This is a genomic window from Streptomyces sp. NPDC094448 (assembly GCF_044763775.1).
Taxonomy (GTDB): Bacteria; Actinomycetota; Actinomycetes; order Streptomycetales; family Streptomycetaceae; genus Streptomyces.
This window is the reverse complement of the sequence record NZ_JBIWGU010000001.1, coordinates 521,091-577,749: the sequence shown is the minus strand read 5'-3', so window position 1 is coordinate 577,749 and position 56,659 is coordinate 521,091. Positions and strand designations below refer to the sequence as shown.

Sequence of the window (56,659 nt, the reverse complement as noted above, 5' to 3'; positions counted from 1 at the left end):
CCTTCAGGGTGACGTCCCCGATGACGAACTCGGAGGCGAAGAGCTTCTTCGCCGAGTCGAAGCCCTGCATATCGCTGATGGAGTCGGTCGAGACCCGGCCGGTGATCAGCTTGGTGAAGCCGAGGTTCAGTCCGGTCAGCATCAGGAACGTACCGAGCGTGATGATGAAGCTGGGCAGCTTCGTCAGGGTCAGCAGCATGCCGTTGAAGGCACCGACCGCCAGGGTGACCAGCAGCGAGACGAAGACGCCGACCCAGACGTTGGCGGTCATCTGGTAGCTGAACATCGACGACACCAGCGCGGAGGTGGTGACGAGGACGCCCGCGGAGAGGTCGAACTCGCCGCCGATCATCAGCAGCGCGACCGGGACGGCCATGATCCCGATGGTGGAGGCCGCGTACAGCACGGTCGAGAGGCTCGACGTCTGGAGGAAGTCGTCGGCGACGACCGAGAAGAAGACGAAGACGGCGACCGCGCCGACGACCGAGCCCAGCTCGGGCCGGCCCAGCAGCTTGCGCAGCGGGGAGACCGCCAGCAGCCGTTCGTCCCCGGCGGACCCCTTCCCGAGGTCCACCGGTGGCGGTGCGGTCGAGCTCATCGGGTTCCCCGCTTCGTGTAGTCCTCCAGCTGCGCCGCCTGGTCCTGGGTGACGATCTGCGGCCCGGTGAGCACGGGAAGGCCGCCGCCGAGCATGTCGGCGTTGTACCGGTAGAGCCAGAGCAGGTCGACCGCCTCGTACCCCTGGAGGTACGGCTGCTGGTCGACGGCGAAGCCGAGGGCGCCGGACTTCAGCCCGGCCGCGACCTTCGGATTGAGGTCGAAGGTGTCGATCTCGGCCTTGCTGCGGGCCGTCTCCTTGGCGCGGACCGCGGTGTCGGCGAACGGGGCGCCCAGGGTGACGACCGCGTCGATCGCCCGGTCGGTCTGGAGCTTGGCCTCGATGGACGCCTGGACGTCGGGCATGTTGGTGCCGTCGACGTACAGGTTCTGCATCTCGCCTTCGAAGGTCTTCGCCGCCCCGGCGCAGCGCTGCTCGTGGCCGACGTTGCCCTGCTCGTGGAGGACGCAGACGGCCTTCTTCTTCCCGCGCTGGTTCAGCTCGGTGCCGACGGCCTCGCCCGCGACGGTCTCGTCCTGCCCGATATGGGTCAGGGCGCCGTACTCCTTGGACTGGGCGGATCCCGAATTGATGGTGATCACCGGGATACCGGCGGACACGGCCTTCTTCACCACGTCCTTCATGGCGTCGGGCTTGGCGAGGGTGACGATCAGGCCGTCGACCTTCTTGTCGATGGCGGCCTGGACCAGCTGGGCCTGCTGCTGGCCCTCGTCGCTCTTGGAGTAGAGGAAGTTGATGTTGTCCTTGGCGGACGCCTCCTTGGCGCCCTTCTGGACGATGTCCCAGAACGTGTCGCCCTCGCCCGAGTGGGTGACCATGGCGAAGGTCCAGCGGGGCGTGGAGACCGCGGCCTTCCCCACCGCCTCGGCCTGGGCCTTGCGGGCGTCCGCGGCCCGCTTGCCGCCGGTGCTGCTGCATCCCACCAGGGAAGCCCCGAGCACCGCCGCCAGCAGCGCGCCGACCGCGCGTACCCCTGTCCTTGCCCTAGCCACGACGCCGTGCCCTTCTTGCCGTACCGCTCGCCCTCGGGACCACCGCGCCCGGTGGCGCGGCAGTGGGGCGAAATGTCGTGCCCCAGCCGCCCAAGTATGGGTCACGGCAGGTCGGAGGGTGGGCATCGGGTACGCCGGGGAGGTTCCCGGGCCTCCGTGGCGCCCGATTCTCCGGGGCGCCCGTGGCGAGCGGGGCTGGTGCCGTGCGGTGCCTGCGCATGGTGGATCCGCCTTCCCTCCCGGCCTGCCGGTTGCGGCTGGGTGAGTTTCTACGGCTGCGAGAAGGCCCCGTCAAGAGTTTGTCCGAACATTCTTACGCGACCTTCTTATGCGGGGAGCTTCGGATCTGCCGGGGTCGGTGGAGGTGCCCCGGGCGGGCGGTCGGAGCGGGGGCAGAGGCGGGGGCGGGGGTCAGGGGCGGACGAGGAGCTGGAACTCGAAGGAGTAGCGGGAGGCGCGGTAGATATGGGCGCCGTACTCGACCGCCCGTCCGGTGTCGTCGAAGGTGGTGCGCTCCATGGTCAGTACGGGCGCGCCGGGCTGCTCGGTCAGCCGCAGGGCCTCGATACCGGTGGCGGCGCGGGCGCCCACCGTCTGCCGGGCGCTGTGCAGGGTGATCCCGGCGGCCCGCATCAGCCGGTAGAGGCCCGTGCTCTCCAGCGGCGGGGTGTCCAGGGCGAGCAGTCCGGTCGGCAGGTAGTTGGTGAGCAGGGCCATCGGCTCCCCGTGGGCGTAGCGCAGCCGCTCGACGGAGTGGACTTCGGTGCCCTCGGCGACCCCGAGGGCGGCGGCGACCCGGTCGGTCGCCGCCGTTGTGGTGTTCCGCAGGACGGCGGTGGCCGGCCGCTGCCCGGCCGCTTCCAGGTCGTCGTAGAGGCTGCTCAGCTCCAGGGGCCGTCTGACCTGGCTGTGCACGACCTGGGTGCCGACACCCCGGCGGCGGACCAGCAGGCCCTTGTCGACGAGGGACTGGATGGCCTGGCGGACGGTGGGGCGGGAGAGTCCGAGCCGCCCGGCCAGCTCGATTTCGTTGCCGAGCAGGCTGCCGGGGGTGAGCGCCCCCCGCTCGATGGCGGACTCCAGCTGCTGGGCCAGCTGGAAGTACAGCGGGACCGGGCTGGTGCGGTCCACGCTCAGCGGGAGTGACCGGGACGGGTCCGGCTCTGGTCTGGGCTGCTTGGGCACGGGCCGAGCGTAATCGGGTCTTCAGTTGACGGGAAGTCGTGAAGTCCGGTTGTCAGGACAAAGTCTTGACAGCGTCCGTGGGCGAGCTTCATTTTGGGCGCATGCGCATCGGACTCATCGGTACGGGACGTATCGGCACTTTCCATTCGGAGGTCCTCGGCCGCCATCCGGACGTGGACTCCCTGGTCCTGGCGGATGCGGACGCGCCCCGGGCGGCCGCGGTGGCGGAGCGGGTCGGGGCGGAGTCGGTCGCCGAGCCCGGCGGGGTCTTCGCCGCGGGCGTGGACGCGGTGGTGATCGCCTCGGCGACGGCGTCCCACGCGGAGCTGATCGGGCGGGCGGCGATGGCCGGGCTGCCGGTCTTCTGCGAGAAGCCGATCGCCCTGGACCTGGCGGGCACCGGACGGGCCCTGGCCGAGGTCGCCGCGGCGGGCACCGAACTCCAGATCGGCTTCATGCGGCGCTTCGACACCGGCTTCGGGGCGGCCAGGGCCACGGTGGGCTCGGGGGCGCTGGGCATCCTGCACACCGTCCGGGCGGTCACCGCGGACCCCGGGCCGCCGCCCGCGGGCTATCTGCCGCTCTCCGGTGGCCTGTACCGGGACTGTCTGGTCCATGACTTCGACGCGATCCGGTGGGTGACCGGACGGGAGGTCGACGAGGTGTACGCCGTCGGGGAGAGCCGGGATCCGCGGACGCCCCACGAGGCGGGGGTGTTCGCGGAGGCGGGCGACGTGCACACGGCGGGGGTGGTGCTCACGCTCGACGACGGGACGGTCGCGACGGCGACCGCGACCCGGTTCAACGGCGCCGGGTACGACGTCCGGATGGAGCTGGCGGGCCATCTGGACCAGATCACGGTCGGCCTCGACGACCGGACGCCGCTGGTCTCGGTGGAACCGCGGGGGCCACGGCGGCCGGCGCGGACCTGGCCGAGTTTCCTGGAGCGGTTCGGCCCCGCGTACGAACGGGAGCTGGACGCCTTTCTGAAGCTGGTCCGGGGCGAGATCGCCAACCCCTGCGACGGCCGCGAGGCGCTGGAGGCGCTGCGGATCGCGGAGGCGTGCGAGCTGTCCCGGAGTGAACGGCGCCGGGTGGCTCTCGCCGAGATCCCGGGCGGCGCCTGAGCCGTCCGGCGGGTGCGCGGGCCGGGACCGCCCGGCCGGCGGCACGGTCGACCGGGTCGGCGCGGCCCGAACCGCTCCGGCCCGAACCGCTCCGGCCGGACCCGCCCGGAGCGGGTGCCGAGCCCGAACGGCCGGTGTGCGGGCGCGAGCCCGTCCGGCGGCCCCGGCCCGGTGGGCGTGGGCCGGCTTGAGCTGTTCAGCCGTTGTCCGGGCCGGGGCCGTGCGGCCGGGGCGAAGAGTCGGGCGGCGGGCCGGGCGGCACCCGGTCCGGCGGTCCGCCGGTCACCGGTGAACCGCCGGACCGGTGGGACCGGTGGACGGCCGGACCGGTGGGACCGGTGGACCGGATCACCAGCGGACGGGGAGGGTGCGGGTGCCGCGCATCAGCAGTCCGGGCAGCCATTCCAGCGGGCCGCCCCCGGCGTCGGCCTCCAGTCCCGGGAAGCGGTCGAGCAGGGCCGTCAGCGCGATCCTGGCCTCCAGCCTGGCCAACGGGGCGCCGACGCAGAAGTGGACGCCGTGGCCGAAGGCGAGATGGCCCCGGGTATCGCGGCGGATGTCGAAGGTGTCGGCGTCGGGGAAGCGGGCCGGGTCCCGGTCGGCCGCGCCCAGTCCGACGAGGACGATCTCGCCCGCCGGGATCACGGTGCCGCCGACCGGGACGTCCTCCGCGCTGTAGCGGATGGTCGCGGTCTCCACCGGCCCGTCGTACCTGAGCATCTCCTCGACGGCGCCGTCGAGGAGGCCCGGGTCGGCGCGCAGGGCGGCCAGCTGGTCGGGATGGGCGAGCAGGGCCCGTACCCCGTTGCCGATCAGATTGACGGTGGTCTCATGGCCGGCGATCAGCAGCAGAAAGCCGAGGGCGCGCAGTTCGGGCGCGGAGAGCCGGTCGTCGGATTCGTCGCGGGCGCGGATCAGATCGGAGAGCAGGTCTCCGGTGGAGCCCCGGCGGCGTTTGGTCTCGATCAGCTCGTCCAGGTAGGTGCACAGGGCGATCAGCGCGGGCTCCACCTCGGACTGGTCCTCGGGGGCCACGATGCTGTGGGACCAGGCCCGGAAGGAGTCGCGGTCGCCCGGCGGCACCCCCAGCAGTTCGCAGATCACGATGATGGGCAGCGGGAAGGCGAAGGCGCCGATCAGATCGGCGCGGCCGGCGGGGACCATGGCGTCGAGCAGTCCGCCGGTGATCTCCTCGATGCGGGGGGCGAGTTGTTCCACCCGGCGCATGGTGAACTCCCGGGCCACCAGTTTCCGGAGTCTGGTGTGGTGGGGCGGGTCGACCTCCAGCAGGTTGGGGCCGATGATCTGCCCTTCGGTGGAGGTGAATCCCACCTTCTGAGGTGATTTGACGAGCCGTTCGTCGGTGAGGGCGGCGCGGGCCTCCTCATGGCCGACGATCAGCCAGAAGGTCCCTTCCGTGCCGTGGACCCGGTGGACGGGCCCCTGTTCGCGCGCGGCCGCGTAGTACGGGTAAGGGTTCTCGGTGAAACCGTGCCAGTCGCTCAGGTCGATGGTCCCCATGGGCTCAGGCTACGTCGCCCGGCCCGGCCCGTCGTCGTCGAGCAGCCCCGCGTCATGGGCGAGGAGCGCGATCTGGACACGGTTGTTGAAGCCCAGTTTGGCCAGGATCCGCGAGACGTGGGTCTTGACCGTGGGGACGCTCATATAGAGGGTGCTCGCGATCTCGGCGTTGGACCGGCCGCGGCCGATACCGACGGCGACCTCCCGCTCCCGCTCCGCGAGCAGGGCGATTCTGGTGAGCGCGGCGCCCCGGCGCGGATCGCCGCCCGGCGCCGGCGGCTGGGCGGCGACGTGGCTCATCAGCTGGCGGGTGACGGCGGGCGACAGTACGGGCTCGCCGCCCGCGACCCGGCGGACCGCCTCGACGATCTCGGCGGGCGGGGTGTCCTTGAGGACGAATCCGGCGGCGCCGGCCCGCAGTGCCCGCAGCACCTGCTCGTCGGCGTGGAAGGTGGTGAGGACGACGACCTCGGGGGCGCCGGGCCGGCGGCGCAGCTCCTCGGTGGCGCGCAGCCCGTCGACGTGGGGCATCCGGATGTCCATCAGGACGACGTCGGGGCCGAGCCGTTCGACCAGGGCGGGGACTTCGGATCCGTCCGCGGCCTCGCCGACGATCAGCAGGTCGTCGGCGCCGCCGAGCATCAGGGAGAGTCCGGCGCGGACGAGGGGGTCGTCGTCGACGACGAGGAGTCGGATGGTCATGCGGCCCACGGTAGCCAGGCCCGGACGTGGAATCCGCCGTCGCCCGTCGCTCCGTGTTCCAGGCTGCCGCCCGCAAGGGTGGCGCGTTCGGTGAGGCCGATCAGACCCTGGCCGGAACCGGGGACGGTTCCGACGGGCCCGGAGGGTGCCGGATTGTCGACGGCGACGACGACTCCGGTGCCGGGGGCGCCGGTGACGGCGACGGTGACCTCGGCCCCGGGGGCGTGTTTGCGGGCGTTGGTCAGTCCCTCCTGGGCGATGCGGTAGACGGTACGGCCGAGGACTGCGGGCACCTGGTCGGGGTCCTGGACACGGTTGTCGAGGACGACCGCCATCCCGGCCTCGCGGACCTCCTCGACCAGGGCGTCCAGGGTGGCCAGCGTCGGCTGCGGGCGGTCCTCGGGGCCGCCGTCGCCGGGGGCGCGCAGGACGCCGATGATCTGGCGCAGGTCCTGGAGGGCGTCGTGGGCGCTGTCGCGGATCACCCCGGCGGCCCTGGCCACCTCGGCGGGGGGTGCGTCGGGGCGGAACTCCAGGGCGCCGGCGTGCACGCTGAGCAGGGTGAGCCGGTGGGCGAGTACATCGTGCATCTCGCGGGCGATGGCCTCGCGGGCCAGCCGCTGTGCCTGTTCGGCCCGGAGCGCGGCCTCGGTCTCGGCCCGGTGGGCGCGTTCGCGCAGGGCGACGTACAGCTGCCGCTGGGAGCGGACCAGCATGCCCCAGCCGAGCGCCAGCAGCAGGATGACCAGTCCGGCGACGACGGAGGCGACGACGGACGTGGCCGGATCGGGGCGGACGAAGGGCTGGACCGTCCCGAAGGCGATCATGATCGGGCCGGCGATCGCGACGGGTTTGAAGGGCCGGTGGACGGCGAAGCTGAAGACAGCGACGATCAGGGCTCCGGCGACGGCCGGGGAGAAGACGCCGACCAGGGCGAGACCGAGGGCGAGCTGGACGGGCCAGCGGCGGCGCAGCCAGACGGCGCAGCAGCTCAGCAGGCCGACGATCTCGTCGAAGCGGACGACTGCCTGGTTCTCGTTGAACTGATGGCTCTGGTCGATGACGATCATCGCCATCAGGGCGGCGAAGAGGAAGAAGAGCAGATCGACGACCCAGTCGCGCACGGTGCGCCGGACCCGGCCGCGGGCGTTGGTGCGGACACGCCGTTCGCCCGCGGGTTCGGGGTCGTACAGATCCGGGTCCGCCGCCATGGCCGAAGGCAGGAGCCAGGAGTATTCCGTACGGGTCATGGGACCACGTTACGCAGCCGGCCCGGGTCCCGTCGCCGGGTGGCGGCGGGCCGCTACCAAAGTCGGGAAGACCGAGACCTTCGGCTGACGGACAGGTGCCGACGGCGGACGCGCCGAGGGGCGCGGGCCGCCAGCATCGTTCGTATGAAGAAGATTCTGGGGTCCGTGGGCGGGGTGGTGCTGCTCCTCGGGCTGGCCGGGGTGATCCGGGAGCTGACGGGCTGGTTCCCCTTCCTGGGGGTGACGGGGCTGCTGACGGAGAACGTGGGCCTGCTGCGGGAGCACGCGCTCCTCACGAACGTGGTGATCGGCGTGGTCGGCTTCGTCACGGTGATGATCGGGGAGTCCCGCGCCCGTTGACGGGACGGCGGGTTGACGGGAGAGCGGGACTCCCGGGCGGTTCCGGGTGGTCAGCCGTCGAGTTCGCGGTGGCGCGCGGCGAGGCGGGCGGCGGCCTCGGGGGTGAGTGAGCCGAAGAGGCGGAGGCGGGAGATGCCGCCGTCGGGGTAGATGTCGATCCGGACCTCCCGGGCCGTGACGGGGGCGTCGAGGAGGAAGCGGTGGTTGGTGTCCGGCTGGAGGCGGGTGCGGGACAGTATCCCGGTCCATTCGCCGGTGTCCGTCGCCGTGTCCCGGACCGAGACGGCGGCCCAGCCCGCACTGTTGCCCTTGAGACAGGCGGTGTCTATCTCCATCGCGCGGATCTCGGCCCGCTCGACGAGGCGGTAGCGGATCCAGTCGTTGCCGTGGTCGCGGCGGCGGCGGGTCTCCCAGCCGTCGTCCATCTGCCGGGAGCGGCCGGGCCTGATGGTGTTGGTGGCGGGTGAGTAGAAACGGTCGGACGCGTCCTCGACCCGGCCGCCGTTCTCCAGGGCGGCCAGGTCGAAGGTCCCGAGGGCGGCCAGCCAGGCGGGGTCGGGGACGACGTCTCCGTGGACCCGCAGCCGGGCGATCCCGCCGTCGGGGTGCTGGTTCAGCCGGAGGTGGGTGAAGCGCTGTCCGGCGGAGACGGTGAAGCCGTTGGCTGCGTGCCCGCCGACGGGGGTACGGGGGACGAGGGTGGTCCACTCGACATCGTCAGCGAGGAGGTCCTCGGGCGGGGGGCTGCCGGGTACGGAGGTGGCCTGGACCGACACCGAGCGGGGGTAGTTGCCGCGGAAGTGGGCGGTGTCGACGACGATGCCGCGGACGATGCCGGGGGCGCCGAGGCGGATCAGGGCCCAGTCGTGGTCGTCGGCGGCGGGGTGGGGGGTGCAGGCGGACGTGCCGCGGCGGCGGCGGGTCTCCCAGCCGTCCATGACCTTGCCTTTGTGGCCGAAGTGTTCGGGGTCGAACACGGCGGGGGTGGGGATGAGCAGGTTCTCGCGGTCGGCGAAGAACTCGTCGTTGGCGGCGATCACGGCCGCGCCGAGCCGCCGGTCGGCGAGATCGACGCAGTGGCTGAAGGGGAAGTCGGCGGCCCGGTAGTCGGCGTAGGGGTCGCCGCCGCCGTAGGGGCGGGCGTCACCGGTGAACGCGGGTGGGGTGGTGGGAACAGAAACAGCTGGGGTGGTGGGAACAGAAACAGCCGGGGCGGTGGGAACAGGCACAGCAGGGGTGGTGGAAGCGGGGGCAGCCGGGGTGGTGGAGGCGGGCTCGGCCGGGGAGACGGCGGTGGGTTCGGTCGGGGGCATGTTCAGTTGTTCCTTTCCAGGAGGCGGCCGGTGGGTCCGGCCGGGGTTCCGTCCGTCGCGATGCGCACTCCCCGCAGCCAGGTCGAGCGGACGGTTCCGGCGAGGGTGCGGCCCGCGTAGGCGGTCACCCGGTTGCGGTGGTGGAGCCGGGCCGGGTCGACGGTGAAGGTCTCGTCGTCCGCGAGGATCGCGAAGTCGGCGTCGCGGCCCGGTTCGAGAGCGCCTTTGCGGCCGAGTCCGGCGAGCCGGGCGGGGCCGGCGGACATCCAGCGGACGATGTCGTCGAGGCGGTGGCCGCGGCGCCGGGCTTCGGTCCAGACGGCGGGCAGCCCGAGCTGGAGCGAGGAGATCCCGCCCCAGGCGGAGCCGAAGTCGGGGGTTTTGAGGTTCTCGGTGCACGGGGAGTGGTCGGAGACGATGCAGTCGATGGTGCCGTCGGCGAGCCCGGCCCAGAGGGCGTCCTGGTTGGCCGATTCCCGGATGGGCGGGCAGCACTTGAATTCGGTGGCCCCGTCGGGGACCTCTTCGGCGGTGAGGGTGAGGAAGTGCGGGCAGGTCTCGGCGGTGATCCGGATGCCCTCGGCCTTGGCCCGCGCTATCAGCGGCAGCGCGCCGGCGGACGACAGATGCAGTACGTGGACGCGGGCGTCCAGTTCCCGGGCGAGGGAGACGAGGGTTTCGACGGCCGCGTTCTCGGCGTCCCGGGGGCGGGAGGCGAGGAAGTCGGCGTACCGGCCGCCGGACGGTTCCGCGGCCAGATGCCGGGGGTCCTCCGCGTGCACGATGAGCAGTCCGCCGAAGTCCGTGATCCGTTCCATGGCGCGGGCGAGGTGCTCCCGGTCGAGGTGGGGGAACTCTTCGACGCCGGAGGGCGAGAGGAAGCATTTGAAGCCGAACACCCCGGCGTTGTGCAGGGGGCGCAGTTCGTCGGTGTTGCCGGGTATCGCGCCGCCCCAGAAGCCGGTGTCGACATGGGCCGCGGGCCCGGCGACCGCTTGTTTGACGCGGAGGTGTTCGACGGTGGTGGTCGGGGGCAGGGAGTTCAGCGGCATATCGAGGAGGGTGGTGATACCGCCCGCGGCCGCGGCGCGGGTCGCGGACCGGAAGCCCTCCCATTCGGTGCGCCCCGGGTCGTTCACATGGACATGGGTGTCGACGAGGCCGGGCAGTACGGCGTCGTCGCCGGCGTCCTCCAGCGGACAGCCGGGCGGGGGGACGGTGTCGTACGGGAGGATCGCGTCGATCCGGCCGCCGCGGACGGTGATCAGGGCGGGCCGGGTGCCGTCCGGGGTCACCACCCGGGTCGACCGCACCGCCAGCCGGGCTTCAGGTTCCGTCGCCGTATCCGCCATCGGTCACCCCATCCGGAGAGTTCAACGTTTTGTTGAATTCCTGCTGAGGGCATCTTCATCACGGCGACCGAAGCAGTCAAGGGTTGGACGTTTCCGTAAAATGGAAGCAGAATCTCATAATGCAGAAGAGAGGGTGGGCTCGATCGTCCGGCCGCCGGCCGTCCCGCGGGCTGGGCGCATCGGCGCCAACACCCCCTGACCGGCGCGGATTCCGGTACGGCAGCGGTGTGCCGACGGCGGCCGACCGGTAGGCTGCACTCTTGCCCGCCCGCTCGAAAGGACCGCCGCCCGTGCCGACGTCCAGCGCCAGCGCCCGCTCCACCGACGCCGCCAAGCCGTCGAACAGCGGGGGTGTGCAGTCCCTGGAGCGCGCCTTCGATCTGCTCGAACGCATGGCCGACGCCGGTGGCGAGGTCGGGCTGAGTGAACTCTCGGGCAGCAGCGGGCTGCCGCTGCCCACCATTCACCGGCTGATGCGCACACTTGTGGCCTGCGGATACGTCCGCCAGCAGCCCAACCGCCGCTATGCGCTCGGCCCCCGGCTGATCCGCCTCGGCGAATCGTCCGCGCGGTTGCTCGGCACCTGGGCCCGTCCCTATCTGGCGCGGCTGGTGGAGGAGACGGGCGAGACCGCGAATATGGCGCTGCTCGACGGGGACGAGATCGTATACGTGGCCCAGGTGCCGTCGAAGCATTCGATGCGGATGTTCACCGAGGTCGGGCGGCGGGTGCTGCCGCACTCCACGGGGGTCGGCAAGGCCCTGCTCGCGGACTGCCCGCCGGAGGAGGTGCGGGCGCTGCTGGCGCGGACCGGGATGCCGGCCGCGACGGAGAAGACGATCACCACTCCGGAGGGTTTCCTCGCCGCGCTGGAGCAGGTGCGCCGGTCCGGTTATGCGATCGACGACAACGAGCAGGAGATCGGCGTCCGCTGCCTCGCGGTGCCGGTGCCCGACTCCCCCACGGCGGCGGCCATCTCCATCTCGGGTCCCGCGGGGCGGGTGACGGAGGCGGCGACGGAGAAGATCGTGCCGGTCCTCCAGGAGGTGGCCCGCGATCTGTCGGCCGCACTGGCGAACACCGGGGGCCACTGACCCCGCAGGCCCGGAGCGTACGGCAGTGCCGAGGGGCGGACCCGTGGTGAACGGGTCCACCCCTCGGCACTGCCGTACCGCCGGACCGGATCAGGCGCTCGCGGCCTCGTCGATCAGATCCACGACCGCCTTCGGCTGCGAGGCCAGCGATGCATGGCTGGCGTCGAGTTCGATGACCTTGCGCGGGTTCATCCGGGCGGCCATCCGGCGTTCGTTGTCCGGGTTGATCATGCGGTCCTCGGTCGACACCTGGTACCAGACGGGCTTGTTCCGCCACGCCGGTGCGGTGATGTTGTCGCCGAAGGTGGAGGCCAGGGGTGCCTTCTGGGTGACGGCCATGGTGTACGCCTCGTCCTCGGCCAGATCCTGGCCGAAGCTCCAGTGGTACTTGTCCTGCTTGACCCAGAGATAGCCGTCGGAGTCCGGGACGATGTTCTCGAACGCGGCCGGCGGGTGCTCCTGGCTGATCTGGCCGGGGCTCTCGCCCGCGTCGGGCGCGAAGGCCGCGATATAGACCAGTCCGGTGACATTGGGCAGATCGCCCGCTTCGGTGATGACCGCGCCGCCGTACGAGTGGCCCACCAGGACCACGGGCCCGTCGACCTGCTTGACCATCTTGCGGGTGCGCTCGGCGTCCTCGGCGAGGGACGTCAGCGGGTTCTCCACCGCGTGCAGCTTGTCGTAGCCCCGGCTCTTGAGTTCGAGGATCGCCTTGTTCCAGTGGGCGGCACCGCCCCAGAATCCGTGCACCAGAACGATCGTCGGCTTGTCGGCCATGTCCGCACCTTCATATCGCTTGTGTGGGGGACCCCCTGCCGATCCACGCTAGAACCGGGCGGGGCACGCCGCCACCGCAGCCGGGTGCGGGCCGGTGCGGGATCGGGGACCCGGTCTCAGCGCTGCCGGGGCACCTCCCCGAACATGTCGACGGCGTTGCGGACCGCGAGCACCCCGGGTGCCAGTGCGCTGACCGAGCCGATGGCCCCGGCGATCAGCAGCAGGGCGCGGCGCATGCGGGCGATGTCCGGATCGCCCCGGGCCGCCATCGCCGCCAGCACCGCCAGTTCGTCCTCGGCGACCTCCCGGTCGGAGAACCGGCCGGGGTGCGCCGCCAGTTCCCGGCGCAGCCGGGAGACCGCGGCACGGAGCCCGGTCACTCTCGGGTCCTCATCGCTGTCCGTCACACGCGTCTGCCCCACGCTCCGCAACAGACCACACCCCCCTCGCCGCCCACCGGGCGCATCGACGACTCTCAGTCGACACTCAACCACCCAGAGTTGCGGGTCAGTTAACGGCATCCGAGGTGGTGTGCGCCACTCCGCGGACGGAAATCAGCCCGGATGCAGGCATGATTCAGGCCGTTTTCAGGATGCGGACTGGACGGGCCCCATCGCGTACCGGCAGGTGATGGCAGAGATCGTCTTTGGCCCACGGCGGTCGAATCAGGCTATTTCCCCTGGTAGGTGACCACATCGACATGGCCGGAGTTGACCGGCGGACAGCGGGAGGGCGCGCTCGGGGAGTACGCGGGGGCCGGATTTCCGGACGTAGCGGGGTTCACTCCACCAGGTGGCGCGATCCGGCCCACAGGTGACGGACGGAGTGCAAAGGGGATGCGGGTGTACGGGACGGACAGGACAGACGGGGCAGGTGCGGCAGCCGGGGTGCCCGTGGTCGCGGGGCTGGTGCTGGCCGCGGGCGGGGGGCGGCGGCTGGGCGGCCGGCCGAAGGCGCTGCTGCGCCACCGGGGGCGCCCACTGGTGGAACACGCGCTGTCGGCGCTGCGCTCGGGCGGCTGCGGGCCGGTGCACGTGGTACTGGGCGCGGCGGCCGAACAGGTGTGCGCCGAGGCGGATCTGACGGAGGGTGTACCGGTGGAGAACCCGGACTGGGCCGGAGGGATGGGGTCGTCGCTCCGGTCGGGCCTGGACTCCTTCGCGGACTGCGGGGCCGCCGCGGTGGTGGTCGTCCTGGTGGATCAGCCGGGCATCGGAGCGGCCGCGGTCCGCCGGGTCCTGGCAGCCGGAGGCGGTAGGCGGGACGCGCTGGTGTCGGCGGCGTACGGGGGCGAGCGGGGCCACCCGGTGCTGTTCGGGGCGGACCGCTGGCCGGAGATCACGAGGACCGCGATCGGGGACCGGGGCGCGCGGGCGTATCTGCGGGCGCATGCGCCGGAGCTGACGCTGGTCGAGTGCGGTGATGTGGCGGAGCCGTACGACATCGACACCGTGGCGGACCTCGACCGGCTGGAGCGACCGGGGATGGAGTCACCGCGAGGAGAGCGACGGCAAGGGGAATGACCGCGGCTGGAGTCACCGCGGGTCGAGCGACCGTGAGCGGAGTGCCGCGAGCCGAGCGCCCGCGGGGCCGAGGTTTCTCGATATCAACACACCTTGTAGTTCCACGATGAGGAAACTACTATCCGTTTTGATCACTGCTCGTCTTCCGGACGACTCCTGCCACGCACCGCCCGCTGAAGGAAGTGACCACCATGTCCGCACCAGCGCCGTCCTCGCCGGCCGTCGTCGAAGCCGCCCCCCTGCCGCGCCAGGAGGAGGTGCTGACGGAGGCCGCCCTCGCCTTCGTGGCGGAGCTGCACCGGCGCTTCACCCCGCGCCGGGACGAACTGCTCGCCCGCCGCGCCGAGCGCCGGGCCGAGATCGCCCGTACCGCCACCCTCGACTTCCTCCCCGGGACCGCGGCGATCCGGGCGGACGATTCCTGGCGGGTGGCCCCCGCGCCCCGGGCGCTGGAGGACCGGCGGGTGGAGATCACCGGCCCCACCGACCGCCGGATGACGGTCAACGCACTGAATTCGGGGGCCCGGATCTGGCTGGCGGACTTCGAGGACGCCTCGGCACCCACCTGGGAGAACGTGGTCCTCGGCCAGCTGAATCTGATCGACGCCTACCGGCGCCGGATCGACTTCACGGACGAGCGGACCGGGAAGGCGTACGCCCTGAAGCCGGACGAGGAGCTGGCGACGGTCGTGATGCGGCCCCGCGGCTGGCATCTGCCGGAGCGCCATCTGCGGGCGGCCGACGGCACCGCGATCCCCGGCGCCCTCGTCGACTTCGGCCTCTACTTCTTCCACAACGCCCGGCGCCTGCTGGAGCTGGGCAAGGGCCCGTACTTCTACCTCCCGAAGACCGAATCGCATCTGGAGGCCCGCCTCTGGAACGACGTCTTCGTCTTCGCCCAGGAGTACACGGGCATCCCGCACGGCACGATCCGGGCCACCGTCCTCATCGAGACGATCACCGCCGCCTACGAGATGGACGAGATCCTCTACGAGCTGCGCGACCATGCGTCCGGGCTCAACGCGGGCCGCTGGGACTACCTCTTCTCCATCGTGAAGAACTTCCGCGACGGCGGCGCGGAGTTCGTCCTCCCCGACCGGAACGCGGTGACCATGACCGCGCCCTTCATGCGCGCCTACACCGAACTCCTCGTCCGCACCTGCCACCGTCGCGGTGCGCACGCGATCGGCGGTATGGCGGCCTTCATCCCGTCGCGGCGCGACCCCGCGGTGAACCGGGTCGCGTTCGAGAAGGTGCGGGCGGACAAGGACCGGGAGGCGGCGGACGGCTTCGACGGCTCCTGGGTCGCCCACCCCGATCTGGTGCCCATCGCCATGGCCTCCTTCGACGCCGTCCTCGGCGACCGGCCGAACCAGAAGGACAGGCTGCGCGAGGACGTGTCGGTGGCCGCCGGGGACCTGATCGCGATCGACTCGCTGGACGCCCGCCCGACCTACGACGGGCTGCGCAACGCCGTCCAGGTCGGCATCCGCTATATCGAGGCCTGGCTCCGCGGTCTGGGCGCCGTCGCCATCTTCAACCTCATGGAGGACGCGGCCACCGCGGAGATCTCCCGCTCCCAGATCTGGCAGTGGATCAACGCGGGCGTGGTCTTCGAGAACGGCGAGCGGGCCACCCCGGAGCTGGCCCGCCGGGTGGCCGCGGAGGAACTGGCCGCGATCCGGGCCGAGCTGGGTGCGCAGACATTCACCGCGGGCCACTGGCAGCAGGCCCACGACCTGCTGCTGAAGGTGGCGCTGGACGAGCGGTACGAGGACTTCCTCACGGTTCCGGCGTACGAACAGCTCACGGGCTGACCCGGTGGTCCCGGCGCGGCGGGCGCGCCGGGACCGTCCGCGCCGGGGCGGCGGACTGCCGTCATCAGCCCATGCCGGGAACACGCGTCGCCGTTGTCGGCGGCAGCATCGCGGGCTGGGCGGCCGCGCTCGCCCTCCATCGCACGGGCCACCACGACATCACCGTCCACAAAAGCGCCCCGGGCCCACTCTCCGCCCGGGGCGTCGGCGTCGGGGTCCACGAAGGCCGCTACCGGGAGCCGGCGGCGGCCGGGTACTCGATCCGGCCGCCGAGCATCCGAGGCTCCACGACCGCCACTGGTACGTACGCGGTCCCGGCGACGGTCCGGCCGGTCCTCTGGGGCGGGCGTGGTGAACGCGCTCCAGGACGCGACCCTGCTGGAGTCGGCGCTCCGGGCCGGGGGCGCCCTGCCGGACGCGCGGTGACCCCGCCGGGCCGAGGCGTACCGCCACACGCTTCCGGGCGGGGCCGTCACCCGGACGGTCGGGGCCGTCACTCTCCCGGCACGCCGGAGCGTGCGCTGGTGTCCCCGGGCGAAAACGCTGAGGACGACAGCCCCCTTCGAAGGAATCGAGAACAGATCATGGCTGTGTCCCCCTCCCCCGCGTCCCCCGCCCGCCGCCGGATATCCCGGGCCCTGGCGCTCACCCTCGCCCTGTCCGCGGCGGCGCTCTCCGCCGCGCCCGCGGCGGCGGCCGCGCTGCCCGCCGCCGAAGAGACCGACCCGAAGGGCGTCAAGCCGACGGTGGTGCTGGTCCACGGCGCGTTCGCGGACGCCTCCGGCTGGAACGCGGTCGCCGAGGAGCTGACGGACCACGGGTACCAGGTCGTGGCACCGGCCAACCCGCTGCGCGGACTCGTCTCCGACTCCGCGTACATCGCCAGTGTGCTGAAGAGCATCGACGGGCCGCTCGTCCTCGCGGGGCACTCCTACGGCGGTGCGGTGATCGGCAGCGCGGCGGCCGGCAACCCGAACGTGAGGGCGCTGGTGTACGTGTCGGCGTTCATGCCCGACAAGGGGGAGAACCTGGGGGCCCTGGCGGCCAAGTTCCAGGGCAGCGAACTCCAGCCGGCGCTCAACCCGGTCCCGTACTCGGACGGCGTCCGCAAGGGCACCGATCTGTACATCAAGACGGACAAGTTCCACAGCGTCTTCGCCGCCGACCTGCCGGTATCGCAGACGAAGCTCATGGCCGTCGAGCAGCGGCCGATCGCCCAGGCCTGCTTCGAGGAGGCGGCGCCCGGGGCGGCCTGGCGGACCGTCCCGTCGTGGTTCGTCGTCTCCAGGCACGACAAGGCCATCGCGCCCGATCTGGAGCGGTGGGAGGCCAAGCGGGCCGGATCGAAGACCGTCGAGATCGACTCGTCGCACGTGTCGATGATGTCGCACCCCGATGTGGTGACCCGGCAGATCCGTGAGGCGGCGAGCGGTACCGCGACGGGCGCGGCGAAGAGCGCCGCACTGGCCGACACCGGTTCGCGCACGATGGCGCTGGTCGGGGTCGGCGGGCTGGCGGGCACGGCGGTTCTGGCGGGGACGGCCCTGCTGGTGACGGCACGCCGGCAGAACGCGGCCCGCGGCGACTGAGGCAAGCGGTACCGGTCCCGGTCGGCCGCCGGGCCGACCGGGACCGGACGCACGACCGGCCTACTGGACGACCACCGTCCGCTGGGCCGAGAAGTCGCCCCATTTCCCGTCGGGGAGTTTGGCCCGGAGCTTGACGCTGTAGCGGGTGCCCGGCGGGTCGGTGACGGTCATGGTGTACGCCGCCTTTCCGGCGGGCGGCTCGCCGCCCCAGACGATCGTGGTGGCCAGCTTGCCGTTGAGATACAGCTCGTGGCTCGCGATCTCGCCGTCCGCCTCGGGAGGCAGCCAGCTCAGATCCACGCTTCCCTTGCGGGCGGTGACGGTCAGTCCGGTGGGTGCGGTGGCGGGTCCCTTCCCGGCCGCGGCGGGCGTCGTCAGATCCACGGCGTTGCTGTCCGGTGAGGAGTTCTCCCCGGCGTCCCGGGCCCGCACGGTGAAGCTGTAGACCGTGCCGGGGCGCAGTCCGGCGACCCGTGCGGTGGTCTCGGTGCCGGAGACGCTGTGGATCCGGGTGTCCTCCTGGTAGACGTCGTACGCCGTCACCTTCAGATTGTCGCTGGCGGCGCGCCAGTTGAGGGTGACCGCCCGGCCGCCGTCGACGGTGCCGCGCAGCGCGGCGGGGGTGGTCGGGGCCTTTCTGTCGTCCGGGGTCGGGGCGGGGGTGGTGACGGAGACCGCGGCGGTGGGCTCCGACAGATTGCCCGTGGCGTCCCGGGCGCGGACGCTGAAGGTGTAAGCGGTCGACGGGCTGAGTCCGTCGATATCGACCATGGTGCGGTCGCCCGCCACCGTCTTGACCTTGCGGTCCTTCTCGTAGACCTCGTAGCCGTTGACGGCCCTGTCGTCCTTGGCGGGTTGCCACATGACATGGACGGAGGTGGCGCTGCCCGCTTGGGCGGTGAGGCCGGTGGGGGTGGTGGGGGGTTCGGTGTCCTTCTTCTCGCCGGGGTCGGAGCAGCCGGTGAGGAGGAGCAGGGCGGCGGCCGCGCCGACCAGCGCGGTGCGAGTGGTGCTGCGGGGGGTGCTGTGAGTGGGGGGATGGTGCACGATCGGGCCTCCGCTGGCGAAAGCGTCGAAGTGGGGGTGGGGGGTGCCGGGTGGGGACGGACGGTGGGGGGGAACGACGGGGCCCGAAGACCCCTATTGGTCCAGACCAGCCAGACCAATATCCCCGCACCCGGGCGCGACAGCAAGCCCCCTGCCCTGTTCAGCACACCGGGCAACCCGCGCGACGGGCAGGGAGGTCGGGCCCGCGTCCGACGCGGGGGCGGCGGCACCCGGTCCCGGCCGGAGGCCACTTCGTCCACGAAGGTCCGGACCCCGGCGGACAGGACCTCGCAGCACAGGTCGCCCCTGTCATCGTTGTCCGGGACGGAGCGCGGGTCCGGCGGCCTCCTCCGGGGGTTCGGCCTCCGGACCCCCGAGGGGCTTTCGGTCAGTCCTGTGTCCCCGGCCGCGCCGCAGGCGTGTGGCGGCTGAGGGGGACCACCATCGGGGTGCCGCTGACCGGGTCCTCCGCGATCCGGCACCGCAGGCCGAAGACCTCCTCCACCAGCGGTTCGGTGATCACGTCCGCCGGGCGGCCCTCGGCGACGAGACGGCCGGACTTGAGGGCGATGAGGTGATCCGCGTACCGGCATGCCTGGTTGAGGTCGTGCAGAACCATCACGACCGTCCGGTTCCGGGTCCGGTTGAGATCGGTCACCAGGTCGAGGACGTCGACCTGGTGGGCCAGGTCGAGATAGGTCGTCGGCTCGTCGAGGAGCAGCACCGGGGTCTCCTGGGCGACGGCCATCGCGATCCACGCGCGCTGCCGCTGGCCGCCGGAGAGTTCGTCGACGGGGCGGTCGGCCAGTTCGGTCATCCCGGTGGCGTGCAGCGCCTCGTGTACGGCGCGTTCGTCCGCCGGGGACCACTGGCGCCACCAGGTCTGGTGGGGCGAGCGGCCGCGGCCGACGAGGTCGACGACGGTCAGGCCCTCGGGGGCGACCGGCGTCTGCGGGAGGATGCCGAGGCTGCGGGCGAGTTCCCGGGTGGGGATGGAGTGGACGGAGCGCCCGTCGAGGGTGACCGTGCCGGTCCGGGGGGTCAGCAGCCGGGCGAGCGCCCGCAGCAGGGTGGACTTTCCGCAGGCGTTGGCTCCGACGACGGCGGTGATCCGGCCGGCCGGGAAGGAGACGTCGAGGCCGTCGACGACGACCCGGTCCTCGTACGCCAGCCGCAGACCACCGGCGTGCAGGCCGCCGGCCGGGGCCGCCGCGGAGGCCGGGGCGGGTCCGGCAGTGGGGTCCGGGACGGGTGCGCTGTCCGGGGCAGCCGGTGCGGTGACGGACTTCTCTGACATGGGTTCAGCCTCCTGAGCCCGCGCGGTTGGCGCGGACGAGCAGCCACAGCAGGACCGGCGCGCCGAGCACCCCGGTGACGACACCCACGGGCAGTTCGGTGCCGTCGATCAGCCTGCGGGCGATGAGATCGGATACGAGGACCATCAGGGCCCCGGCGAGACCCGAGGCGATCAGCGGCGGCCAGGCCGCACGGGCGAGGCGCTGCGCGATCTGCGGGGCGGCGAGGGCGACGAAGGCGACCGGACCGGCGGCGGCGGCGCCGAACGCGGCCAGGCCGACCCCGGTGAGCAGCGCGGCGATCCGGACCCACTGGACCCGGATGCCGAGACCGCGCGCCACGTCGTCGCCGAGCTGGAGGTCCCGCAGCTGACGGCCGAGCAGCAGGGCCGCGGGCACCAGCACGGTCAGCGCCCACATCAGCGGGGTGATCTGCGGCCAGTCGCGGCCGTTGAGGTTGCCGACCAGCCAGCCCAGCGCCGCCTGCGCCTCCTGCTGTGCGCCGCGGGCCATCAGGAAGTCGGTGACGCTGGTGCAGATCCACGCGATACCGATGCCGACGAGGATGATCCGGTAGCCGGTCGCACCCCGCCGCCAGGCCAGCAGGTAGACCAGCGCGGCCGTGACGAGCCCGCCGAGCAGCCCGAGCAGCTGGGTGCCGAGGCCGCTTCCGACGCCGAGGACGAGTCCCGCGACGACCGCCGTGCCCGCGCCCTGGGTGATGCCGATCATGTCGGGGCTGGCGAGCGGATTGCGGGTGAGGGTCTGGAAGAGGGCTCCGGCCAGGCCGAAGGCGCAGCCGACGAGGAGCCCGGCCAGGGCCCTGGGGAGCCGTAGTTCGGTGACGACGAGCCGGTTGCCGGGATCTCCGTGGCCGAACAGGGCGCGGACCACGTCGGCGACGGCGATCGGGATGTCCCCGACGGTCATGCCCCAGCAGAACACGGCGAAGACGGCGGCCGCGAGGCCCGCGGACACGGCCGTGAGCCGGGGCCGCAGGATGCCGGAGACGGGCGGCACCGCGAGCCGGAACGGCAGCCGGTCGCCGCGGCGGCGGGTGCCGGGTGCGGCGGCCGGCGGTTCACCGCGGCGGGTGAGGAGATCGGTCATGGGTTCACAGCTCCGCGAGTCGTCGGCGGCGGACCATCACGATGAACAGGGGTCCGCCGACGAAGGCGACGAGGATGCCCGCCTGGATTTCGGCGGGCCGGGCCAGCAGCCGTCCCGCCACGTCCGCGGCGAGCAGCAGGACCGGTGCGAGCAGTGCCGAAAGGGGCAGCAGCCAGCGCTGGTCGGGGCCGATCCCGGCGTACTGGAGCAGGACCCGTACGACATGGGGGACGACGAGCCCGACGAAGATGATCGGACCGACGACGGCCACGGCCGCCCCGACCAGCAGGGTCACGGCGGCCACGCCGAGGGTGCGGATCCGGCCGGTGCGCAGTCCGAGGGAGGTCGCGACGTCGTCACCGAGGGCGAGGCCGTTCAGCGACGGGGCGAGGGCGAAGGCGATCAGCGCGCCGACCGCGAGGAACGGCAGGATCCGCAGCAGATCGTCACCGGACTGGTTGGCCAGGGTTCCGGCGGACCAGAACCGGAAGCGGTCGAGCGCCTCCGGGGAGGTCAGCGCGATCGCGCTGGTCAGCGAAGCCAGCAAGGAGGTGACGGCGACCCCGGACAGGGCGAGTTTGACCGGGGTGGAGCCGGACCGGCCGAGCCCGCCCATCAGGTACACCAGCAGACTGGCCGCGAGCGCCCCGGCGAAGGCGAACCAGATGTACCCGTACGCCGAGCCCAGGCCGAGGACCCCGACGGCGACGACGATCGCGAACGCGGCTCCCGCGCTGACCCCGAGCAGTCCGGGGTCGGCGAGGGGGTTGCGGGTCAGGGCCTGCATCAGCGCCCCGGCCAGCCCGAGGGCCGCCCCGGCGGCGACACCGAGTGCGGTGCGCGGGATCCGGACGGACCAAACGGCGTTCTCCACCCGGGCGCCGGGCGGATCGCCCAGCAGGGTGCGCCAGACCTCGGCCGGGGGTATGTCCAGAGCGCCGTACAGCAGGGACACCGCGATCAGGGCGAGCAGCAGGGCGGTCGCGCCCGCCACCAGCAGCAGGCCACGGGCCCGCCGGGCGGGGCCGGCCGGGCCGGCCGCCGCCGTGGGGTCCGTGGTCTTCTCCGGGGTCGCCGGATGCACCGGTTGTCTCCTTCTCCCGGGTCGCCGGGTGCTCTGTGTTCCGGGACGGTTCGTCAGGACGCGGGCTGCTGCACCGGGGTCTCCGGCTTGCCGTCGAGGGCGGCGGTCAGCTGGGGCGCGAGGCGCTCGACCACGTACGGCAGGCTGAGCACGGTGCCGAAGGACATGGCGTAGCCGTAGTCGCTCGACTCCTGGACATAGATCTCGCGGCCCTCCCGGACGAGCTTCAGATCGCCGTACGAGGGGTCCTTGCGGAGCTTGGCGGAGTCCTTGGCGACGTCCTTGACCATCCACACCATGGCGTCCTGGTCGAGGAGGTCCGTGCGCTCCTTGCTGATGTTGGCGCCGAACTGGTCACCGATCACCTTGTCGAGGCCGGTGGGGAGCTGGAGGCCGAGGCCGGTCAGCAGCCGGGAGCGGGTGTCCTGGCTGCCCCAGATGAAGATGCCTTCGAACGGGGTCCCGATGACCGCGGTCCTGCCCTTGAACTCGGGCTTCACCAGCGAGGCGATCTTCTTCTCGGTCGCGGCGACGGCCTCGGCCGCCTCGGCGGGGCGGCCGACGGCAGTACCGACGATCTTGGTCTGCTCCTGCCACGGCACGCCCCAGTCGTTGTACTGCTTCGGCTGGGCCACGACGGGCGCGAACTTCGACAGCGACGTGTACTGGTCCTTGGTCAGCCCGCCGTAGACCGCGAGGATCAGATCGGGCTTCAGGGCGGCGATCTTCTCGACCTGGGGTCCGGTGCCGGTGTTCTCAAGGGTGACGGGGAGCTTGCCGCCGCCCAGTTCGTCCTTGGCCCACGGGCCGATGGTGCCCTTGTGCGCGCCCAGCCAGTCCATCGAGGCGACGGGGACCTTGCCGACGGCGAGGAGGGAGTCCTGGTCGGTGAAGCCGATGGTGACGATGCGCTTCGGCTCGGACTTGACGGTGGTGCTGCCGTACTTGTGGTCGAGGGTGACGGGGAAGGTTCCGGAACCGCCGCCCTCGGCGCCGGTGTTCTTCTCCGCGGCACCGGCGGAGCTGTTGGAGCCGCCGGAGTCGGCGCCGCAGGCGGTGGCGGCGGTCAGGAGCAGCAGGGCGGAGGAGACCGCGGCGGTGATCCGGGCGGTCCTCGGGGAACGGGCCATGAGGGTTTCCTTCTGGTTCAGCGGGTACTGCGAGTGATGCGGGTGGTACGGGTTCGGGGCCGGCGCGGCCGGTGGCCGGGCGGTCCGGCGGTACGGGCGGGGGTCCGGCGTCACCGGTCCGGTCCGCGGGTACGGGACCAGGCGTCCCACAGGGCCGCGTACGGGCCCCGGGCGGCGCGGAGCGCGTCGTGGGTACCGGATTCGACGATCCGTCCGGCGTCCATGACGACGATCCGGTCGGCGCTCGCCGCCTGGGTCAGCCGGTGGGCCACGATCAGTGCCGTACGCCCCTCGACCGCTCGGAGCACCGCCTTCTCCAGACCGCGCGCACCGGCGCTGCCGGCTTCGGCGGTGGCCTCGTCGAGAACGACCACCGGCGGGTCGGCCAGGATCAGCCGGGCGAGGGCCAGGGCCTGGACCCGGGCCCCGTCGATCCGGTGGCCGCCGTCACCGACGACGGTCGCGAGGCCGTCGGGCAGGGATTCGGCCCAGGTGAGGGCGGACACCCGGTCGAGGGCGTCCCTCAGTTCGCCGTCGGTGGCGTCCGGGCGGGCGAGCCGGAGGTCGTCGGCGAGGGGCCCGGCGAAGACATGGGTCTCCTGGGAGACGAGGGCGACGGTCCGGCGGAGTTCGGCGGACGGCAGCGCGGACAGCGGCGTACCGCCGACGGTGACGCTTCCGGAACCGGGCCGGTGGATACCGGCGATCAGTTTGGCGAGGGTGGTCTTCCCGGCGCCGCTGGCCCCGACGAGGGCCACGCGCTCACCGGGCCGGATCGTCAGATCGACGCCGTGGAGGACGGGATGCCCGTTCTCGTAGGCGTGGCCGAGCCCGGTGACCGTGACGGATGCGTCCCGCGGGCCGGGGACCGGCGCCGCGGACCGCTCCGGGCCTTCGTCCGCCGGCGGCCGGTCGGCGACTCCGACGATCCGGGCCAGGCCCGACAGTGCGGACTGGGCGTCGTCGAGGAGGATCAGCGCCGCGTTGATCGGCGTGAAGAGGCTGTGGAAGTAGAGCGCGGCGGCGGTCGCCGTGCCGATGGACGCCGATCCGTCCCGTACCAGCACATATCCGGTGACGAGTACGGCCGCGAGCCCGGCGAACTCCGCGAAGTGGAGCCTGCCGTAGAAGCCGAGGACCAGCTCGACGCCCCGCATCGTCACCCCGACCAGCGACCGGGAACGCTCGGTGACCCGGGCGGTGTGCTCGCGCTCCAGCCGGAAGGCCCGGACGGTGGCCGCGCCCCGCACGGTGTCCAGGAGCTGCTGTTGCTGGGTGCCGCCCGCGATGCGCTGCCGGGCGTAGAGCGGGGCGGCACGGCGGAGGTACCAGCGGGCGGTCAGCACCTGGAAGGGCACCGCGACCAGGGCGGCGAGCAGGAACCGCCAGTCGAGGATCGCCAGGGCGCCGAGGGTCAGGACGATGGCGAGGACGGAACGGACGAACTCGGGCAGGGCCCGGCGTACGGCCTCCGCGACGACGGAGACGTCCCCGGTGACCCGGGACGTCAGATCGCCGGAACCGGCCCGCTCGACCCGCTCCAGCGGAAGCCCCAGCGCACGTTCGATGAAACGTTCCCGCAGTTGGGCCAGGGCGGTCTCGCCCAGCCGGGCCACCAGTCCCAGCCCGGCGGCCGTGGCCAGGCCCTGGACCAGGGCGACGGCGACGAGCAGCAGGACCACCGGGGTCAGCGCGCCGACGGCCAGATTCCCGGCGGCGATGTCGACAATGCGGCCGATGAGCGGCTGGGTGGCCAGCCCGACGGCGGTGGCTGCGGTCAGTACGGCGAGTCCGGCCGCGGCGAGCCCGCGGTGGGGGCGGACGAGTTCCCGGACGGCGGTACGGGTACGGGCGGGCGAAGCAACGGGCAGCAGGTCCCGGGCCGCGTCCTCGTCGGTGACGCAGCCGGTACCGGGGTCGGAGCCCGTGCCGGTGCCGGGTGTCGTACCGGGGTCCGGGGGCAGGTTTCCGTCGTCGGCGGAGGGGTTCACGAGAGCACCGCTTCCCGGTAGGCGGGGCTGGTCAGGACCAGTTCGGTGTGGGGGGCCGTGGCCGTGACCCGGCCCCGCTCCACCAGGACGACGGCGTCGGCGGCCGCGAGCAGCGCCGGGCTGGTGGTCACGATCACGGTCGTACGGCCCCGGCGCAGCGCCCGGACACCGGTGGCGATCCGGGTCTCGGTGACCGAGTCGACCGCGTTCACCGGGTCGTGCAGGACGAGCACGGGCGGGTCGGCCGCGAGCGCGCGGGCCAGGGCGACGCGCTGGCGCTGGCCGCCGGAGAGGGAACGGCCGCCCTCGGAGATCTCGGTCTCCGCTCCGCGGGGCAGCGTCCGGACGACTTCGTCGGCGGCGGACGCCGCCAGCGCGGGACCGGTGTCGGCACCGGCACGGGGTACGGCGGCGGCGACATTGGCGGCGAGGGTGCCCGCGAAGAGGTCGGCCTCGTGCGGGGCGACGAGTACGGCGGCGCGCAGGGCGTCGGGGTCCAGGCCGGGGAACGGCACCCCGTCGAGTTCGGCGGAGCCGTGTTCAGGGTCCCGCCGGCGGGCGAGGGCATCGAGCAGCGCCTCGGCGTCGGCCGGGTCGGTGGCCACGATGCCGGTGAAGGCACCGGGCGGCAGCTCCAGTTCGAAACCGTCGAGGCTGCCGTACGACAGTCCGCGCAGCCGGACTCCGCCGCGGACGGGTTCGGCGGGCGCCGATCCGCCGGGGGTGACGGCGCCGGGGGCGTCCAGCACGGACGCGATGCGGGCTGCGGAGGCGCGGGCCTGGGCGAGTTCGGCGTTGACGTAGGAGAAGAGGGAGAGCGGTCCGATGAGGAAGAGCGCGAGGCCTGCGGCGGAGACGAGTTCGCCGAGAGTGATGTCGCCGCGGGCGGCGAGCCGGCCCCCGACCAGGGCGACCAGGGCGATGAACACTCCGGTCAGGGCGAGGACCATCCCGTTCTGGGCAGCCTGGGCCCGAGCCGCGGACAGGGTCGCGGTGAGGGAGGCGCGGCTGGTGTGCCGGTAGCGGTCGACGGCGGCGGGTTCGGCGCCGATGCCCTTGAGCACGCGGAGCCCGGCGACCAGATCGGCGGCCACCCCGGAGGCGTGGGCGGCCCGCTCCTGCTCGGCGGCGCTGCGCGCCTCCAGCGGTTTGCTCAGCAGATGGCCCGCCGCCAGCAGCAGCGGGGTGCCGACGAGGACGACGAGACCGAGGAGCAGGGAGATCTTCAGCAGGACGACCGCGCTGACGACCAGTCCGGTGACCGCCCAGAATCCGAGGACCAGGGCCATGAGTGCGACGCCCACGCGTTTGGCGTCCTCGGTGGCGATATTCGTCAGCTCGCCGGGGAGCTTGCCGGTGTCGGCGCCGCCTTCGGGTGCGAGGATCCGGGCGGTGAGTTCGGTACGGAGGGTGTGTGCGGCGTTCTCGGCGGCGCGCTCCCCGGCGCGGGCGCCGTAGCGGAAGCCGAAGGAGAGTGCGGTGTAGACGGCGGCGAGGGCGGCGAGGCCGATGAGGAGTCCGGTGCCGTTTCCGTCGGCGACGCCGCGGTCGATCACGACGCCGATCAGGACGGGGACGAGCGCCTCACCGGCCTGGTGAGCGGCGCCGACTGCCCCGGCGATGCCGAGGTCGCGCTTCTGACCTGCGACGGCGCGCGCCAGTACGGAGCGCCGCGACAGCCTGGTGTCCCCCACCGCACTCCTCCGCCCGAACCCTTGTCGTCACGCCCGTGACCACACCCGGGCAGATTTAATTAGGTAAGGCTAGCCTACGTCTCCTTGGGTGTGGAGCGGGGGCCGGATGCGCTGTACCGGTACGGCGGTGCTATGCGCGCGAGACCCCCGGGCCGGTGGCACCGGGTGACACGGTCGTCCCCCGACCGCGCCGTGGACCCGGGCGGGGTCCGGCGCCGGGCGCCTGTTCCGGCCGGGCACGGCCTTTGGCGGCCGGTGCACCCGGGCATCGGGGGCATCCGCCGCGGGTGCGGCGATGAGTTCCGGCCGGCCGGGGAGTCATCCGTGCATGGAATCGACCGTACAGAACCCGGCGCCGGACTCTCCGGCCCCCCGGCCCGATCTCCGGCCCGCCGCCGGCGCCGTGGCCCGTCTGCTCGACGGGGTGGCGGACGGCCGGCTCGGGGAGCCGACGCCCTGCCCCGACTACGCGGTCCGGGAGCTGCTCGGGCATCTCGTCGGGCTGGCGACGGCCTTCCGGGACGCCGGGCTCAAGAACCTGGGCGCGACGACGGACACCCCGCCGGACAGCGCCCTGCCGGTGCTGGACCCCGACTGGCGGACGGCGCTGCCGGATCGGCTCGCCGAACTGGGCGAGGTATGGGCCGGTCCGGCGGCCTGGGAGGGCACGACCCGGGCCGGGGGCGTCGCCCTGCCCGCCGCGGTCGCGGGCCGGGTCGCCCTGAACGAGCTGATCGTCCACGGCTGGGATCTCGCCCGGGCCACCGGACAGCCGTACGACCCGCCGGAGGCGGGCCTGCGGATGTCGTACGCGTTCCTGGCGGCGACGGGCGACGACGACCCGATGCGCGGCACGATCTTCGGCCCGGCGGTCGCGGTGGCGGGGGACGCGCCCCTGCTGGAGCACGTCATCGGACTCAGCGGGCGCGATCCGGACTGGAGTCCCGGCACGGCGGCTTGAGGTTCTGTGCGGCCCGGTGGCCCATGGCGCAGGCGGGCGGCAGCGGCGGGCCGCCCCCGCCACTGCGGCATCCGCCCGACCGGGACGGCGTTCAGGTCCGGGACCACCGGACAGCACGGGGTCATCCCGCCGAAGCCGCGTCCCGGCGCGGGACACCCGTCGTCCCCGGGCGCCGGCCCCCGGCCGTCCGTACGCGTCCGGTCCGGCGGCCGCTTCAGCGGCGGCAGGCCACCGTCCGCTGCCGCGCCTCCACCGGTCTCGCCCCGCGCGGTGGGGGCCGGGCGGCAGTCCGCCGGGCGTCGGCAGCACCTCCGGCCCCGCCGGCCGATGGCCCGGCCCGGGTCAGGTGCCGTCCGTACGGCCCGCGAGGAGGGCGCGGGCCCGGATGCGTATCCGCTGGTCCGACCGGACACCGAGCCGGGGCGACGGGCCGGGGACCCGGACCCGCCGGTCCCGTTCGGCCAGCAGCTCCAGCCGGTCCGCCTCCTGTGGGGTCAGGGTGCCGGGGCCGAGGGTCTCCAGCGCGTCCAGACAGCTCACCGGATCCGTATCGCGCTCGGCACAGTCGAGAACCAGGGCCGCCGCCCCGGGCGGCGCGGCGCCGACGGCCGCGAGGGCGAAGACCGCGGCGGGCACCTGCTCCGGGTGGTCGAGCAGCGCGACGAGGCCGGGGGCCAGCGAGCGGGCCGCCGGGCCCAGTCGGGCAACGGCCCGGACGCAGTCCCGGACCGCCTCCGGCCGGTGGACCGGGCCGTCGGCCGCCTCGGCAAGGATCCCGGCCAGAACCGTCAGCGGCTCGGTGGCATCGCCGGTGAGCCGCCAGAGCGTGACCGCCGCCCGGATCCGGTCGGCGTGGCCGGCCGGGGACTGCGGGCCGCCCGCGGCACCGAGAACGCCCCGGACCTGCGGCACCAGCGGGAGCGCAGCCGGGCCGAGTGCGGCCGCCTTCGCCAGCACGGCTTCCCGGGGCAGCTCCGGCACCGGCTCCCCGGTCGCCCCGGGCCCGGCGGGGACGGCGGCGGCCGTCCGGAAACCGATCGGACCGCCGGACGGACGCGCCACGAGTCCGGACCGCCGCCGCTGCGCCGCACGCCGCGCCGGTTCCGCCGCCGCGCCGTCCTCCCCTCCGGCCGCCGGACCTGACCGCAGCCCTTCGGCCAGCGCCCCCACCAGCGGCCCGGTCTCCCCGGTCAGGGTGTACAGCGCGTCGGCCGCCGCGAACCGGTCCCGGACCGGGCCGGCACCGGCCGCCGGGCGCAGCAGGTCCGCCGTCCGGGCCCGGCTCTCCGGCGGGCAGACGGCGGACAGGGCCGCGGCGAAGAGTGCCGGGGACCGCTCGCAGAGCACCGTCAGCTCGGGCAGCGCGGCGGATGCCCGGGGGCCCCAGGATTCCAGCAGTGCGGTGAACCGCTCGGGGGCGCCCGCACCCGGATCCGCCGCCTCCGCAAGGGCGTCGAGTTCGATCCTGAGGGCGTTGAGCAGTTCGGGGTCGTACGGCAGGGAACCGGCGGGCCAGCATCCGGTCCCGCCGGGCCCGGCGAGCGCCGCGGTGCCGGCGCCGGACAGGGGTGAACGGGCCCGCAGGCGGCGGGCGAGAAGCCGGGCCGCCTGGCAGGGGTCGAGCCGGGCGAGCACCTCCAGCGCGCGGTCGGCCGAATCGCCGTCGGCGGCGACGAACGCCGCGAGGGCGGGCGCGGCGGCCTCGGCATGGCCACCGAGCAGCTCCAGCACCGGGAGGAGCGCCTCCTTGCGGCCGAAGGAGGCGTCCGAGAGCAGCGGCACCACGGCGGGTGCCAGCCTGGCCGGGGCGCCGCGCGACACCAGACAGGCGTGCTCCGCGGCCCACAGCGCCTCCGCGCGGGCCTCGGGCGCGGGTAGCAGGAGTGCGGACTCGATCAGGGCGCAGGCCGCTTCGCGGTCGGCGTCGGTGTCCCGGGCCAGCAGGCTGTCGACGATATGGCGCAGCGGCTCGTCCCGGGCCGGGTCGGCGCCACCCCGGACGAGGGGCCCGGCGGGCAGCAGGGAGAGCAGCGCCTCCCGGTGCTCCGCCGTCCACGGGACACCGTTCTCGGCGCAGATCATCAGGGCGACCAGCCGGACTTCGGCGGGCTCGCCGTCCGCCAGTGCCCCGGCCGCGGCCGGGGCCGCCCCGGCGGGGTCGAGGGCGGCGAGGGCGGCGAGCAGCTCGGCCCGTACCCCCGCGTCCTTCTCCTCGGCGCGGCGGGCGCTCAGCACGGACCGGGCGGCGGGGTCCCCGGTGGATCCGGCGGCGCGGACCGCGGCGCGGCGGACCCGCTCGTCCGCCGCGCCGGTGAGCGGGAGGATCAGGGGCAGCTGCCCGGCGACCGCGGCCCGGCACCCGCCCGGCTCCCCGGCCCCCGGCTCTTCGGCGCCCGCGGCCAGGGCGCCCAGCAGGGTGAGCAGTTCGACCGGGCGGATCCCCGCCGCGGCCAGCCGGGCCAGGAACGGGACCGCGGCCGCGCTCGCCGCGAAGACCGTCTCGTGGTGGACGATGGTGCCCCACAGCTCGTCCAGGGCCTCGGACGCCTGATCGGCACCGCCCGCGAGGGCCCGCAGCAGCCCGGGGAGGTCCTCCGCACCGCCGTAGGCGTGCTCGACATCGGCCCAGCGCACGGAGTCCAGATCCACGAAAAGCCGGTCGAGTTCCATAACTCCGAGCATGGCACGAGGGTCTGACACCGGGTCCGGAGCCGGACCCGGCCGCCCGGCACGGGCCGCCGGGCCGGGCAGGGCCACCGGGCCGGGCAGGGCCACCGGGCCGGGCAGGCGCGACCCGAGGCGGACACCCCTGGTCACACCGCCGCAGCCCCCGGACCGGAACCGGAAGGCGAGGCCTTGGGCATCCGGTCGGCCACGGTCCCGGCGAGTTGCGCGAAGGACTCCCGGCCCTCCCCCGGCTCCGTACCGCCGTCGCTTCCGCCCTTCCTCCCCAGGTGGTTGAAGGCGAGGTTCAGCACGATCGCCACGATGCACCCGGTCGAGATCCCGGAGTCGAGGACGACCAGCAGGTCCTCGGGGAAGGCGTGGTAGAAGTCGGGCGCCGCGATCGGTATCAGCCCGATCCCGACGGCCGCGGCCACGATCAGCGCGTTCTCACCCTTCTCCAGGGCGGCGGAGGCGAGCGTCTGGATACCGCTGGACGCGACCGTGCCGAAGAGGGCGATCCCCGCACCGCCGAGCACCGGCAGCGGCACCAGGGCGATGACGGACGCGGCGACGGGGAAGAGCCCCAGCAGGATCAGGATGCCGCCGGCCGCCGCGACGACGAACCTGCTGCGCACCTTGGTCATGGCGACCAGCCCCACGTTCTGGGCGAAGGCGCTGCACATGAAGCCGTTGAAGAGGGGGCTCAGGGCGCTGCCGAGGGTGTCGGCGCGCAGCCCGCCCTCGATGGTCCGCTCGTCCGCGGGCCGGTCCACGATCCGGCCGAGCGCCAGCATGTCGGCGGTGGACTCCGTCATGCAGACGAGCATCACCACGCACAGGGAGACGATGGCGGCGATCTCGAACTGCGGGCCGCCGAAGTGGAAGGGCGTGGGGAAGCCGATGACATCCGCTTCCCTGATGGCGTCCAAGGAGGACATTCCGAGCGGCAGCGCGACGAGGGTGCCCACCACCAGGCCGAGGAGGATCGCGATCTGCTGGAGGAAGCCGCGGAGCAGTCTCCGCAGGGCCAGCACCACGGCGAGGGTGAGCGCCGCCATGCCGATGTTCCGCATCGAACCGTAGTCGTCGGCGCCGGGGTTGCCGCCCTGGGCCCAGCGGAAGGCGACGGGCAGCAGGGAGAGGCCGATCAGGGTGATCACAGTGCCGGTGACCACCGGCGGGAAGAACCGGACGAGTTTGCAGAAGTAAGGGGTGAGGAGGAAGCCCACGATCCCGGCGACGATGATCGCGCCGAAGATCACGGCGATACCGTCCTCGCCGCGGTCCCGGCCGATGGCGACCATGGGTGTGACCCCGGCGAAGGAGACTCCGTTGACGAACGGCAGCCGGGCCCCGATCTTCCAGAAGCCGATGGTCTGGAGGAGTGTCGCGATGCCTGCGGTGAACAGGCTCGCGCCCATCAGGAACGCGGTGTCCTGGGCGTCGAGTCCGACCGCGGGGCCGACGATCATCGGGGGTGCGACCACGCCCGCGTACATCGCGGCCACGTGCTGGAGCCCGCTGGTGAAGAGCTTGACGGGCGGAAGGGTCTCGTCGACGGGGTGCTTGCTCCCCCCGTCCGCTGGGGAGTCCGTTGCTCGGTCGGCGCTTGGCGCGCTGTGAAACCTGGGCTCGGCGGCCACGGCGGTTCCTCCGGTCGGTTGCACGTCGGCGGAGACGTGGAGGTCAGGGAGGCGGAACGGAGTGGTGCGGCACTGGTGCGGCAGTGGTGTTCAGTTCGTCGGGCTTCGCTGAGGTGAAGGAGTTCATGGCTGTGTGTGCGGGGGGGGCCGAGGGGGGTGCCGGTGCCGGGATCCGCAGGGGGACGGTCCGGTCGGACGGGTACGGCGAAGGGCCGCCGGGCGGGTCCCGGCGGAGGCAGGAGCAGGGCAGAGGGAAGAGGGAGGGGAGGACGGGGGGTGGGGTGGGCCCTCTTCAGGCCCGGGGCCGCCCCGCCCGGACCCGTACAGCGGTACAGCGGTACAGCGGTACGGGACGGTGCCAGGTACGGAGGTGGTGCCGGGTACGGCGGACCACTCCGTACCGGCACCACCTGCGTACCCGAACACACCGTGAGGAATGCGGCCCCGCGGTCCCGCCCGGCTACCGCAGCGGGGCGATCTGCTATCCGGAGCGGGCGATCTCCGCGAGGCGCCTGGCCTCCCCGCGGGTGGTGCGGGCAACCGTTTCCTCGTCCACGGTCACCAGCCGGCCGTCCTCGACGACGGGGCGGCCGTCGACGAGGGAGAGCGCGACGGGCGCCGGAGCGCCGAGGACCAGCGCCGCCACCGGATCGGCCATGGAGGCATGCGCGAGGGTGTCCAGTCGCCACAGCACCAGGTCGGCGAGTTTGCCCGGCTCCAGTGAACCGGTCTCGTGGTGGCGTCCCAGCACCCGGGCGCCGCCGTACGTCCCCAGCCGCAGAGCCTGACGTGTGGTCAGTGCGGCCTCCCGGTGGGCTCCGAGACGGTTGATCAGCAGCGCGTTGCGGAGTTCGGTGCGCAGCTCGCCGGATTCGTTGGACGCGGTCCCGTCGACACCGAGACCGACGGGGACCTTCGCGGCCAGCATGTCCGGGATCCGGGCGATTCCGGCGCCGAGCCGGGCGTTGGAGGAGGGGCAGTGCGCCACTCCCGTGCCGGTACGGGCGAAGGCGGCGATGTCCGCGTCGTCCATATGGACGCAGTGGGCCATCCACACGTCCTCGCCGAGCCACCCGGTCGAGGCGAAGTAGTCGGTGGGCCCCATCCCGAACAGCTCCTTGCAGAATCGTTCCTCCTCCAGGGTCTCCGAACCGTGCGTATGCAGCCGCACCCCCTTCCGGCGGGCGAGTTCGGCGCCCTGCCGCATCAGTTCGGTGGAGACGGAGAACGGTGAGCAGGGGGCGACGGCGATCCTGGTCATCGCGTCCGGAGCCGGATCGTGGTGGGTGTCGATCGCCTCCTCGGTGGCGGTCAGGGCGGCGTCCAGGGTCTCCACGGCGAAATCGGGCGGCAGCCCGCCGTCCGAGGCACCCCGGTCCATGGAGCCGCGGGCCAGGGTGAAGCGGACACCCAACTCGCGGGCGGCGCCGACGAGGGCGCCGGTGAGGTCCCCGGCGCCGCGCGGATGGACGTAGTGGTGGTCCATGGCCGTGGTGACCCCGCCGAGGGCCATCATCGCCAGCGAACCCTGCGCCGCGGCGCGGACCATGGGTTCGTCGATCCGGGCCCAGGTGGGATAGAGCGCGACCAGCCAGTCGAAGAGGTTGTGGTCGGTGGCCAGTCCCCGGGTGAGCCACTGGTAGAAGTGGTGGTGGGTGTTGACCAGTCCGGGCGTGGCGAGACAGCCGGTGCCGTCGATCCGGCGGACCGTGCCGGTGAGCCCTTCGGGAGCCGGTCCCGGGCCCACCGACTCGATGCGGTTGCCGGAGACGACGAGATGGCCGCCGGCGTATTCGGTGTCGTGCGCGTCGACCGTGGCGACGGCGCAGTTCTCGATGACGATGCGCGTAACCGTCATGCTCGCCCCGTTTCAGAGGTTGGTGAGATCCACCGGAATGGCGGCCTCGGCGCCGTCCCGCAGCACGGTCGCCTCGATCAGCCCGTAGGGCCGGTCGGCGGCGAAGTAGACCTCGTTGTCGTTCTTCTGCCCGAAGGGTTCGAGGTCGACCAGGAAGTGGTGGTTGTTCGGGAGCGAGAAGCGGATCTCGTCGATCTCGCTCCGGCCGTCGATCACCCGCGAACCCATCTGGTACAGCGTCTGCTGCAGCGAGAGGGAGTAGCTCTCGGCGAAGGCCTCCAGCAGCTGCTGCTTGATCCGGGCGTAGGACTGCTCCCAGTCGGGCATCCGCTGCTCGTCGGAGGTCCAGTTGTGGCGCCAGCGAGCCGATACGTCGGTGGCCAGGATCCGGTCGTACGCCTCTTTGAGGGTGGTGTACTCGTCCTTGACGTACCCCCGGAATTCGGAGTTGGTGGAGTTCAGTACGGTCAGGCCGGTGAGCCCGGAGACGATCTGCCAGTGGTCGCCGTCGTAGGTGATCTGGGCCAGCCGGGTCTCCTGTCCCTTGCGGACGAAGGAGTGCCCGGTCTCCGCGGCACGGTCGGGGCGGGTGTCGGCGCCCGGGAGCGGGATCCGCTCCCAGGCGTACTCCTCGATCCGGATCCGGGCCCGGTGGATGGCGTCCTGGGAGGTCACGAAGTGGCGGGCCAGATGTACGCCGAACTGCTCGGCGGACTCGATGCCGTGCGCCTTGGCGAACGCGTACACCGTGTTCTTGGTGGTGTCGGTCGGCAGGACGCCGGTATTGGAGCCGGAGTAGTGGACCTCGTCCATGGCGCCGCTGAGGGCGATGGAGACGCTGAGGTCCTTGATGTGGTGGGTGTCGCCGTCCCGGACGATCCGCACCACGCGGTTCTCCGCTTTGCCGTACTGGTTCTGGCCGAGAATGGCGGGCATATTGCTAGCTCCCTCGGTAGACGGAGTAGCCGAACGGATTGAGCAGCAGCGGTACGTGGTAATGCTCGCCCGCCTCGACGGCGAAGACGATCGCCACCTCGGGGAAGAACACCGGGCCCGGACCGCCGGCCCGGTGCGCCGGGGCGGGTTGCTGCGACTCGGCTCGGCCGGTCTGGAAGTACGCCCCGGTGTCGAAGACGAGGCGGACGAGGACGGTGCCCTCCGGCGGTGCCGGGAGGTCCTTGCAGCGGCCGTCGGCGTCGGTGGCCGACGCGCCGAGCGCGGTCCACGGGCCCTGGCCGGTGGACCGGGCCGAGAGCCGGACGGGGACGCCCGCCGCGGGGCGTCCGACACTGGTGTCCAGGACGTGGGTGGAGACCGACGCGGTGGTCTGCGTGCTCATACGCCTTCGCTTCCTCGGAGATTCCGGTAGGCCGTCGACGGGCGGGGGGCTGCCGGGCGGGCGGTGGCAGTGGCGGTGGCCGCCGCGGGCACCGCCCGTCCGCCGGTCCGGGGCGGGAGCCCGGCCCGCTCCGGTAACGCTCTCGGCCGGGGCCGGGTCATGCGTCCGTTCCGGTCATGCCTCCGGTACGGGCCCGGGGCATGTTTCCGCTCCCGCCGGCCTCCGGCTGCGAGCGCGGATCGGTGGCGGATCGGTGGCGGTCGCGCAGTCGGCGGCGGTCAGGGGTCCAGTTGCTGCCGGGCGCAGGTCTGCGGTGAGGCGTCCGGTTGCTGTCAGGAGCCGGTGTTGTGGGGCGTCCGGTTGCTGTCGGACGTCGGTTGCTGTCAGGCGTCCGCTTGCGGCTGTACGAGGCGGGCGAGCCGGATCCGGTTGATTCCGGCCAGCTCCATGCGGACGATCTCCCGTTCCCGCTCCGGTGTGTTGCCGATCCGGTCCCGGGCCGCGTCCCGCAGTTCCTCCCCGGTGCGTCCGGTGGCGCAGATCAGAAAGACATGGCCGAACTTCTCCTGGTAGGCGAGGTTCAGCTCCAGCAGTTCGGTCTTCAGGGCGTCCGGCGCCCCGGCCATACCGCGCTGTTCGCGCGCCGAGACCGGGTCCCCGGGGCGGGGCCGGCCGATCGGCGGATGCCCCGCCACCGCCTCGGCGAGACCGTCTGCCGTCAGTGCCGCCGTGGCCGCGTCACCGGCGGCGAGCAGTGCCCCGACGGTCGGGTACGGACGGCGGGCGAGCACCGCGCCGCCCCAGGCCCGTGCGGCGCACACCTCGTGGAGCGCGGCGCTCGCCGCCTGCTCGGAAGCGGAGTTGAACCGGCTGAGGCCCTCGGGAACATGCACGGCTCCGCCCGCGGAGCCGGTCGCTCCGCCGGGCTCCGGAAGGCGCTGTGGACTCGATGTCACGGGTACCTCCGTGCTCTTGCTCGCAGCAATTTCTGGTCGGGCTGCGCATAGCTAACGCGCTCCACCACGGAAGGTCAACAGTTTGTTGAAAAGTTCGTTCGCCGTGCGCCCACCGCTCCGGCGCACACCCCGGCCGCCGTCCGGAGAGCCGGACGGCGGCCGGGGCGCACTGCTTTTCCGGGCCAGGATCAGCCGCCTTCGGCAGCGTTCTCCCTGTTGAGGTAGTTGTAGACGGTGAAGCGGCTGACCCCGAGCGCCCCCGCGACGGTCTCCACGCCGTGGCGGACGGCGAAGGCTCCGCGCGCCTCCAGGTTCCGTACCACCCGCTGCTTCTCCTTGCGGTCGAGCCGGGCGAGCGGCATGCCGTGAGTGCGCTCCAGCGCGGCCAGGATGCGGTCGAGGGAGTCGGAGAGCTGCGGCAGCCTGACGGCGAGCACCTCGCGCCCCTCCCAGGCCAGCACCACATCGTCGGGCCCGGCCAGTTCGGGGCGGACCAGTTCGGCGCCCATGGCGTCGACGAGCGGTCCGACGGCCCGCGCCAGCGGATGCTCCACATCCGCGGCGTCCGAAGCGTCCGAGGCGGCCGCGCCGCCGGGCGCCTCCGATGCCCCCGCGGGCGGCCGCGGCTCGGGCCGCCGCTTCACCGCCCCTCCCCCGGCACCACGTTCACCTGGAGGGATATCCGCGTCGCACCGGCCTCCAGCGAGCGGCGCAGCAGGGCGTCCACGGCCCCGAGCACCGCTTCGGCCGGCCCCTCCGCCGTATTGCCGAAGGGACCGACGTCCACGGCGTCCAGTTCGGCACCGAGGACCACCTCCCTGGCGACCACGGCGTGCGGGGGCGCTTCGTCCAGATCGAAGGGTTCGGTCGTGAATTCCACTCTCAGCCGCATTCCGCGCACTCTCCCCACACCGCCGCACCTGCCCTGACGTGCGGCCCGGCCCGTCCCGCCACCGCGAGCCGACCCTAGCCGACCGCGGTGGCCCGTGCGGGCCGGAGGTGCGCACCCCCTTGACAAGCCCCGGGCACCACCAGCACGCTTCCATTGAGCAGAAACTTACTTCCACATTACGGAAGGGGCGCGGCGCCTGATGGGCTACTCCGGCCACCGATTCGATGTGAACCTGTCGATCCTCTTCACCGAACTCCCGCTCCTCGACCGTCCCGCGGCGGCCGCGGCCGCCGGTTTCACGGCGGTCGAGCTGTGGTGGCCGTGGCCCGGCAGTCCGACTCCGCCCGCCGCCGAACTCGATGCGCTGAAGCGGGCGCTCGACGAGGCGGGCACCCGGCTCGTGGGGCTGAACTTCTACGCCGGACAGCTCCCGGGCCCGGACCGGGGCGCGCTCTCCGTCCCCGGCGACGAGTCCGCGCGTTTCCGCGCCAATGTGGAGGTTGCCGCCGGTTTCGCCGCCTCCGTGGGCTGCCGGGCGCTCAACGCGCTGTACGGGAACCGGGTGCCCGGCGTCGACGCCTCGGTCCAGGACGCCCTGGCCCTGGAGAATCTGGCATCGGCGGCCCGAGCCGCCGACGGGATCGGCGCGACCCTGCTGGTCGAAACCCTCAACCGGCCGGAGTCCCCGGACTATCCGCTGGTCACCGCCGCTGCGGCGGTCGAGGTCGCCGACAAGGTGAATGCCGCGACGGGCCTGGCGAACGCGAAGTTCCTTCTCGACGCGTACCACCTGTCGATGAACGGCGAGGATGTCGGCGCGGCGATCGACGCGTACGCGGGCTGCATCGGCCATGTGCAGATCGCGGACCATCCGGGCCGGGGTGCCCCGGGGACGGGTTCGCTCCCCCTGGAGCAGTTGCTGGACCGGCTGGCGGCCGCCGGATACGACGGCTGGATCGGCCTGGAGTACAAGCCGGGCGACGGGCCGAGCGCGGCGAGCTTCGACTGGCTGCCCCGGGAGGCCCGCGCCGCCCGCTGACCGCGGCGCGGCCCCGGCCCGTACCCCCGGGCGCCGAACCCGTATCCGCCCCCTTCCCCGCCCCCGTACCCCGGACGCACCACCGTCCCGCTGCCAGAAAGGCACACCCTCATGAGCACACTGCCCTCGGTGGCCTGGATAGGACTCGGCATCATGGGCTCCCCCATGGCCGAGAACCTGCTCAAGGCCGGCTACGCGGTCACCGGCTACACGCTGGAGCAGGCCAAGCTGGAGCGGCTGACCGCGGCCGGCGGCACCGCGGCCGCCTCGGTCGCGGAAGCCGTCCGCGACGCGGATGTCGTCATCACCATGGTCCCGGCGTCCCCGCAGGTCGAAGCGGTCGCCTACGGTCCGGACGGAATCCTGGCGAACGCGCGGCCCGGCGCCCTGCTGATCGATATGTCGTCCATCACCCCCCGCACCTCGGTCGAACTGGCCGCCGCGGCGCGGGAGAAGGGGCTGCGGGCGCTGGACGCGCCGGTCTCCGGCGGTGAGGCCGGGGCCGTCGAGGCGGTGCTGTCCATCATGGTCGGCGGGGACCAGGCCGACTTCGACAGCGCGCTGCCGCTGTTCGAGGCGCTGGGGAAGACCGTCGTACGGTGCGGTCCGCACGGCGCCGGACAGACGGTGAAGGCGGCCAACCAGCTCATCGTGGCCGTCAATATCCAGGCCTGTGCGGAGGCCGTGGTCTTCCTGGAGAAGTCGGGGGTCGATCTGGCCGCCGCGCTGGACGTCCTCAACGGCGGACTGGCCGGTTCCACCGTGCTGAGCCGTAAGAAGGACAACTTCCTCGCCCGGGACTTCCGCCCCGGCTTCCGGATCGACCTCCACCACAAGGACATGGGGATCGTCACGGACGCGGCCCGTACCGTCGGCGCAGCGCTCCCGGTCGGCGCCGTCGTGGCCCAGCTGATCGGCTCCCTGAGCGCCCAGGGCGACGGCGGGCTCGACCACTCGGCCCTGCTGCGGTCCGTCGAACGGCTCTCCGGACAGCCGGTCTGATCCGTCCGGACCGGCGGCCCCGACGCCGCCGGTCCGGCCTTCCCGGCCCGGCGGTTCCGCTCCGCCGGTCCGGGCCCGGAATTCCGGGCGGCGACGGCGCCGACACCTGTCCTGTCGCGCCCAGGCGCCGTCGCCGCCCGGATGCCCTCCATGGATCCCGCCCGGGGCGCGCACACCCAGGCCGTGCCCCGGGCGGCCCACCCGAACCCGCCGTACGGACCCCTGAGGGGTGGTCCGTACGGCCGGGGCGGGACCGCGGTGCGCCGTACGACACCAGTGCGGTGGTCCGGGTCCGCCGGCGGTACCTCCCGGCCTGAGGGGGGCGCGGCCGCGGACCGGTCGTCCGGCCGCCGCGGTCCCTTCCGTCTTTCCGGTACGCCGAGGGGCCCGCACTCCACACAGGAGTGCGGGCCCCTCGGCGTACCGCCGGTCCGGGAGCGGGACACGACCGCGCCCCCGGCGCCCGGAGCGTTCCGGGGCCGGGGGCGCGGGCCGGTCGCCGGTCAGATCTCCAGCGGCAGCACCGAGGTCGGGGCGTGGGCCGGCTCCGTCGCCGGCGGCTCCCACTCGTTGACCGCGTCGATCTGCACGCCCATCGAGATATTGGTGACCCGCTCCAGGATCGCCTCCACGACCACCGGCACCCGGTACTCGGCCGCCAGCTTCTTCGCCTCCTCGAACGCGGGCAGCAGCGCGTCCGGTTCGGTGACGCGGAGCGCCTTGCAGCCCAGGCCCTCGACGACCTTGACATGGTCGACGCCGTAGACGCCCAGCTCGGGCGAGTTGATGTTCTCGAACTCCAGATTGACCTGGAAGTCGATGTCCAGATTCCGCTGGGCCTGCCGGATCAGTCCGAGATAGGCGTTGTTGACCAGGACATGGACGTACGGGATGCGGTGCTGGGCGCCGACCGCCAGCTCCTCCAGCATGAACTGGAAGTCGTAGTCGCCGGAGAGCGCGACGACGGACGCCTCCGGGTCGGCGGTGGCGACACCGAGGGCGGCCGGGATGGTCCAGCCCAGCGGACCGGCCTGGCCGCAGTTGATCCAATGGCGCGGCCGGTAGACATGGAGCAGCTGGGCGCCCGCGATCTGGGAGAGGCCGATCGTGGTCACGTACCGCGTCTCGGGTCCGAAGGCGCGGTTCATCTCCTCGTAGACCCGCTGCGGTTTCATCGGCACATCGTCGAAGTGGGTGCGCCGCTGGAGGGTGGCCTTGCGCCGCCGGGCGGCTGCCGCCCAGTCGGAGCGGTCGGGCAGGGTGCCCGCGTCCCGGTGCTCACGGGCCAGCTCCACGAAGAGGGTGAGCGCGGCGCGGGCATCGGAGACGATTCCGTAGTCCGGGGCGAAGATCCGGCCGATCTGGGTGGGTTCGATATCGACGTGGACGAAGGTCCGGCCGCGGGTGTAGACGTCCAGCCCGCCGGTGTGGCGGTTGGCCCAGCGGTTGCCGATGCCGAGGACGAAGTCGGACTCCAGGAAGGTGGCGTTGCCGTAGCGGTGGGAGGTCTGGAGGCCCACCATGCCCGCGTTGAGGTCGTGGTCGTCGGGGATCGTGCCCCAGCCCATCAGCGTCGGGACGACCGGCACCCCGGTCAGCTCGGCGAACTCCACCAGCAGCGCGGACGCGTCGGCGTTGATCACCCCGCCGCCCGCCACGATCAGCGGCCGCTCGGCCGCCAGCAGCATCGCCAGCGCCTTGGCGGCCTGGGCCCGGGTGGCGGCGGGCCGGTGGACCGGCAGCGGGGCGTAGGTCTCCGGGTCGAACTCGATCTCGGTCTGCTGGACGTCCAGCGGCAGGTCGATCAGGACCGGGCCGGGCCGGCCCGAGCGCATCAGATGGAACGCCTGCTGGAAGACGCCGGGCACCTGCGCGGCCTCCATGACCGTGGTGGCGGCCTTGGTGACGGGCCGGGCGATCGCGGCGATGTCGACGGCCTGGAAGTCCTCCTTGTGCATCACCGCGGTGGGCGCCTGGCCGGTGATGCAGAGGATCGGCACGGAGTCCCCGATGGCCGAGTACAGCCCGGTGATCATGTCGGTGCCGGCCGGTCCCGACGTCCCGATGCACACCCCGATGTTCCCGGGCCGGGTCCTGGTGTAGCCCTCGGCCATATGGGAGGCGCCTTCGACATGGCGGGCGAGGGTGTGGTTGATGCCGCCGCCCTCCTTCAGCGCCTTGTAGAAGGGGTTGATCGCGGCCCCCGGCACACCGAAGGCCTGGGTGACGCCCTCCCGCTTGAGGATCTCGACTGCCGCGCGGGCAGCGGTCATACGAGGCATCTGCGCCCTCATTTCTGCTCGGACCCCACCGCGGAGCCTCCGCCACCCAGGCTCGACGATTTCCACGATGCGAAAGTTGAATTCTGTTATACGAAATCAATGTAGAAGGCGGTCCGGACAGCGTCAAGGGACGGCCGGGCGGGCTCCCGCGGTGGCTCCCGGGTGCGGGACCATGGACCCGACCGAACGACCAGTACCGTGACCGGCGCCACGACTGCCGACCGCGGCGGGGCCCGTACCCGCGCCGCGCGGACGTACGGGTGCGGAGGAGGGGGACACCATGACGGCGGCCGAGCCGGTCCGAGTGCGCTGCCCCGACTGCCATCGGGACCACCGCTACAGCTCCCCCCGCTACCCCTGCCCCTGCGGCACCCCGGTGGCCGTTCCGCTGCTGGCCACCGCCGAAGCCGCGGTGCTGCACCGCCGGGTCTGGGACGAGGAGTGGGTGGCCGTCCGCTGCGGGGAGTGCGGCGAGGAGAACCACTGGCCCAGGCCCGAAGTGGGCTGCCCCTGCGGGACACTGCTCCGGCCCGCCGTACGGACCGCGGACGCACCGCCCGAGGACCTGGACCGGCCGCAGCCCGCCACCACCGGGACGCGGCCCGGCGCCACCGGGACGGATCAGGCCGATGCGGCCACCGCGACGGATCAGGGCGAGCGGGTGCCCGCGCCCCGCTCCGGGGACGTCGACGCACACCCCGTGTTCCGCCCGGTCCCGATCCGTACCGCCCGGGACGCGGTCGAGACGGCCGCACGGTATCTGTCCTGGCTGGGCTTCGGCGATGTGGTCCCGCAGGTGGTGCACCAGCCCGAGCCGCGCTCCGGGTCCCCCGCCGGGCCGCGCCTCCCGGCGGGTACCGATCTCCGCGGCCGAGGCGTCGTCGCCCAGGTCGAACCGTCCACACTCCGTACGACGCTGCGCGATGTCGAATGCCTCTGGCTCAACGGGCTGACCGCGGCGGCGACCCCGGTCTACTTCGCCCTGGCCGGATACACCGATGAGGCCCTGGCCCGAGCGGACGACCTCGGGATACCGCTCTTCGTGGTGGACCTCGCGGGCGAACCACAGCCGGTGAACGGCCCGGCCCGGCGGCTCGCCGCGGCCGGCCCGTCCTGACGCCCGCCCGGCACCGGGGCGGACCGGGAACACCCCCGGCGGGGCCGCCCGGAGGTCTGCCGGTGGATACTGTCGCCTATGCGCATACGACGGGCCGAGGCCGCCGATCTGCCCCGCCTCCAGGACATCGAGCGGGCCGCCGGTGAGCCGTTCCGGGAGCTGGGAATGGTGGAGATCGCGGACGACGAACCGCCCGCGACGGCCGTCCTGGAGCGTTATCGCGCGGCCGGCCGCGCCTGGGTCGCCGTCGACGGCGACGACCGGCCGCTCGCCTATCTGATCCACGACAGCGTCGACGGGGCCGCCCATGTCGAGCAGGTGTCGGTCCACCCGGACGCCGCGCACCGGGGGCTGGGCCGGGCCCTGATCGACCACCTCGGGGAGCGGGCGGCGGCCGGCGGCCTGACCGGGCTCACCCTGACGACCTTCGCCGAAGTGCCGTGGAACGCCCCGTACTACACCCGGATCGGCTTCCGGGAGCTGGCCGAGCCGGATCTCACCGACGGGCTGCGGGAGATCCGGCGCACGGAGAAGGAACACGGTCTGGACCGCTGGCCGCGGGTCTGCATGCGCCGCGACCTGCCGCGGGACGACCCGCGCTGACGGCGCTCCGGGCCCGCCCGGAGCACGGCCCGCCGGTACTGCCGCGCCCCGGGAGACGGACACACCGCTACCGGCCCCCGGCGTCCGGACGGGTGTCAGCCCGCCCCGTACCGCTCCCGGAGTTCCACCTTCCGGACCTTCCCGCTCACCGTCATCGGGAAGGCGTCGACGATCTCCAGCCTGCGCGGGATCTTGTAGTGGGCGAGCCGCTGGTCGCAGAAGGCCGCAACGGTGTCCAGGGTCGGCGGGTCCGCCGGGTCCCGGGGGACCACACAGGCGAGGACCTCCTCCCCGTACCGCGGATCGGGCACCCCCACCACCTGCACATCCGCTATCTGCGGATGCCGGTGGAGGAACTCCTCGACCTCCCGCGGATAGACGTTCTCCCCACCCCGGATGATCATGTCTTTGATCCGGCCGACGATCTGGACGAAACCGTCGGGCCGCATCACGGCCAGATCGCCGGTGTGCATCCACCGCCCGGGGTCGATCACCTCGGCGGTGCGCTCCGGTTCGCCCCAGTAGCCCAGCATCACGCTGTAGCCGCGGGTGCACAGCTCCCCCGCCTCGCCCCGCGGCAGGGTCACCCCGCTCAGCGGGTCCACGATCTTCACCTCGATATGCGGCAGGGCGCGGCCCACGGTGCCGGTGCGGCATTCGAGGTCGTCGTCGCGGCGGGTCTGGGTGGAGACCGGCGAGGTCTCCGTCATCCCGTAACAGATGGCGACCCCGGCCATGTTCATCTCGGCGACGACCCGTTCCATCACCTCGACCGGGCAGGGTGATCCCGCCATGATGCCGGTGCGCAGGGACGACAGGTCGTGGCCGGCGAAGCCGGGGTGGTCGAGTTCCGCGATGAACATCGTCGGGACCCCGTACAGCGACGTACAGCGTTCGGCGGCGACGGCCGCCAGCGTGGCGCCGGGGTCGAAGGACGGCGCGGGGATCACCATGCACGCGCCGTGGGAGGTGGCGGCCAGATTGCCCATGACCATGCCGAAGCAGTGGTAGAAGGGCACCGGTATGCATATCCGGTCGGTCTCCGCGTAGCCGAGGCTCTCCCCCACGAACCAGCCGTTGTTGAGGATGTTGTGGTGGGAGAGGGTGGCGCCCTTGGGGAAGCCGGTGGTACCGGAGGTGTACTGGATGTTGACCGGATCGTCGCACGACAGAGCGGCCTCGCGGGCGGCGAGCGCCGCGTCGCTCACCCCTGCGCCCGCGGCCAGCAGCGCGTCCCAGGAGGCGTCCCCGATGTAGTGGACGGACCGCAGCCCGGGGCAGTCGCCGCGGACCTCGTCCACCAGGGCGCGGTAGTCGCTGGTCTTGTGCCGCTGCGAGGCGCAGAGCACCGAGATCCCCGCCTGCCGCAGGACGTAGGCGAGTTCATGCGACCGGTAGGCGGGGTTGATATTGACCATGATCGCGCCGATCCGGGCGGTGGCGTACTGCACCAGCACCCACTCGGGGCAGTTGACCGCCCAGATGCCGACGCGGTCGCCCCGGGCGATGCCGTGGCCGAGCAGCGCGCGGGCGAGCCGGTCGACGTCCGCGCCGAACTCCGCGTACGTCCACCGCCGCCCCGACACCACGTCGACCAGCGCCTCCCGCTCCGGGAAGGCGGCGACCGCCCGGTCGAGATTGCGGCCGATGGTGTCACCGATGAGCGGTCCGCCACCGGTTCCGTGGTCGTACGAAAGCCCCGTCCCCTCGCCCGGCCCGGCCGTCGCCGGCCGGTCCTGTGTCACGGTCATCGGTAGTCCTCCTCGTCGTACTCGGTGGTGACGGCGCCGGTGGCGGTCCGTTCGCGCAGTTCGATCCGGCGGATCTTGCCGGAGACGGTCTTGGGCAGTTCGGCGAACTCGATACGCCGGACGCGTTTGTACGGGGCGAGGACCGAGCGCGCGTGCCGGAACAGCTCCTTCGCGGTCTCGGGACCCGGCTCCCAGCCCTCCGTGAGGACGATGTACGCCTTGGGCACGGCGAGCCGCACCGGATCGGGCGCGGGCACCACCGCCGCCTCCGCCACTGCCTCGTGCTCCAGCAGCGCGCTCTCCAGCTCGAAGGGGGAGATCTTGTAGTCCGAGGCCTTGAAGACATCGTCGGAACGGCCGACGTAGGTGATGTAGCCGTCGGCGTCCCGGGCTCCGATGTCCCCGGTGCGGTAGTAGCCGCCGGCCGTGGCGTCGGCGGTGCGCCGCGGATCGCCGTGGTAGCCCTTCATCAGGCCCACCGGACGGGCCGACAGGTCGAGGGCGATCTCGCCCTCCCGGGCGCCGGGCCTGCCGGTCAGCGGGTCGAGCAGTTCGACCCGGTAGCCGGGGCTCGGCCGCCCCATGGACCCCGCCTTCAGCAACTGCCCGGGGCTGTTGGCGACCTGGACCGCGGTCTCCGTCTGCCCGAAACCGTCCCGGACGGTGACCCCCCACTCCCGCCGTACGACTTCGATGACCTCGGGGTTGAGCGGCTCTCCGGCCGCGACCACCTCACGGGGCGGATTCCGCAGCAGCTTCAGATCGGCCTGGATGAGCATCCGCCAGACCGTGGGCGGGGCACAGAAACTGGTGACGCCCACCCGGTTCATCTCGCCCATCAGCCGGGCCGCGTCGAACCGCCGGTAGGTGTGGACGAAGACGGTCGCCTCCGCGTTCCACGGGGCGAAGAGGTTCGACCAGGCGTGCTTCGCCCAGCCGGGGGACGAGATATTGAGATGCACATCGCCGGGGCGCAGCCCGATCCAGTACATCGTCGCCAGATGCCCGATGGGGTACGAGGTGTGGGTGTGCTCGACGAGTTTGGGGCGAGCGGTGGTACCGGAGGTGAAATAGAGCATCAGGGGGTCGTCCGAACGGGTGGGACCGTCGGGCGCGAACCCCGTCCCGGCGCCGTAGGCGTCGTCGTACGGCAGCCAGCCCCGCACCGGTTCGCCGACCGCGATCCGGGTGTAGTCCCCCGACACCTCGGCGAACTTGGGGACGTCCTCGGAGCGGACGAGGACATGGGAGACCCGTCCGCGCCGGACGCGGTCCCGCAGATCGACCGGGCCCAGCAGCGGGGTGGCGGGGACGACGACGGCCCTCAGTTTCATCGCGGCGAGCGCGGTCTCCCAGAGTTCGACCTGGTTGCCGAGCATCACCAGCACCCGGTGTCCGGCCCGGACGCCCCGCTCACGCAGCCAGTTGGCGACCCGGTCGGAGCGCCGCGACAGTTCGGTGAAGCTCAGCCGGGTTTCGGTGCCGTCCTCGTCGACGAGGTGGAGCGCGGTGCGGTCGTTGCCGTCGGCGATGGTGTCGAACCAGTCGAGCGCCCAGTTGAAGTGCTCCGGCCGCGGCCAGACGAAGCCGTCGTACGCGCTCCGGTAGTCCTCCCGGTGCCGCAGCAGGAAGTCCCGGGCCGCCCGGAACTCCTGCGTCGCGCTGCCTGTCACCATGTGACCTCCTCCTTGCCGCACCACTCAGTAGCATCGTGTAATCAGTGATGTAGGTCTCACCACCCCCGATCGGGGGTGGTGACGCGAGGCGAGTCTTGAGGGAAGCAGGGCCATGCCGGATCCGGCCGAGTCGGTGGAAATGCAGGCGGCGCTGGTGCGACTGCGCCGCACCAGCGGATTGCCCGTGGTGTTCGGCGGAATGCTGAACGACCCCCACCGATTGCGCATCGGGCAGGTCAGCGGGGCGCAGACGGCCGCACTGCACGGACTCGGCATCTCGGCGGGCAGCGGTCTCGGCGGAAAGTCCATCGCGCTCTCCCGGCCCTGCGCGGTCACGGACTACCAGGAGTCCCGGCATATCAGCCACGAGTACGACGCGGCGGTCTCGGCGGAGGGCCTGCGGTCGGTGCTGGCGGTGCCGGTCGTCGTGCGCCGCCGGGTGCGGGGCGTGCTGTACGGGGCGCTGCGCCGGCCCGTCATCCTGGGGGACCGGGTCTTCGACGCGGCGGTGGCCGCGGCGCGGGACGTGGAACAGGCCCTGGTCGTCCGGGACGAGGTGCAGGTGCTCCTCGCGTCCGCCCGGGAGCCGGTCGCGGACAGCGGCTGCTGGGAGGAGGTCCGCCAGATCCACACGGAGCTGCGGGCCCTGGCGGCGCAGGTGACGGATCCGGTGCTGCGGGACACGATCCTCGGGGTCTGCGGCCGGCTGTCCGGCGCGACCGTCCCCCCGGGCACCCCGGCACAGGCGCAGGCACCGGCACGGCCGGCGCTGGCCCCCCGGGAACTGGACGTTCTCGCCTGTGTCGCATCGGGAGCGACGAACGGGGCGACCGCGGAGCGGCTGGGGCTGCGCCCGGAGACGGTGAAGGGCTACCTCCGCGGCGCGATGCGGAAACTCGGCGCGCACACCCGGCTGGAGGCGGTGGTGGCGGCGCGCAGGGCGGGCCTGCTGCCGTAGCCGGTGAGGGCCGCGGTCCCGTCGGGCGGGCCCGGCCCCCGGACGGAAGGCCGTCCCGGCACGTCCCGCATCCATCGACCCGCGAACAGCCCCGCCCCGTAACGCTGTTACTCGGGTAAGGCCGCACGCTGTCACTCCGGTAAGGCCGCCGCCGGACGGAGGTCGGCGATCACCTGGAAACGCTCCAGCACCGTCCGCGTGGTGTCGTCCACCGTGAAGTCCGGGTCTCCCAGGGCCGTGCGCATGGTGTCGCTGTGCCAGAAGTGTTCGTGGGCGGTCCGCCACTGCCCGATCGTGGGGTCGCCTTCGCCCTCCGCGACGATATGGCCGAGGTCGACCTCGCCCAGGGGGACGACCCGGACCCCGGTCACCTCGATGACGGCGACGGGGCAGTCCTCGGAGTCGACCACCACCGACAGCTCCCCGGCCGCGGGCAGCGGCTCGTCCTCCCGCTCGTACTCGGCCAGCAGGCCCGTGGTGGCGGTCTTGGCACCGTCGAGGATCGCGGCGACGAGCCGGTCGCGCAGCGGGCCGGGGAAGGCGAACTCCGCACGGGGCAGGGCGGTCAGGTCCGCGGGGGCGAGGAATCGGTCCGGCATACCCAGACGGTAACAAGCAGGGAGCCGTACGGGCTCCCCGGCGCCCCGCGCCCCGGCTCGTTCGACGGACCGTCCGGGCCCGTCCCGCGCCAGGAAGGCGTCAAAAGTCGCCCCCGGAAGGTCAGCGACGCGTCATGGACCGTCCGTACCGTCCCGTTACGGGCATAGCTTCGGTGGCCGAGACACCTTTTCCGGAGGATCGCACACCATGATCACGCTCACCCCCGAGACCACCGCGTCCGGCGACGGCGCGGACCCCGACGAACGCCGCCCGGCGGGGCCCCTGTACGTACCCGTCAGGATCGGCTCCGCCGGAGGACATCAGCTGCGTTTCATGCGCACCCCGGTCGGCGTGCGCACGGCCGTCGGGTTCACCAGCCCTGAGCGGCTCGCCGCCGCACTGGGGCCGGAGGCCCGGTGGATCAGGCTCGCGGAACCGGCGCTGCGCGGTCTGGCGGCGCCCCTCGGGGTGGCCCTGGTGACGGTCGATCCCCAGTTCACGGCCCCCTTCCCCGGTGTGTCCCGGCCCTCGGACACGGCGCAGCCCTGCGCCAGGCGCCACGCCCCGGACCACGCCCCGGCGGGGCTGCCGCGGCCGGTACCGGCCCTGGTGCACCCGCTCTCCGACTGACGGCACCCCCCTTTCTCTTCCCTCGTGCTCCCCTGCCTGTCCCTTGTCCCCTGTCCCTTGTCCCTTGTCCCTTCCGGAGGTGTACGGATGACGGCGGTACCCGCGATACCGGTGTCCGCGCCCGTGTCGTTCCCCGAGTTCGCCGGTCCCCCGGTGTGGCCCGCGTCGGCCGTGGCCCGCCCCGGCGGGGACATCGCCCTGGCGGGTGTGCCGCTGACCGGGCTCGCCGAGCGGTACGGCACGCCCGTCCGGGTACTGGACGAGGAGGAGGTACGGGGCAGGGCCAGGGCCTGGCGGCGGGCGCTGCCGGACGCCGAGGTGGTCTATGCGGCGGAGGCGTTCCTCTGCCGGGCGGTGGTGGACTGGATGGCCGATGAGGGCCTCGGTCTGGCCGTACGCTCCGCGGAAGAGCTGGAGCTGGCGGCCTCCCGCGGATTTCCCGCTGACCGGATGGTGCTGCACGGCGCCGCGAAGTCGCCGCGGGATCTGCGGACCGCGCTACGGCTCGGGGTGGGCCGGATCGTCATCGACTCGCCGTGCGAGATCGCCCGGATGGCGTCGCAGGTCCCGGGGCCTGAGCCGCAGCAGGTACTGATCCGGGTACGGCCGGGGGCCGGGGCGGAGGGGGAGTTCGGAGTATCGGCGGCGGGCGGGGAGGCGGAGGACGCCGCGGCCCGGGTGCTGGGGCAGCCCGGTCTGCACCTGGTCGGCCTCCACTGCGAGCCGGGTTCGGGGGCCGCGTCCCTGTCCCCGGAGCCGTACGCGCGGGCCGTACACCGGCTGGTGGCCCTGCTGGCACGGATCCGGGAGCGGAGCGGCGTCGCCCTGCCGGAGCTGGTCCTCGGCGGCGGCTTCGGGGCCACCCGGGCGCCGGGCGCGTACGCCCGCCGTATCCAGGGCGAACTGCTGCGGGCCTGTGCCGAGTCCGATCTCCCCGTACCGCGGATCACCGTCGAGCCGGGCCGTTCGCTGGTGGCACCGGCCGGGGTGGCGCTCCACCGGGTCCTGGCGATCGGGCGGACGCCCGGCGGCCGGACGCTGGTCGCCGTCGACGGCGGCCGGGACGACGGCCCCGGCCCGGCGCCGTCGGTCCGGATGATCGGCCGGGTGTCCTCGGCGCCGATGCGGACGGCGACCGTGGTGGGCCGTGCCGGCGGCCCGGGGGACGTACTCGCGGACGGTGTCGAACTCCCTGAGGACGTAAGGCCCGGGGATCTGCTGGCGCTCCCCGGGTCCGGGGCCTGCCGGGTACCGGCGGCGCCCGGCTGCCCCGCGGCGGGGCGCCCGCCGGTGGTCGCCGTCCGGGACGGACGGGCCAGGCTGCTGGTGCGGCGGGAGACGTACGAGGATCTGAGGGCGCGGGACATCGGCCTGTGACATCGGCCCGGGGCGGTGGCCGGACCGCCGGGCCGCGGGGCCGGTTCAGCCGCGTACCGTCCCGAAGCGGACGTCGTACGCGGCGGAGCCGGGGGCGAGCAGGGCGAGGGTCCGCTCCGCCTCCTCGGTCAGCTCCGCCCGCCGCCGCGCGGACGGTTCGCCGAACGGCTCCATCACCAGCGCCGCCGTCCCGGTCCCCGGGTCCTCGTCCAGACGCCAGATCCCGGCGAGGAAACCGTCCACGAGGAAGACCGGCCAGGAGTGGTTGCCCTTCCGGGTGAGGCCCGCGTGGCGGTCGTCGGCGACGACGCGGCGCCGGTCGGCGTGCGAGAGCAGCAGATTGTCGTACTCGGGGAGGAAGCGCGGCGGCGCCGGGGTGTCCGCGCCGGGGCGCGGCGCTTCGGGCAGGTCGAAGAGTTCGGCGCCGTACACGCTGCGGAAGGCCGCGAGACCGGGGCGGAGCCGCTCGAAGGCGTCCCGGGTCCCGGTCAGTCCCGACCAGGTCCGGAAGTCCTTCACGGAGGCGGGCCCGAAGGCCGCGAGATAGCGCAGCACGGTGTCGTCCAGGGTGGCGGGCGGTCCTGGCTCGCGCCCCAGCCAGTGGGTGACCGTCGTCAGTCTCACCTGCCCGCTCCGTCCCCAGAGTCCGCGCGGGGTGACCTGTACCAGCGGCAGGAGGCAGCGGGCGGCGACCGACAGCGACGGCGGGTCGGCGTCCGGCCAGTGGGCGAGCAGCGCGTCCCGCAGCTCCTTCATGGTCCGCGGCTCGGCCTCGACCAGCTCCCGGGCGACCGCCCCGAGCCGGTCGAGGTCGACCCCGTCGAGCCCGCCGCGGGCGCGGAACGCTCTCAGCTCACGGTCGGGGCCGCCGGTCTGGAGCAGCGGGCGGAGGGCGAGCGCGTCGTCGGCGGTGTGGGTGTGGAGGGTGGAGCGCAGGGTGACGATCCGGACGATCCTGCGGTCGGCCATCGGCTCCGACAGCTCGGCAGGGGCGAAGTCCGCGAGCCGGGCGGCGAGGGCGTAGTACGGGGGCCTGACGTTCTGTGCCTGAAGCCCGACGAGCCGGGCGACGGCCTGCTCGACGCCGGCCTCGGACCGGGGGACGCGCAGCAGCAGCAACTGCCGTGCGAGGACGGCACGGTTGAGGGCGCGGTCGTCGAGGACGGGCGCGGGCGTGGTTGCCTTCGGGGCCATGCCTGCACCGTAGCGGGCGTTGCGGACGGTTTCGGTCCGCAAGGGGTATCGGACGTCCGGCCGTGGTTGTCCTGTCGGTCACCCCGGCCGGCACTCGGACGACGGGCTGCTCGGTGCGCTGGGGGAAGAAGTACGCCCGGGGACCCGGACCTCGTGGTTCCCCTGCCCGGAGCAGACTCCGGGCGCGGCGGCCGCGGGCGGCGCCGCGACCACCGTGAGCAGGACGGACATCAGGGCCAGGACGGCGATACGGAACGAACGGATACGCACGGACCAGGGATGCGCCGCCGGAACGGCGGGCCCGCCCGTTCCGGCGGCGGCCGGACCGCGGTGGGACACGGGGATCCGGGCGGCCCGGACGGGGCGCCCGGCCCGGCCCGGCTCCCACGGCCCGGGGCGGCGCCCACCGCCACCGCGCGGAGTACGAGCGGTACGAGCGGACCGGTGCGGGCACCCGTCTCTCTTCCTGCTCCGGTCATCGGTGGTCACGGTGCCTCCTCCGCAGTTCCTGGGCACGCCGGTCCGGTCCAGGTCGCCGGATACCGGATGCCGGTGAAACCGTGACGGACCGCGGGCGCCGGAGGCGCGTCCCTGTCGTCCACAGGGTCGCCCGCGGCCGGCCGTACTGTCATTGGCATCCGGTGACACGTTTCTTGCGCCAGAGTGAACCCGACACCGGTGTACCGCGCCCCCGTACCGCCCCGGAGAGGAGCCCGCTGTGTCCTGGACGAACCCGCCCGCACCCGTGCCGCTGCCCACGGCCATGTACTCGAACGGCCACCTCGCCCCGCCGGACCGCTTCGCCCACTGGCGCGATCTGCTGAGCCGCACCCATGCGCCCATGGACCTGAGCAGCGAACGCTCGGACGACTTCCTGGCGCGTCAACGCGTCATCGGGCTGGGGGATGTGACGGTGTGGCCCGCGGCCTTCCCGCCCGTGGTCTTCCGCCGGACCCCGAAGCTCATCCGCCAGTCGGACCCGGAGAGCTACCATCTGACCCTGATGCTCCGCGGCGAGGGGGTGGCCGACTGGGGCGACCGAACGCTGCGGGCCGGTCCCGGCACCTTCCACACCAGCGACTCCTCACGCCCGGTGGAGATCCGCTCCGGGGCGGCCCGGGGCCGGATCCTGATGATCGGGGTCGAGGTGCCCAAGGCCGTACTGCCGCTGCCCCGGCGGCTCGCGGACCGCTCCGTGGGGATACCCGTACCGGACTCCCACGGCGTGGGCTCCCTGCTGTCGGGCCTCCTCCGGCAGGTCGTCCAGGACCTCCCCGAGTACCGGCTCGCCGACGGGCCGCGGCTCGGTTCGGCCGTGGCGGACCTCGTGGCCGCCGTACTGGCCCAGGGGGCGGAGCACGGCGCGGCCCTGCCCGAGCACATCAACCGGGCCACGACCGTCCTGCGGATCAGGGCCTTCATCCAGCAGAACCTGGGCGACCCCGCCCTGTCGCCGTCCGCCGTCGCCGCGGCCCACCACATCTCCACCGGCTATCTCCACCGGATCTTCCGGAACGAGGACACCACCGTCGGGTCGCTGATCCGGCGGCAGCGCCTCGAACACGCCCGCGCCGACCTCGCCGACCCCCGCTGGGCGGGTCACTCCATCGGGACCGTCGCGGCCCGCTGGTGTCTGACGGCACCCGAGTTCAGCCGGTCCTTCCGGGCGGCCTACGGCATGACGCCGGGTGAGTACCGCCGTGCGTGTACGGGGGCGGGCGCCGCGCACGAGTGAGCCCGCCGCGCGCCGGTGTCGTTCGGTGTACGGCGGGCGGGGCGCGGGCCCCGGTCCGCCCTCCGGCCGGTCGGGCACCGACCGGGCGGGGTTGTCACGCCGCGCACTCGGCCACGGCGGCCGCGGCGGCCGGACAGGCCAGGACCAGGGGCCGTTCGTCGTCCCGGCGGGCGGAGTGGGCCGCCGGTGCCGGAAGGCCTCCGCACCGGGGCCCACCGCACCGGGGTCCAACGCAAGGGGATTTTCCGCCAACTACATACCCCCTACGGGTATTTGACAGGTCGACGGCAGCGGCCTAGCCTCCCCTTATGCATACCCCACCGGGGTATCACAATGGAGGGAAGGTCGATGAGCGAAACGAATTGGCACCTCAAGGGCGAGTGGTTCGACGTCTGCAGCTGTTCGATGCCCTGTCCCTGCACCTTCGCGCAGGCTCCGACCGGCGGCACCTGCCGGTTCACGCTCGTCTGGCAGATCCACGAGGGGCACTTCGGCGAGGTGCGCCTGGACGGCCTGGGCATCGTGGCGCTCGGAGAGTTCCACGGGAACATGTGGGTGGACGACCCCGACGCCACCATGACGGCGATGTTCTACATCGACGCGAAGGGGACGCAGGAGCAGCGCGACGCGCTGGAGGAGATCTTCCGCGGCAATGTCGGCGGCTGGCCGGGCAAGTTCGGCTCGCTGATCACCGAGGTCCGTGATGTGAAGTACGCCCCGATCCGCTGGGATGCCGCGGACGACCTCGCGTACTGGCGCGCGACCGTCTCCGACCGGGTGAGCGTGGGTGCCGTCGCGCTGACCGGGCCCACCGCCGACCCGAACCGCCGGGTGCAGCTGATCAACGCCCCGGGGGCGGAGGTGGGACCGGGGCAGATCGCGACCTGGGGTGTGGTGGACGACGACCGCGCCGAGGGCTTCGACTTCTCCGCCGAGTACCGCGGCGGGTCGAGCAAGCACTTCCCGTTCGACTGGCGGCCCGAGGCGTGAACGGACCCCGCAGCCCGGAAGCCCCGCCGGCCGTCGGGTCCGGGAGGGCGGCGGTCCGGGTGACGGAGGCGTGAACCCGGCGATCTGAGAGCGGGTCTCCGGCCGCCTGCAATGCGGCCGGAGGCCCGCTCGTCCGGGGAGGTGCCCGCCCCGCCGGGGGGCGGGGCGGGCCCGGTGAAGCGGGTCCCCGGGGCTCGGTCCCCGCGCGGGTGCGGGAACGTCAGTCCTCGCCCTCCAGCTCCCCCTCCGTCTCCAGATAGACCTGGCGCAGCGCCTCAAGCACCGCCGGATCCGGCTTCTCCCACATACCGCGCGACTCCGCCTCCAGCAGCCGTTCGGCGATCCCGTGCAGGGCCCAGGGGTTGGCCTGCTGGAGGAAGTCCCGGTTGACCGGGTCCAGGACGTACTCCTCGGTGAGCTTGTCGTACATCCAGTCCGCCACGACCCCTGTGGTGGCGTCGTAGCCGAAGAGGTAGTCGACGGTGGCGGCGAGTTCGAAGGCACCCTTGTAGCCGTGGCGGCGCATCGCTTCGATCCACCGGGGGTTGACGACGCGGGCGCGGAAGACCCGGGACACCTCCTCCACCAGAGTGCGGGTGCGGACCGTCTCGGGGCGGGTCGAGTCGCCGATGTACGCCTCGGGGGCGGTGCCGCGCAGGGCGCGGACCGTGGCCACCATGCCGCCGTGGTACTGGAAGTAGTCGTCGGAGTCGGCGATGTCGTGTTCGCGGGTGTCGGTGTTCTTCGCCGCGACCGCGATCCGCCGGTACGCCGTCTCCATCTCGTCGCGGGCGGCCCTGCCGTCGAGACCGCGGCCGTAGGCGTAGCCGCCCCAGACCGTGTAGACCTCCGCGAGGTCGGCGTCGGTGCGCCAGTCCCTGGAGTCGATGAGCTGGAGCAGTCCGGCGCCGTAGGTACCGGGGCGGGAGCCGAAGATCCGGGTGGTGGCGCGGCGTTCGTCGCCGTGGCCGGCCAGATCGGCCCGGACATGGGCGCGTACGTAGTTGGCTTCGTCGGGTTCGTCGAGCCCGGCCACCAGGCGTACGGCGTCGTCGAGGAGGCCGACGGTATGCGGGAAGGCGTCGCGGAAGAAGCCGGAGATCCGCAGGGTGACGTCGATCCGGGGGCGGCCCAGTTCTTCGTACGGGACCGGTTCCAGGCCCGTGACCCGGCGCGAGGCGTCGTCCCAGACGGGGCGGACACCGAGCAGGGCGAGGGCCTCCGCGACATCGTCGCCCGCGGTGCGCATGGCGCTGGTGCCCCAGAGGGAGAGGCCGACGGAGGTGGGCCAGTCGCCGTTGTCGGCGCGGTAGCGCGCCAGGAGGGAGTCTGCGAGGGCCTGTCCGGTCTCCCAGGCCAGCCGGGAGGGGACGGCCTTGGGGTCGACCGAGTAGAAGTTGCGGCCGGTCGGCAGGGTGTTGACCAGTCCGCGCAGGGGCGAGCCCGAGGGGCCGGCGGGCACGAAGCCGCCGTTCAGGGCGTGGACGGTGTGGTCGAGTTCGGCGGTGGTGGCCGCCAGCCGGGGCACGACCTCGCGGGCGGCGAAGTCCAGGACTGCGGCGACCTGCTCGCCGTGCTCCGCCGGTACGGCCGCCGGGTCCCAGCCCGCGTCGTCCATCGCCTGGACCAGGGCGCGGGCCTGTTCCTCGGCCGCGTCGGCCGTGGTGCGGGTGGCGGCGGACTCGTCGAGGCCGAGGGCCTCGCGGAGTCCGGGCAGCGCGGTGGTGCCGCCCCAGATCTGGCGGGCGCGCAGAATGGCGAGGACCAGGTTGACCCGGTCGTTCCCGGTGGGCGCGGCGCCCAGGACATGCAGTCCGTCGCGGATCTGGGCGTCCTTGACCTCGCACAGCCAGCCGTCGACATGGAGGAGGAAATCGTCGAAGCCGTCGTCGTCGGGGCGGTTCGCCAGACCGAGGTCGTGGTCGAGCCGGGCGGCCTGGATGAGGGTCCAGATCTGGGCGCGGATGGCGGGGAGCTTCGCCGGGTCCATCGACGAGATCTGGGCGTATTCGTCGAGGAGCTGTTCCAGCCGGGCGATATCGCCGTAGGAGTCGGCGCGGGCCATCGGCGGGACGAGATGGTCGACGAGGGTGGCGTGGGCACGGCGCTTGGCCTGGGTGCCCTCGCCGGGGTCGTTGACCAGGAAGGGGTAGACCAGCGGCAGATCGCCGAGTGCGGCGTCGGGCCCGCAGGCGGCGGAGAGTCCGGCGTTCTTGCCGGGCAGCCACTCCAGATTGCCGTGCTTGCCCAGGTGGATCATGGCGTCCGCGCCGAAGCCGCCGTCGGCGGCCGGGGCGGCCATCCAGCGGTAAGCGGCCAGATAGTGGTGGGACGGCGGCAGATCGGGGTCGTGGTAGATGGCGACGGGGTTCTCGCCGAAGCCGCGCGGGGGCTGGATGACGATCAGCAGATTGCCGTAGCGCAGGGCGGCCAGGACGATATCGCCGTCGGGGTTGGCGCTGCGGTCGACGAGCATCTCGCCCGGGGCGGGGCCCCAGTGTTCCTCGACGGCCGTGCGCAGCTCTTCGGGGAGGGCGGCGAACCAGCGCCGGTAGTCGGCTGCGGGGATCCGGACCGGGTTGCGGGCGAGCTGCTCCTCGGTCAGCCAGTCCTGGTCGTGGCCGCCGGCCTCGATGAGCGCGCGGATCAGTTCGTCGCCGTCGCCGGAGGCGAGTCCGGGGATCTCGGCGCCGCCGAAGTCGTAGCCCTCGTCGCGGAGCCGGCGCAGCAGGGCGACGGCGCTGGCGGGGGTGTCGAGGCCGACGGCGTTCCCGATCCGGGAGTGCTTGGTGGGATACGCGGAGAGGACGAGCGCGA

At 73.1% G+C, this 56,659-nt stretch carries 48 protein-coding genes (2 of these 48 only partly in view); 16 read left to right on the top strand and 32 right to left on the bottom strand.

Annotated elements, in window-relative coordinates:
* The 3 genes from ACIQ9E_RS02310 to ACIQ9E_RS02300 form a co-directional block, all read right to left on the bottom strand.
* On the bottom strand, window positions 1-598 hold the 5' portion of the coding sequence (locus ACIQ9E_RS02310) for an ABC transporter permease (protein ID WP_403700608.1). The gene continues 467 nt to the left of window position 1, outside the view; only the first 598 of its 1,065 coding nucleotides appear in the window; the start codon lies at window positions 596-598; its stop codon lies off the left edge, out of view.
* Complete coding sequence (locus ACIQ9E_RS02305; protein ID WP_403700605.1) at window positions 595-1,611, bottom strand: sugar ABC transporter substrate-binding protein; 1,017 nt, start codon at window positions 1,609-1,611, stop codon at window positions 595-597. The genes ACIQ9E_RS02310 and ACIQ9E_RS02305 overlap by 4 nt, the downstream gene beginning before the upstream one ends.
* A gap of 411 nt (window positions 1,612-2,022) precedes the next feature.
* Window positions 2,023-2,796, bottom strand: a complete 774-nt coding sequence (locus ACIQ9E_RS02300; RefSeq protein ID WP_403700602.1) for a GntR family transcriptional regulator — start codon at window positions 2,794-2,796, stop codon at window positions 2,023-2,025.
* A gap of 101 nt (window positions 2,797-2,897) precedes the next feature.
* Here ACIQ9E_RS02300 and ACIQ9E_RS02295 point away from each other — a divergent pair, with 101 nt between their 5' ends.
* Window positions 2,898-3,923 carry a Gfo/Idh/MocA family oxidoreductase gene (locus tag ACIQ9E_RS02295; protein ID WP_403700599.1) on the top strand — a complete coding sequence of 342 codons (1,026 nt, stop codon included), beginning with the start codon at window positions 2,898-2,900 and terminating at the stop codon, window positions 3,921-3,923.
* A gap of 348 nt (window positions 3,924-4,271) precedes the next feature.
* Here the strand turns inward: ACIQ9E_RS02295 and ACIQ9E_RS02290 are convergent, their stop codons facing one another.
* The 3 genes from ACIQ9E_RS02290 to ACIQ9E_RS02280 are packed head-to-tail and all read right to left on the bottom strand — an operon-like array spanning window position 4,272 to window position 7,396.
* On the bottom strand, window positions 4,272-5,444 hold the full coding sequence (locus tag ACIQ9E_RS02290; protein WP_403700596.1) for a cytochrome P450: 1,173 nt from the start codon (window positions 5,442-5,444) through the stop codon (window positions 4,272-4,274).
* Between the two features lie 9 nt (window positions 5,445-5,453).
* Window positions 5,454-6,146, bottom strand: coding sequence for a response regulator (locus ACIQ9E_RS02285; protein WP_403700593.1), 693 nt, complete (start codon window positions 6,144-6,146; stop codon window positions 5,454-5,456).
* Window positions 6,143-7,396, bottom strand: a complete 1,254-nt coding sequence (locus ACIQ9E_RS02280) for a sensor histidine kinase (protein WP_403700590.1) — start codon at window positions 7,394-7,396, stop codon at window positions 6,143-6,145. The genes ACIQ9E_RS02285 and ACIQ9E_RS02280 overlap by 4 nt, the downstream gene beginning before the upstream one ends.
* A 144-nt stretch (window positions 7,397-7,540) precedes the next feature.
* On the opposite strand from ACIQ9E_RS02280, the gene ACIQ9E_RS02275 reads away from it, so the two are divergent.
* Window positions 7,541-7,756, top strand: coding sequence for a hypothetical protein (locus ACIQ9E_RS02275; RefSeq protein WP_403700587.1), 216 nt, complete (start codon window positions 7,541-7,543; stop codon window positions 7,754-7,756).
* A 50-nt stretch (window positions 7,757-7,806) separates the two neighbouring features.
* On the opposite strand, the gene alc is transcribed toward ACIQ9E_RS02275, so the two are convergent.
* Window positions 7,807-9,069 (bottom strand): allantoicase, encoded by a 1,263-nt coding sequence (alc, locus tag ACIQ9E_RS02270; RefSeq protein WP_403700585.1) that lies wholly within the window; start codon window positions 9,067-9,069, stop codon window positions 7,807-7,809.
* A gap of 2 nt (window positions 9,070-9,071) precedes the next feature.
* Window positions 9,072-10,421: an allantoinase AllB gene (allB, locus tag ACIQ9E_RS02265; protein WP_403700582.1), complete on the bottom strand. Its 1,350-nt coding sequence runs from the start codon at window positions 10,419-10,421 to the stop codon at window positions 9,072-9,074.
* A 290-nt stretch (window positions 10,422-10,711) separates the two neighbouring features.
* Here allB and ACIQ9E_RS02260 point away from each other — a divergent pair, with 290 nt between their 5' ends.
* Window positions 10,712-11,515 (top strand): IclR family transcriptional regulator, encoded by an 804-nt coding sequence (locus ACIQ9E_RS02260; protein WP_403700579.1) that lies wholly within the window; start codon window positions 10,712-10,714, stop codon window positions 11,513-11,515.
* Between the two features lie 90 nt (window positions 11,516-11,605).
* Here ACIQ9E_RS02260 and ACIQ9E_RS02255 read toward each other — a convergent pair whose 3' ends face one another.
* Both ACIQ9E_RS02255 and ACIQ9E_RS02250 read right to left on the bottom strand, forming a co-directional pair.
* A complete protein-coding gene (locus ACIQ9E_RS02255) occupies window positions 11,606-12,292 on the bottom strand; it encodes an alpha/beta hydrolase (RefSeq protein ID WP_366256532.1) in 687 nt (228 codons plus the stop codon).
* Between the two features lie 116 nt (window positions 12,293-12,408).
* Window positions 12,409-12,726: a DUF5955 family protein gene (locus ACIQ9E_RS02250; protein ID WP_403701314.1), complete on the bottom strand. Its 318-nt coding sequence runs from the start codon at window positions 12,724-12,726 to the stop codon at window positions 12,409-12,411.
* Between the two features lie 402 nt (window positions 12,727-13,128).
* Between ACIQ9E_RS02250 and ACIQ9E_RS02245 the strand changes: the two genes are divergently transcribed.
* The 3 genes from ACIQ9E_RS02245 (at window position 13,129) to ACIQ9E_RS02235 (ending at window position 17,221) form a co-directional block, all read left to right on the top strand.
* A complete protein-coding gene (locus ACIQ9E_RS02245) occupies window positions 13,129-13,815 on the top strand; it encodes an NTP transferase domain-containing protein (protein ID WP_403700576.1) in 687 nt (228 codons plus the stop codon).
* A gap of 191 nt (window positions 13,816-14,006) precedes the next feature.
* Window positions 14,007-15,632, top strand: a complete 1,626-nt coding sequence (gene aceB, locus ACIQ9E_RS02240; RefSeq protein ID WP_403700573.1) for a malate synthase A — start codon at window positions 14,007-14,009, stop codon at window positions 15,630-15,632.
* Window positions 15,633-16,216: 584 nt separating this feature from the next.
* Complete coding sequence (locus tag ACIQ9E_RS02235; protein WP_403700570.1) at window positions 16,217-17,221, top strand: alpha/beta fold hydrolase; 1,005 nt, start codon at window positions 16,217-16,219, stop codon at window positions 17,219-17,221.
* A gap of 60 nt (window positions 17,222-17,281) precedes the next feature.
* Here the strand turns inward: ACIQ9E_RS02235 and ACIQ9E_RS02230 are convergent, their stop codons facing one another.
* The 7 genes from ACIQ9E_RS02230 to ACIQ9E_RS02200 form a co-directional block, all read right to left on the bottom strand.
* On the bottom strand, window positions 17,282-18,268 hold the full coding sequence (locus tag ACIQ9E_RS02230) for a fibronectin type III domain-containing protein (protein ID WP_403700567.1): 987 nt from the start codon (window positions 18,266-18,268) through the stop codon (window positions 17,282-17,284).
* A 388-nt stretch (window positions 18,269-18,656) separates the two neighbouring features.
* Complete coding sequence (locus tag ACIQ9E_RS02225; protein ID WP_403700564.1) at window positions 18,657-19,565, bottom strand: ABC transporter ATP-binding protein; 909 nt, start codon at window positions 19,563-19,565, stop codon at window positions 18,657-18,659.
* A gap of 4 nt (window positions 19,566-19,569) precedes the next feature.
* A complete protein-coding gene (locus ACIQ9E_RS02220; protein WP_403700561.1) occupies window positions 19,570-20,673 on the bottom strand; it encodes a FecCD family ABC transporter permease in 1,104 nt (367 codons plus the stop codon).
* 4 nt (window positions 20,674-20,677) lie between these two features.
* Complete coding sequence (locus ACIQ9E_RS02215) at window positions 20,678-21,676, bottom strand: FecCD family ABC transporter permease (RefSeq protein ID WP_403701311.1); 999 nt, start codon at window positions 21,674-21,676, stop codon at window positions 20,678-20,680.
* Window positions 21,677-21,810: 134 nt separating this feature from the next.
* A complete protein-coding gene (locus ACIQ9E_RS02210; protein ID WP_403700558.1) occupies window positions 21,811-22,887 on the bottom strand; it encodes an ABC transporter substrate-binding protein in 1,077 nt (358 codons plus the stop codon).
* Window positions 22,888-22,997: 110 nt separating this feature from the next.
* Window positions 22,998-24,878 (bottom strand): ABC transporter ATP-binding protein, encoded by a 1,881-nt coding sequence (locus ACIQ9E_RS02205; RefSeq protein ID WP_403700555.1) that lies wholly within the window; start codon window positions 24,876-24,878, stop codon window positions 22,998-23,000.
* A complete protein-coding gene (locus tag ACIQ9E_RS02200; protein WP_403700552.1) occupies window positions 24,875-26,572 on the bottom strand; it encodes an ABC transporter transmembrane domain-containing protein in 1,698 nt (565 codons plus the stop codon). Before ACIQ9E_RS02200 ends, ACIQ9E_RS02205 begins: the two co-directional genes overlap by 4 nt.
* Before the next feature lie 328 nt (window positions 26,573-26,900).
* Here ACIQ9E_RS02200 and ACIQ9E_RS02195 point away from each other — a divergent pair, with 328 nt between their 5' ends.
* Entirely contained in the window at window positions 26,901-27,533 is a 633-nt protein-coding gene (locus ACIQ9E_RS02195; RefSeq protein ID WP_403700549.1) for a TIGR03086 family metal-binding protein, read from the top strand.
* A 342-nt stretch (window positions 27,534-27,875) separates the two neighbouring features.
* Here ACIQ9E_RS02195 and ACIQ9E_RS02190 read toward each other — a convergent pair whose 3' ends face one another.
* The 8 genes from ACIQ9E_RS02190 to ACIQ9E_RS02155 form a co-directional block, all read right to left on the bottom strand.
* A complete protein-coding gene (locus ACIQ9E_RS02190; protein ID WP_403700546.1) occupies window positions 27,876-30,215 on the bottom strand; it encodes a HEAT repeat domain-containing protein in 2,340 nt (779 codons plus the stop codon).
* 131 nt (window positions 30,216-30,346) lie between these two features.
* A complete protein-coding gene (locus tag ACIQ9E_RS02185; RefSeq protein ID WP_403700543.1) occupies window positions 30,347-31,843 on the bottom strand; it encodes a nucleobase:cation symporter-2 family protein in 1,497 nt (498 codons plus the stop codon).
* 481 nt (window positions 31,844-32,324) lie between these two features.
* Complete coding sequence (locus tag ACIQ9E_RS02180; protein ID WP_403700539.1) at window positions 32,325-33,701, bottom strand: 8-oxoguanine deaminase; 1,377 nt, start codon at window positions 33,699-33,701, stop codon at window positions 32,325-32,327.
* A gap of 12 nt (window positions 33,702-33,713) precedes the next feature.
* Window positions 33,714-34,637 carry a factor-independent urate hydroxylase gene (gene pucL, locus ACIQ9E_RS02175; protein WP_403700536.1) on the bottom strand — a complete coding sequence of 308 codons (924 nt, stop codon included), beginning with the start codon at window positions 34,635-34,637 and terminating at the stop codon, window positions 33,714-33,716.
* Window positions 34,638-34,641: 4 nt separating this feature from the next.
* Complete coding sequence (gene uraH, locus ACIQ9E_RS02170) at window positions 34,642-35,040, bottom strand: hydroxyisourate hydrolase (RefSeq protein ID WP_403700533.1); 399 nt, start codon at window positions 35,038-35,040, stop codon at window positions 34,642-34,644.
* A gap of 383 nt (window positions 35,041-35,423) precedes the next feature.
* Window positions 35,424-35,933 carry a 2-oxo-4-hydroxy-4-carboxy-5-ureidoimidazoline decarboxylase gene (uraD, locus tag ACIQ9E_RS02165; protein WP_403701308.1) on the bottom strand — a complete coding sequence of 170 codons (510 nt, stop codon included), beginning with the start codon at window positions 35,931-35,933 and terminating at the stop codon, window positions 35,424-35,426.
* A gap of 251 nt (window positions 35,934-36,184) precedes the next feature.
* Window positions 36,185-36,505, bottom strand: coding sequence for a helix-turn-helix domain-containing protein (locus ACIQ9E_RS02160; protein WP_403701305.1), 321 nt, complete (start codon window positions 36,503-36,505; stop codon window positions 36,185-36,187).
* A gap of 131 nt (window positions 36,506-36,636) precedes the next feature.
* Window positions 36,637-36,888 (bottom strand): hypothetical protein, encoded by a 252-nt coding sequence (locus ACIQ9E_RS02155; protein ID WP_403700530.1) that lies wholly within the window; start codon window positions 36,886-36,888, stop codon window positions 36,637-36,639.
* Window positions 36,889-37,087: 199 nt separating this feature from the next.
* Between ACIQ9E_RS02155 and ACIQ9E_RS02150 the strand changes: the two genes are divergently transcribed.
* Together ACIQ9E_RS02150 and ACIQ9E_RS02145 are read left to right on the top strand one after the other, a co-directional pair.
* Window positions 37,088-37,927 (top strand): TIM barrel protein, encoded by an 840-nt coding sequence (locus tag ACIQ9E_RS02150; RefSeq protein ID WP_403700527.1) that lies wholly within the window; start codon window positions 37,088-37,090, stop codon window positions 37,925-37,927.
* 111 nt (window positions 37,928-38,038) lie between these two features.
* Window positions 38,039-38,929, top strand: coding sequence for a 2-hydroxy-3-oxopropionate reductase (locus ACIQ9E_RS02145; protein WP_403700525.1), 891 nt, complete (start codon window positions 38,039-38,041; stop codon window positions 38,927-38,929).
* A gap of 503 nt (window positions 38,930-39,432) precedes the next feature.
* Here the strand turns inward: ACIQ9E_RS02145 and gcl are convergent.
* Complete coding sequence (gene gcl, locus ACIQ9E_RS02140; RefSeq protein WP_403700522.1) at window positions 39,433-41,211, bottom strand: glyoxylate carboligase; 1,779 nt, start codon at window positions 41,209-41,211, stop codon at window positions 39,433-39,435.
* A 280-nt stretch (window positions 41,212-41,491) separates the two neighbouring features.
* Between gcl and ACIQ9E_RS02135 the strand changes: the two genes are divergently transcribed.
* Window positions 41,492-42,328 (top strand): hypothetical protein, encoded by an 837-nt coding sequence (locus ACIQ9E_RS02135; RefSeq protein ID WP_403700518.1) that lies wholly within the window; start codon window positions 41,492-41,494, stop codon window positions 42,326-42,328.
* Window positions 42,329-42,406: 78 nt separating this feature from the next.
* Window positions 42,407-42,931 (top strand): GNAT family N-acetyltransferase, encoded by a 525-nt coding sequence (locus tag ACIQ9E_RS02130; protein ID WP_403700515.1) that lies wholly within the window; start codon window positions 42,407-42,409, stop codon window positions 42,929-42,931.
* Between the two features lie 95 nt (window positions 42,932-43,026).
* Here the strand turns inward: ACIQ9E_RS02130 and ACIQ9E_RS02125 are convergent, their stop codons facing one another.
* Together ACIQ9E_RS02125 and ACIQ9E_RS02120 are read right to left on the bottom strand one after the other, a co-directional pair.
* Window positions 43,027-44,682 carry an AMP-binding protein gene (locus tag ACIQ9E_RS02125; protein ID WP_403700512.1) on the bottom strand — a complete coding sequence of 552 codons (1,656 nt, stop codon included), beginning with the start codon at window positions 44,680-44,682 and terminating at the stop codon, window positions 43,027-43,029.
* Complete coding sequence (locus ACIQ9E_RS02120) at window positions 44,679-46,358, bottom strand: AMP-binding protein (RefSeq protein WP_403700508.1); 1,680 nt, start codon at window positions 46,356-46,358, stop codon at window positions 44,679-44,681. Before ACIQ9E_RS02120 ends, ACIQ9E_RS02125 begins: the two co-directional genes overlap by 4 nt.
* Before the next feature lie 112 nt (window positions 46,359-46,470).
* Between ACIQ9E_RS02120 and ACIQ9E_RS02115 the strand changes: the two genes are divergently transcribed.
* The gene (locus ACIQ9E_RS02115) at window positions 46,471-47,316 is read left to right on the top strand and encodes a response regulator transcription factor (RefSeq protein ID WP_403700505.1); all 846 of its coding nucleotides are present in this window, start codon (window positions 46,471-46,473) and stop codon (window positions 47,314-47,316) included.
* Window positions 47,317-47,447: 131 nt separating this feature from the next.
* Here the strand turns inward: ACIQ9E_RS02115 and ACIQ9E_RS02110 are convergent, their stop codons facing one another.
* Window positions 47,448-47,915, bottom strand: a complete 468-nt coding sequence (locus tag ACIQ9E_RS02110; protein WP_403700502.1) for an ASCH domain-containing protein — start codon at window positions 47,913-47,915, stop codon at window positions 47,448-47,450.
* Window positions 47,916-48,123: 208 nt separating this feature from the next.
* Between ACIQ9E_RS02110 and ACIQ9E_RS02105 the strand changes: the two genes are divergently transcribed.
* Together ACIQ9E_RS02105 and ACIQ9E_RS02100 are read left to right on the top strand one after the other, a co-directional pair.
* Entirely contained in the window at window positions 48,124-48,546 is a 423-nt protein-coding gene (locus ACIQ9E_RS02105) for an SAV_915 family protein (protein ID WP_403700499.1), read from the top strand.
* Window positions 48,547-48,633: 87 nt separating this feature from the next.
* Complete coding sequence (locus ACIQ9E_RS02100; RefSeq protein WP_403700496.1) at window positions 48,634-49,923, top strand: diaminopimelate decarboxylase family protein; 1,290 nt, start codon at window positions 48,634-48,636, stop codon at window positions 49,921-49,923.
* A gap of 45 nt (window positions 49,924-49,968) precedes the next feature.
* On the opposite strand, the gene ACIQ9E_RS02095 is transcribed toward ACIQ9E_RS02100, so the two are convergent.
* Together ACIQ9E_RS02095 and ACIQ9E_RS02090 are read right to left on the bottom strand one after the other, a co-directional pair.
* Window positions 49,969-51,117, bottom strand: coding sequence for a winged helix DNA-binding domain-containing protein (locus ACIQ9E_RS02095; protein ID WP_403700493.1), 1,149 nt, complete (start codon window positions 51,115-51,117; stop codon window positions 49,969-49,971).
* A gap of 78 nt (window positions 51,118-51,195) precedes the next feature.
* Entirely contained in the window at window positions 51,196-51,387 is a 192-nt protein-coding gene (locus ACIQ9E_RS02090) for a hypothetical protein (RefSeq protein WP_403700490.1), read from the bottom strand.
* A gap of 448 nt (window positions 51,388-51,835) precedes the next feature.
* Between ACIQ9E_RS02090 and ACIQ9E_RS02085 the strand changes: the two genes are divergently transcribed.
* Complete coding sequence (locus ACIQ9E_RS02085; RefSeq protein ID WP_403700488.1) at window positions 51,836-52,852, top strand: helix-turn-helix domain-containing protein; 1,017 nt, start codon at window positions 51,836-51,838, stop codon at window positions 52,850-52,852.
* Between the two features lie 348 nt (window positions 52,853-53,200).
* The gene (locus tag ACIQ9E_RS02080) at window positions 53,201-53,842 is read left to right on the top strand and encodes a DUF1326 domain-containing protein (protein ID WP_403700485.1); all 642 of its coding nucleotides are present in this window, start codon (window positions 53,201-53,203) and stop codon (window positions 53,840-53,842) included.
* 220 nt (window positions 53,843-54,062) lie between these two features.
* On the opposite strand, the gene cobN is transcribed toward ACIQ9E_RS02080, so the two are convergent.
* Window positions 54,063-56,659, bottom strand: the 3' portion of a protein-coding gene (cobN, locus tag ACIQ9E_RS02075; protein ID WP_403700482.1) for a cobaltochelatase subunit CobN. The gene runs 1,009 nt beyond the window's last position; only the last 2,597 of its 3,606 coding nucleotides appear in the window; the start codon falls outside the window, past its right edge — the gene reads right to left on this strand; it ends in the stop codon at window positions 54,063-54,065.

Bases quoted from the DNA above. Each gene is read 5' to 3' on its own strand.
- ACIQ9E_RS02295 (WP_403700599.1), top strand. From the start codon at position 2,898: ATGCGCATCGGACTCATCGGTACGGGACGTATCGGCACTTTCCATTCG.
- ACIQ9E_RS02290 (WP_403700596.1), bottom strand. From the start codon at position 5,444: ATGGGGACCATCGACCTGAGCGACTGGCACGGTTTCACCGAGAACCCT.
- ACIQ9E_RS02285 (WP_403700593.1), bottom strand. From the start codon at position 6,146: ATGACCATCCGACTCCTCGTCGTCGACGACGACCCCCTCGTCCGCGCC.
- ACIQ9E_RS02280 (WP_403700590.1), bottom strand. From the start codon at position 7,396: ATGACCCGTACGGAATACTCCTGGCTCCTGCCTTCGGCCATGGCGGCG.
- ACIQ9E_RS02275 (WP_403700587.1), top strand. From the start codon at position 7,541: ATGAAGAAGATTCTGGGGTCCGTGGGCGGGGTGGTGCTGCTCCTCGGG.
- alc (WP_403700585.1), bottom strand. From the start codon at position 9,069: ATGCCCCCGACCGAACCCACCGCCGTCTCCCCGGCCGAGCCCGCCTCC.
- allB (WP_403700582.1), bottom strand. From the start codon at position 10,421: ATGGCGGATACGGCGACGGAACCTGAAGCCCGGCTGGCGGTGCGGTCG.
- ACIQ9E_RS02255 (WP_366256532.1), bottom strand. From the start codon at position 12,292: ATGGCCGACAAGCCGACGATCGTTCTGGTGCACGGATTCTGGGGCGGT.
- ACIQ9E_RS02245 (WP_403700576.1), top strand. From the start codon at position 13,129: ATGCGGGTGTACGGGACGGACAGGACAGACGGGGCAGGTGCGGCAGCC.
- aceB (WP_403700573.1), top strand. From the start codon at position 14,007: ATGTCCGCACCAGCGCCGTCCTCGCCGGCCGTCGTCGAAGCCGCCCCC.
- ACIQ9E_RS02235 (WP_403700570.1), top strand. From the start codon at position 16,217: ATGGCTGTGTCCCCCTCCCCCGCGTCCCCCGCCCGCCGCCGGATATCC.
- ACIQ9E_RS02225 (WP_403700564.1), bottom strand. From the start codon at position 19,565: ATGTCAGAGAAGTCCGTCACCGCACCGGCTGCCCCGGACAGCGCACCC.
- ACIQ9E_RS02220 (WP_403700561.1), bottom strand. From the start codon at position 20,673: ATGACCGATCTCCTCACCCGCCGCGGTGAACCGCCGGCCGCCGCACCC.
- ACIQ9E_RS02210 (WP_403700558.1), bottom strand. From the start codon at position 22,887: ATGGCCCGTTCCCCGAGGACCGCCCGGATCACCGCCGCGGTCTCCTCC.
- ACIQ9E_RS02195 (WP_403700549.1), top strand. From the start codon at position 26,901: ATGGAATCGACCGTACAGAACCCGGCGCCGGACTCTCCGGCCCCCCGG.
- ACIQ9E_RS02190 (WP_403700546.1), bottom strand. From the start codon at position 30,215: ATGCTCGGAGTTATGGAACTCGACCGGCTTTTCGTGGATCTGGACTCC.
- ACIQ9E_RS02180 (WP_403700539.1), bottom strand. From the start codon at position 33,701: ATGACGGTTACGCGCATCGTCATCGAGAACTGCGCCGTCGCCACGGTC.
- pucL (WP_403700536.1), bottom strand. From the start codon at position 34,637: ATGCCCGCCATTCTCGGCCAGAACCAGTACGGCAAAGCGGAGAACCGC.
- uraH (WP_403700533.1), bottom strand. From the start codon at position 35,040: ATGAGCACGCAGACCACCGCGTCGGTCTCCACCCACGTCCTGGACACC.
- ACIQ9E_RS02160 (WP_403701305.1), bottom strand. From the start codon at position 36,505: ATGGGCGCCGAACTGGTCCGCCCCGAACTGGCCGGGCCCGACGATGTG.
- ACIQ9E_RS02155 (WP_403700530.1), bottom strand. From the start codon at position 36,888: ATGCGGCTGAGAGTGGAATTCACGACCGAACCCTTCGATCTGGACGAA.
- ACIQ9E_RS02150 (WP_403700527.1), top strand. From the start codon at position 37,088: ATGGGCTACTCCGGCCACCGATTCGATGTGAACCTGTCGATCCTCTTC.
- ACIQ9E_RS02145 (WP_403700525.1), top strand. From the start codon at position 38,039: ATGAGCACACTGCCCTCGGTGGCCTGGATAGGACTCGGCATCATGGGC.
- gcl (WP_403700522.1), bottom strand. From the start codon at position 41,211: ATGCCTCGTATGACCGCTGCCCGCGCGGCAGTCGAGATCCTCAAGCGG.
- ACIQ9E_RS02135 (WP_403700518.1), top strand. From the start codon at position 41,492: ATGACGGCGGCCGAGCCGGTCCGAGTGCGCTGCCCCGACTGCCATCGG.
- ACIQ9E_RS02130 (WP_403700515.1), top strand. From the start codon at position 42,407: ATGCGCATACGACGGGCCGAGGCCGCCGATCTGCCCCGCCTCCAGGAC.
- ACIQ9E_RS02125 (WP_403700512.1), bottom strand. From the start codon at position 44,682: ATGACCGTGACACAGGACCGGCCGGCGACGGCCGGGCCGGGCGAGGGG.
- ACIQ9E_RS02120 (WP_403700508.1), bottom strand. From the start codon at position 46,358: ATGGTGACAGGCAGCGCGACGCAGGAGTTCCGGGCGGCCCGGGACTTC.
- ACIQ9E_RS02115 (WP_403700505.1), top strand. From the start codon at position 46,471: ATGCCGGATCCGGCCGAGTCGGTGGAAATGCAGGCGGCGCTGGTGCGA.
- ACIQ9E_RS02110 (WP_403700502.1), bottom strand. From the start codon at position 47,915: ATGCCGGACCGATTCCTCGCCCCCGCGGACCTGACCGCCCTGCCCCGT.
- ACIQ9E_RS02105 (WP_403700499.1), top strand. From the start codon at position 48,124: ATGATCACGCTCACCCCCGAGACCACCGCGTCCGGCGACGGCGCGGAC.
- ACIQ9E_RS02100 (WP_403700496.1), top strand. From the start codon at position 48,634: ATGACGGCGGTACCCGCGATACCGGTGTCCGCGCCCGTGTCGTTCCCC.
- ACIQ9E_RS02095 (WP_403700493.1), bottom strand. From the start codon at position 51,117: ATGGCCCCGAAGGCAACCACGCCCGCGCCCGTCCTCGACGACCGCGCC.
- ACIQ9E_RS02080 (WP_403700485.1), top strand. From the start codon at position 53,201: ATGAGCGAAACGAATTGGCACCTCAAGGGCGAGTGGTTCGACGTCTGC.